Below are 57671 nucleotides of genomic sequence, written 5' to 3'. Positions count from 1 at the left end.
TTCTGCACGGCCGGGGGCAGGTCATCTACATCGAAGATGTGACACTGAGCCAAGAAGATGTAACGGATGCTGTTTTTCCTAAAAAGCACGAGGAGCTGTTCACCGGCTATGTGAAGCTAGGCGATGCCGAGCAGGCGAAACGAATGATCCGTGAATTGATCGCTTCCTGTTCGGCTCAGAAGAATCGGATGCATTATGCCCAGCTTCAATTCGTTTTCTTTAAAATCATTACGATCGTCTTGCAAACGCTTCAACATCTCGGCGCGGACATCACCAAGCTTGTGAAGCTCGACAATAACCCGTTCCGTGAGTTAATGGCGCTGGAATCAATGGAGCAAATTCAAGGCTGGTTCGATGAGTTTCTGCAAAACGCAGCAGATGGCGTAGGAGCCGGCAAGCAGCGGAAGGATAACCAACATGTGGCGCGTGTCATCGACATCCTGGAGAAGGATCATGCGAAAGAGTTATCTCTGAACACGGTATCTGAGCAGTTGAACCTTAATCCCTCTTATGTGAGCCGTTTGTTTAAACAATATACGGGAACGTCGTTTACGGAATATTTGACCGCCATCCGAATTAGGCAAAGCAAGGAGCTTCTGCGCACGACCGATCTGCAAGTGGGTGAGGTTGGAAACCGGGTCGGCTTTAACAATGCGTATTATTTCATCAAAGTGTTTAAAGAAAACGCCGGCGTGACGCCTGGCGAGTTTAAAAAGATCTTTGGCGAGTAATTGGACCGATTGCACAATGATGACATCGCAAATATGTAGTATGAAATCTCATAACCTTATTATTTAAAAGCGCTTCCAACAATGGTAAGGTGACTGTGGAACGACCGCCAGCTAGAAGGATCGGAGACCATCACAAACCAAAGGGAGGCTTATTCGATGCGAAAAAGAAAGTCTACGGCGTTACTGATAGGGACTGCCTTAATTACCATGTCAACGGTTGCTTGCAGCAGCCAATCGGATACAGGGTCTGGGTCTGGGGCGACAAATTCGCCTGCGTCAACGGCAGCAGGGACTAAGAATGAGGCGCCGAAGGCAACGCCGAAAATTTATATTTATCAGAACAGCGGTTCCTTAAATGCACGTCCAGAGGGAAGTGTTCCGGAGAAGCTGGCTGAGATGAAGAAGCTATACCTAGATAAGTTGAACATTGATGCGACGGCTTATGTCCCTCCCAAAGGCGCTGACGCTGCGAATCAGAAGCTGAATCTCATGCTCGGTTCGGGCGGCGACGAGCTCGATATTTTCTATGGCAACTGGGACGATTACGCGTCCAAGGGAGCTATCCAGCCCATCAACGATCTGCTGGACAAATATGGTCCGGATGTTAAAAAGGCGTGGCCGAAGGAAGCTTGGGATCTCATGACCGACAAAGACGGCAAAATCTGGGGCATCCCTCGCGGCATTCCTGTTGTCGCCTATCCGGTATGGGCACGAACAGATTGGCTGAAAAAGCAGAATCTGCAAGCACCCAAAACATTCGATGATTTAGAAAAAGTGCTTAAAGCTTTTAAAGAAAGCGATCCTGACGGCGATGGCAAGGCAGACACGATCCCGATGATGACGGATTTGGGTGGATTGCGAATGGCTTTCGCAGGCGGCTTCGTGGAAGGCGGTTACGGCAATTGGCTCGATCCGAAGGACAACAAAGTTAAACCGGTCGAATTGGCGCCAGGCTACAAGGATTTCGTTGCAAAAATGGCGGATTGGTACCAGAAAGGGTACATCTACAAAGAAGCGTTCGGCAAGTTCGACCCGTTGGAGCTCCTGAAGACAGGGCGTGTCGGCACATCAACCGCTTGGTATTCCCGCATCACCTTGTTATGGCCGCAAGTACAGAGCAACTTCCCTGGCGCAGATTATGAAATCGTGCGGGGGATGACAGGGCCCAAAGGCAACATTCAGACCGTCAACGCTGCAGGAACCTCAGGCCAGCTTATCCCTAAGAAGTCCAAAAACCCGGCAGCGGCGATGCAATTCATGAATTTCCAATATCAAGACATTCCGACTAACGCGATTACGGCCAAATTCGGTTTGAATTGGAAATATACAGATGATAAGAAGTTCAACATTGAAGTCAATGATAAAGAAGTGCTTTACGCAGGCGAGTACAGCGTATCGCTTGGACTTGTTACCGAGGCGAAATATGCGATCCTGGATCCAGTTCGGCAAAAGCATGCGGACTATTTGGTGAACGAGTCTATGAAGCTGGATTCCTCCAAAATGCCATTCGACTCCACGATTGTCTACAACAAGGTGGACCTGCAGCAAAATATTCCGAACTCCGGAGATCTCACTCGTCTTCGTGACGAAGAAACGGTCAAATTCATTACCGGCGCAAGACCGCTAAGCGAATGGGACAATTTCATTGACCAATTGAATAAAGCTGGTTTGGATAAGTGGATTAACGAATATTCCCGCCAATATCAGGCGCTGAAGAAATAACATGTGAATCCTGCGGGCGGCTGGTTCGCTCGCAGGTCTCATTTGCCTACAGGAGGGGATTACATGAACGTGCACGCCGAGCCAGTCCAAGGAGTTGCTGCGGAAAGACGTTCCAAGCGAAGGCACCGGATCTGGTCGCATCGGTTTTATTTTTATCTGATTATCCCTGGCCTCCTTTACTTTCTAATTATTGACTACGTGCCCATGTTTGGCGTCATCATCGCTTTCAAGGATATTTCTCCTTTCGGCACTGTAGGCGAGATTCTGACGGGGCCTTGGGTCGGTTTGAAGCATTTTGTAAATTTCTGGCACTCCATTTATTTCTGGAATGTTATGCGCAATACGCTCGTCATTTCCATGTTAAAACTTGCTGTAGGCTTTCCAGCCTCAATACTGTTAGCGTTACTGCTGAACGAAGTGAGGAACAGTATCTTCAAAAGGTTTGTCCAAACGGTTTCGTATTTGCCCCATTTTATTTCGAATGTGGTGATGGCCGGTCTTGTCATGACGATTTTGTCCACGGACGGAGGACTTGTTAATGCCTTGATTACGGCGCTTGGCGGCAAATCGATTTATTTTCTGGGCGAGCCTTCATATTTCCGCAGCGTGTTGGTCTCTTCTCATGTATGGCAAAGTGTGGGCTGGGGGAGCATTCTGTACTTGGCGGCCATATCCGGCATCGATCCTGGCTTGTACGAAGCGGCGACGATTGATGGCGCTAACCGGTTCCGTCAGGCGATTCACATCACCATCCCCGGTATCTCCCATATTATCGTCATTCTATTGATTTACTCCATCGGAGGGCTGCTTAGTGCAGGTTTTGAGCAAATTTTGCTGCTCTATTCCCCGCCGGTTTACGGTGTGTCTGACATCATCGATACATACGTGTATCGCGAAGGGCTGACGAATATGAAATATTCGTTCGTTACAGCTGTTGGATTGTTCAAAAATATACTCGCCATGGTGCTCATTCTGGGCGCTAATTACATTGCGAAGCGATTTAATCAGACTGGTATTTGGTAAGGTGTGTACCTTAATCCAAGGAGGGGCGGTATGAAAATACACAGCCGAAGCATCGGCGATAAGGTTTTCGACATAGCGAATTTGCTGCTGCTGACTGCTCTTACGCTTGCATTTCTCATTCCTTTTTTGTCATTGCTATCAACCTCGTTCATCAGTGCGGAAGAATCGTACAGGCGCGGAGCCTTCATTCTCATTCCTGAGCATATCAGTTTCAGCGCTTACGACATGCTGCTAAGACGAGGCACAATCATCCTGAATGCCTACAAAATCACGTTATTCAGAGTTATTGTGGGCACATTTCTCAGCTTGCTGTTTACATCGATGCTCGCCTATGGATTGGCGCGAAGGACGCTGCCTGGCCGAAACCAACTTGTTTTGTTCGTCTTCATCACGATGATTTTTCATGGCGGACTGATTCCCCAATACATGCTATACAGTTCAATTGGTTTAAAAGGAAGCATATGGGTGCTGATCATTCCGAGTTTAATCTCAGCGTGGAATTTGTTCATTATGCGTAATTTCTTCCTGACGCTGCCTGCTGAAATTGAGGAATCCGCAATTATGGACGGTGCGACACCGCCTTATATTTTATGGAAAATCGTCGTGCCATTGTCGATGCCGGCCATTGCGACGATCGGTCTATTTTATGCGGTTCATTATTGGAACGAGTGGTTCAGCGCCTCCATTTATTTGAGCGATGCGCGCAAATTTCCGATCCAATTAATCATGCGCAACGTGCTCCTTGCAGGAACGGTGACAGATGAGAGCATGGATTTCATACAGGATCCGCCGCCTGCAGCAACCTTGAAATCGGCGATAGTGATCATTAGCACGGTACCCATCATGGTTGTTTATCCGTTCATCCAGAAGTATTTCGTAAAAGGCGCGATGATCGGTTCCGTCAAAGGTTAAGGCTAGCTGGACACAGTTATATTAAAAGAAGCGGAGTGATATCATTGCCTATCGAAAAATTTACGATTAGCCGGGACGATGCCATCTATGAAGCATGGCCGGATGTTACGCTGACGGCTGGGGGAAAACTAATCTGTGTGTTCTCGGAATGCGCTCACCATAAAGACCGTTCGTATACGCGAATCGTCTATACCGAAAGTATGGACAGGGGCCGCACCTGGAGCTCGAAAGTCCCGCTAACGGAAGGGACCAACGGCCGGCCGCATTGGAACTGCGCGAGAATATCGCGGCTATCCGACAACCGACTTGTCATTGTAGCCGATAAAGTTTTCGGGGAGAAAGAATCGAACGCCAAGAACTACATGTGGTTCGGCGATCCGGAAGGTAAAGAGTGGCAAGGTCCCATCGAAACGCCGGCTACCGGTATCGTGCCGGATAAGCTCTGTGAACTGCCGGGAGGGCGCTGGCTGCTGTCGGCGCATGACAAAAGCCCCGTTCACGGGTGCTTGGAGCAGATGCTGTGGTATTCCGACGATCAGGGGATAAGCTGGGCCGGGCCCGTGACCGTCGCCAGTCAAGCTGGATTGAATGTGTGTGAAACAAGCATTCTTCCGATGCCAGACGGTACCTTAGTCGCATTCCTTCGTGAAAATTCCGGTCAAGGCTGGGACTGCTACAAAGCTATCTCCTATGACCGTGGAGAAAGCTGGGAGGGGCCGTACCGCATGCCGCTTCCCGGCTGCCACCGACCTGTATCCGGGTTGCTGCAAAGCGGACGCATCCTGATCACTTACCGGTTTCACCAAGGCGGGAAGGGTTGGCTTGGCGCCTGGACGCAGAACTTTTTCGCAGCGCTTACAGATGTCGCTTCCGCCGTCGCCAAGGAGCGCAAGGAGCAGACGACGCGCATCATGCCGATCGACTTCGACCGCAGCCCGCTATCCGATCTAGGTTACTCCGGCTGGGTACAATTTGAAGACGGGGAGATCTATGTCGTTAACTACATCGTCGATGATGCGCCTAACGCGCAAATTCGCGGCTATAGCTTAAGGGAAAGTGAATTTTTGCTGAGCGGGGAGTAGGATTAATATGTTTTGAGGCTTTGGAGGGAACTACAGTCCGCTATTTTCCCGAAGAGAAACAATTTTCAAGTGCAAGGGGAACTACGTTCCGCTATCTTGTCAATTTCACTTGGAAAACACACCATGGAGACCAGATAAGAGCCTGTAGTTCCGCTCAGAGAGCAAACAACTTATTTTTCTTAAAATAGAGGACTCAAGTTCCCTTGAGTAAAGCTTTGGTCGAATTCCGAGGTCATTGAAATAGGTATGTCCTCCTAAATCAAGGCTACTGAAAAGACGGCGGTTACCCCCACATTCATTCCGGGAGTAAACGCCGTCTTTTCCCCTCTTTAAAGACAATCGCTTTACACACGTTGCGAATATGGCTATTGCATGCCGAAGAAAATGGCACAGCATCCTCATTTTTTGAGTGGCTATGGAGTTAGCTACACTTCTAGGCGCAAACCCACATACACTAATACTAATCTTGAAAGCGGAGGCTTCCGTAACAGCTAGGATCCGCAAACATCGAAGGGGGTGGCTGGAATGCCTGGGATTTTCAGTGCGATTGCTATTTTAATCAAACAGCTAACATTACTTGTATCCTACGTCAAAAATAACGCGTTTCCACAACCTTTAACTGAGGAAGAAGAAGAAAAACATCTGAGACTGATGGCCGAAGGCAATGATTATTCTAGAAATAAATTAATTGAACACAATTTGAGGTTAGTCGCGCATATCGTCAAGGGGTTGTGGACACGAAGCTATGTAGTTTTGGTGGACAAGCAGACATGTTTCACATACGCCATGTAGAGTGGTATTGTTGATTTGACAGTGAAACAATCAGAAAGAGGTAAGTGTGTGTTTTCATCTTATTGTAATTAGCAAAGATAATGCATATATAATCTGACCATTCTTTGTTACATTCGATGGAAATAGTGTGGTTCTTGGTAAAAAGTCTATCGCGGTAAACGAGGGTAGTAGCTACTTAGCTACCAATATAAAGCAGATGGAACTTTTCTGCTTAACAAGACAGTGATTATTGATTACTGTTCATTTGCAGAGGCTGCTGATGCATCTGCTTCATAAGATGAGGGGACGAAATCCTTCAAGCTAGTGTCATCTACATTGTGCTTTTTGTTTTTGAGTGAATTAAGACCTATGAAAAAATATAACTATTCGCCCAAATAGGAGAATGTGAAATACAAATTACTCATATCTACATTGAATCATTATCATATTAATAATAATTAACAGGCATTATGGAGTTCAAGTCTTTGTTGTATGGATTCAACAATTTCGATTCGTAAATTTTCGTGTTTTATAATAATTCGATTTCTAAAAGGATGCTGATAATATGGAGGTTTGTGGTGGATTTGGTAAGAAATCAGGAAATTGCAAGAATAAAATTATTGATTCCTCACTCCGTGCATATACTAAAGGATTGAACTAGAGTAACAATTACTATAGTAGTGGAGGGATTTACGTGGCTGAACTTGTCCCTTTTGTAATTTCGCAGAACCACCTATAAATGATTAGAGATGATTAACCTAAGATCTTTTGTTCTCTAACTAAGGTCAACTATTATTAATCCTCCTAACATCAGTATGGGCTTTAAAACTTTAATTGCGACAAAACTAATAATATGATAAAGCTTAAGTCTTCTATGAACGACTACTCCTCTGGCATTCAAAAATTTGATGAAAATGTAAGTGCGACCTTGAGCAACAACAAGACAATTATAAATGGTTTTGGTTCCATTAGAATTTTGGTAAATAACCCCATATAAATAATTAAGTAATAAAGTTATTCTTGTCATTCTCTTCCTTTTATTGCTATAAGATATGCTAAAGCTGTCAACTCTGCAAGGGCTGATTTAATAGATTAGTATGGAAATAATTCTTAATTCAAAAATAAGTTCTTGATCTCAAATAAAATACAACAAAGTCATAGAACAGGGATAAAAATAATACCACAGTAATAATGCAGATCCTTCCAAGAATATTGTTAAACTGAATGAATCTAATATCGCCATTGAAAAACAAGTAGAATGAATATCACCATGAAAATATGAAAGCACGCTTCAAAAAACATGTCGTTTGATTCAAGCTATTGTACATTGGTTGCAGAATTTAAAGGCGAAATTGTTGGAATGCTTGGTTTACAAATAATATATATTAATAAGAAAACAGGCATCTATATCATATAAATCAATATCTGTTCGGAGCTGCAGTAACCAATCATAAAAATAATCAGTAGTCCAAGTACACCGTTATAGTTACCTAAATACAAAATTAGTAGGGTCCTACAGTGATACAGTCATCTATTACAGGATTAGAACTACTACGACTGATGATGTCCGTTGAAGCAAATGTAGTTGCAGTTGCATTGGGGAAGCCAAACTGGTTACATTCATCTTCTAGTATGGCAGTTTGCAACCAACTTTCGCTTCAATAAATACATTGATATTGTACGATAACGAAATGGCAACCCGTCTATTCATTAACCTGTCTTACCGGATGGCGATACCCGCGGTGAAGCCAAGCATGCCATAGTGCCGCTGCCTTAGTAAAATTTAATATTGTTGTTTTGTCAAGCATGTTGGGATTCACAGTCACGCTTAAAGAATTCGTTTTAAGATCGGAAGTATTGACAGTTTTGACAATATTGTTCGTTGATGATTTCTGGTACATAATATAAGATTTTGGGGCATTCCCGAAACCGTTTGCTCTTATTTTGTCTGTAAATCCATTCATTTGAATAGCTGCCGCTGCGGAGCCGTTTGCAATCCTGTCTTCAAGCTAAATGGACGCTAAATTAAACTTTGCATATATGTTTGCACATACTTGATTTCTAGAAGAACCTTGTTGATCTAATTCTTCAAAATGGTCCCTCCAAGTGATTAATATAAATGCGATCATAATACGTATTTAATTGACTTGAGCCGTCGTAAACCTAGTGTCCACATAAAAGTTAATATATGCTGGAATTAGTACGGAGACTGGCTAAGCTGAAATTGCGAGTCATTAAGCAACTCAAACTGCAAGATTCTTGTATTTATATTTTATGGAAGAAAGGTTATCGCTTTGTAACTGTATCTCAATTACTTAAATTACAATAAAAGAACTAAATTATTTTTTCTTTTTTTAGTATTCTTAACATATAACGAGCTCTATTACTATAAGAATAAGCTGCTGCAGTTCTTACAGCGTTTCTACGTATGCGTTCACGTAATTTAGGAAGCTTGCTATATTTTTTGATAATTATCCGTGTCTCCTTCTCTGAGGAAGAAACGAGGAGATCCTTACCTGGTCTAAACCATTTTCGAACTTCTGGCGTATCATCGGTAATGAGTAGACCCCCTGCAGCAAGGATTTCGTAAGTTCGTTGCGTAAGTCGATCTTTTGCATTTTGAGGTCCTAATACGAAATCGACTGAACTATATACTTTAATGGCTTCTCCGTAGGGTAAATATCCATGAATTTGTCGTGATGGAATGGTATTTTTGAAGATTTTCTTCATTTTATTCCAGTCACGGCCATAAAGGTCTAACTTAAGACCATTCTTTAAAAAAGGATTAACCAACCTTCGGAGTGAATGGAATCGGTAATGATAAGGCTTTAATTTATATAGATCAGGATATCCGTTTGCAACAAGCGCTGCTGTTCCTTTATATTTTTTTACTGACTTTGTTCTATAGTGAGTATTCGAATCACTACCAAAGTCTAAGTGCGCAGCACGGATGGAGGGTTGTTGATTGAAAAATTTAACGCTAGGTCGATGAATCGTGAATACAAAGTCTGGCTTTGTTCTTCTTATTAGTGGGAGTGAGAATATATTTGTATATCCGGGATCTTCAGTGGACCAAAGTACATAAGGTACGTTTGTTTGACGGACAAGCTCAGCAATAATGCGTTGTTGCTTTGGAGAGCTATTAGAGGGAGTCCAGCCCATCGCCATGATTAGATTAGGTTTAAATTGTTTTATCAATTGTTTGGTTTGCTTATTTGGAAAGCAAGTTTTTACAATATGGCCTAGCTTTTGAAAACCTTTTGGTAAGCCGTCTATCCACATTGGATGGTCTTCAAGAAATAAAATACGGAGACGATCATTGCGCATATGCCAATTCCCTTCTATTCATAAAGTGTGCGTCTGAGCGCCTTAGCATTATATTCATCTGTATTATTGGGGGAATAGACTTCAGCCTAACGACAGCGTATATAACTCAAACTAATAAATTTCCAGATTACATTTAGGTGGTACCTGAGTTGTTAGAAGTTACTTTTCCAGAACTCTAGACCTTGCATTTTTTCTCATCAAATAACCTGCGTAAAGAACAGGAAGCTGAAGGCTCTGTTCGAATACTTCTGGAGGACATACTTGTTCGATCAGTTTTTTTCCTGGTTTAGTATTTGCCTCGATAATCCAAATTCGCATATTACGATCGATTCCAAAATCCAGCCCCAATTCCACCAAACGTTTGCAAAACGTCCTTTCCAAATGTGCGGAAAGCTCAAATGATAACTCCCTTAAACGGTTAATGATCTTTTCGGTGGGAAGTTCTCCAAACTGTTTATACAGAAACGGTTGCAATTCAAGGGATTGGCCACCCGTAGCCAGGTTTGAGGTAATCGTCCCTTCATCAGCATAACGAACTCCCATTCCTGTCAAATGCCAAGAGCCTAATTCATTTTTTTGCATAAGTACCCGAACGTCATAAACACGGCTATTTTCGTCGCTCAAACGCATCCACTTTTGGATCATATATCGTTTGGCTTTTCTCAGCACATACAATTTAGCGGTAAAATCATTTTTTGTGAAAACTTGCAATTCCTTGTTATTTTCTTGAAGATAATATTTATCTTTCTTACAATAAATCAACTTAATTCCGGCGCCTCCGTGAGAGCATAATGGCTTGATTATTATTCTTTTATGTTTACTTAGCATAGAGAACACATTTTTATTAAGAATAAGCGGCTTGGAAGGAATAAGATGACGCCTCAATGTTAGGCTTTTTTCAATTGCCTTTTGAATGGTCCACTTATTGTTCCCAAGCCAATCTCCTACGAATTCGATTCCACTGTTTTTTTTCACTTTTGCGGCATTGCTTATTTCTCTCTGTCCGTGGTAAATCCCACGATCGTATATAAGATCAGGGAAGGGTATGTTCGCATCATAGCTCCATTTATGTTGATCATTTACCCAGCCTTGAATTCGCTGGGTGTTCCAATTTACATGTTCAGGAGTGAAAAGTACAATTCTTGAAATTCTGGCATTGGGCATTGCCTTTCGATGAATATCGTATTTCTCCACTTCCACGGCTTCGACCATAATTCCTAAAGTTGTCATAACTCACCTTTATTTGCAAATATGGTGAGGGCTTTCGCATACTTCAGCGGAGTAGTTACGACTCTTCTATAGGTTTCTTGTGCCTTTGCGTGGAGAGGGAAGTCATGGAAAGGAAGCACATTGATTTCTAATATCCATATTTTACCATTAACATCAATCATAGCATCGACACCTACGTCCGCATAATTACCGCCCGATGACTCGAACGTTTGAACTGTACGGATGCATATATCGGTAAGCTTCTGAAGCTTTATCTTGATTTCATCATCTGAGAGATTAAAGACTTCCCTTAATGCTTGCTCTCCTTCAAGTACATACCCTGCCAGAGTAAAATTGGTGACAAAGCTGTTTCTTTTGCCAAATCGGGCAAAAACTCCGGCACAGCCCCACTGCTTGAAATCGTCTTTTTGCAGGATGACTCTAAAATCCACACCTCTGCCCTCATGTCTGGGCATTTTCAAGCCTTGCTGTATGATATAGCGTTTGGCAACAAGCGTGTTATTAATAACATCTAACGCAGTTCGATTTTTTAATCGTTTCAGCGTAAAAGGCCGAGCTGACTTTGTGCGGTCCTGATGATAAAAGGAGTATAATCCGTTGTCCTTTTCTAATTTGATGATGCCTTTTGACATGTTATTGACTAAAGGTTTTAAATAAACGGTTTCGTGTTCCGCTAGCATCTGATCAACGCTTTCTTTACCCAATAGTCTTACGGTATGGGGCAGATGTTCTCTGATTTCGGGATGAGGGGATAGCCATCTCCACATCTCCCATTTATCAAAATGATCTTTCTGGAAATAACTATTAAATATTCTGTCGCTTAAGTGCTGGAACAAATCACTGAGGACGTTAGGCCGAATAGGTACCCGACGGTATAAAGCTTCAGGGTAAGGAAAGGTCGCTTTTATAAAGGGGAGTTCCGATGATGCTGCAAACGGATTGTAATAAACTCCTGTTATTGTTTTGGTGTGAATGTTAATACCTTCCTCAGCGCAAAGGTATATTAGTCCGTTAATCTCCGAATAACTCCCAAAATAATCTATATAAATATTTTTAAGTATACTTTGAGTCATTTCCGTTGTTTTAGAAAAACCGACAAATGCAATTATTGGTCCTATGTGAACAGTCCGACCGTCTATGGCAATTTCGTAGTCCAACAGATCAGGAACATAAAAACATTGTTGTAGTCTTTTTGATAAACCTATTGTATTGGAAGGAAGATCCTCTTTAACTGTGACTTTAACTTCCCTTCGCCAAGATCCCAATTGTAATATTAAACGCTGTGGGCGTATGGCAAAGCGCTCGAGAAATTCGGCTTTGACGAACAGGATGTGGAGGAATTTGCTTTCCACATATGTGATTTTCAAAATCATCAACTCCTTTTATTGGTTATTGGTCATTTGTATTATATGGAAATGTGTCACACAAGGATACAAACTAGTTACAATGATTGAAATTGGTCTACACCGCATGCTTGGGTAGTCCATACACTGATTGTGATTTGATGTACGATGGAGTCCGAAAGGGAAAGGTGGGAGGTTGGGCCGTAATGATTGTAAAACAACAAGTGAAGTTCAGCGAATCTAATTGCTTGCAAGACGGCTTTGCAAAGCTGCATTCAGACTTGGCCAAACAATTAATGCTCGATTATGGAGCGAAAGTTGCTTTGAAATTTGGTAACACTGTTTGTTTAATCCACCTCGAGTTTTCTGACGAACTTGAAGCCTCTGAAATATTGATCTCGCGCGATATCAAAAGCAAGCTAAGGTTACCCGATTTTCTCTTGCTAAAGGTAAAAAGAACGCATAATCAGCTCGTTGCAGGACCTTATATAGGAGTTTTGGTAAAAAAGAAAGTAGGAATAGCATCAGAAATTATCCAGGTATTTTCTAAACTATATGAGTGTATCGGAGGCGCAATGCTCGTCTTTGCCGCAGAGGACGTCAACACAATAGACAAAACCATAAAGGGTTATATGTATAATCCGGTCTCTAGTGAATGGGTGCATGGATCGTATCGTTATCCCGCCGCCGTTTTTAACAAGACTTGGGCTAAGAAGAATTTGATTGATCATTTCGAAGGTGATTTCGGCAAGTGTCTATTTAATGATTACCGGTTGAACAAGTGGAAAATGTATAAATCGTTATACCAAAGAAAGGACCTCAGAGCAATGCTGCCTAAAACAGTTTTATTTAGAAATATTGATAGTATTAAGCGAATGTTGAAGTACTCTACAAATATCTTCATAAAGCCCATAAATGGATCAGGTGGAAAAAATATTTTGAGGGTAACAAGGAAATCATCACAAATTAAAGTCACATACAAGGAGCCCGATTCAACCAGTTATGTAACTAAAACCTATGCTACGTATCGAGCTTTTGGACATTTTCTAACCAATCATTTAATTTTAAATAAATTTATTATTCAGAGAGGATTGAGTTTGATCCAGTCAGACGGAAGATTTATTGATTTTAGGATGATTTTTGTCAAAGATAAGGACGGAAAATGGAGAGATATGGGTATTATTTCAAGATTCAGCCAGAAGGATAGTATTGTCAGCAACATAAGCGCTGGAGGTTATGCCGAAGAAGGGCATAAAGCGTTAAGTGAAGTGACGAAACTGGCTAACAATGAGATTGCGCAAATCCGCCGAAAGATGTATTTGTATGCACTTAAGGTCGCTAAGCATCTAGAATTAAAAGGGCTACACATTGGAAATCTCGGTATTGATTTTGGACTGGATACGAATAGAAAGATTTGGCTTATAGAAATTAATCACAACGATCCCGATCACACCATTGCACTGGATGCGGGGCAAGAGGGTGTATACATTGAAGCGGTTAAAGCTAACCTGCAATATGCAAAACGACTGACGGGATTTTAAAAGAATAGTGTAAAAAACTTATAACGGACAACAGCTATGTATAGATGTAGGAGAAAAACACATATATCCTTGTAATTCCGCGCGCTGCACGATTTTATTATTCTAAGGATGTAATTTCTTGTGTTCTTTATAAGACAAGAAATTACATCCTTAACCGATGCTCGACAAGAAGATATATCTATTGCAATGGTAGAAATTAATTACTACAGAATAGTTCAGGTGGCAGGTCACTAGCCGGATGAACTGACATGAAGGAACGAGATATGTTCAAACTCTGTCGTTCATATTGTTCTTATTAAAGTACTCTTTTGCGCTCTTTCACGTTGGGTTTTATTGATAACTGGTTTTGAAGGGGGTTTAGGATACATCAAATTCTTCTTATCCAAATCATGCGAAGTTTCTTTTGGGTCCATTGTTCGACTCGGATTTATGGATCTACCAGTAAGAGGGTTTACAAATAAAGCATGACCCAATTCATGCGCCAGCATCTGTTCACGTTCCCTGGAATTTGTAGCAAGTAGAATTGTTGCCACTCTTGGGCCTGCTTTTTTTCCATAAAAATAAATTGCCCCGGTTGTCTTTCTGTTAGCCCCAATATCCTTAAAGGATTTGGATGTCAAATAAATGACTACCACATCCTTTCGAGTGCTACCTGGTACGCTGTACTTTACTAACTTTTGTACTTTTTTAGGTTGCTTGTTTAAGAAAATGCCACCAGAAAATTCACCATTTTTAAATTTATAGGATTCTTCTGTATGTCTAGTAATGGATTTTAAACGGAAGGTAATTCCACTTGACTCCCATATTTTGTTTGCACGTTTTAGATCCCTTTTAATTATTGCGTCCTTAATTGAATTACCAGTACTCGTCACAACGTACACATTCACTATTAGAGTTCTGTTTTTGATCGATGAAACTTTAATTTCTGCCATCTTAAGCATCTCCCTTTCACTTCTTGGTAGGTCAAGTATTCTTCTTATTTGCATAAATTTCTGTTTCCAATATCCATTTAGGTAACATTTCTCTTGACAACCTTTCAATTGAAGGCCGATAAAATAACCAGGTTTTGTAACAATTCCAACATGGGATACACCACTTCTATATATATTCTTGAAAAAAATGATATCGCCAGTCTTTGCCTCGCTTTTCGGAATTTTTATACCCTGTTTTATCTGCAATGAAGTTCGGTCACCAATATCGATTTTAGTGGTTTTAATAAACACATGTCTACAAAAGCCTGAACAATCGCCATAACCGAGATCGATCTCCTTTTCTCCAAAAATATAGAGAAGGTTACCTTTGTGTGTCCGAGCGAAATTTACTATTTTCCTACGAGCCTTTTTTGATCCGTTCTTATTTTTAGAATTATCTTCTTCAGAGAGAATTTTCATTTATCACACCCCTTGTGTTTAGATTTTTCCTTCATAATATACGTGTGGTGTATTGGTTGGTCACGGCGCGCCTTATTTCTTCACAATTTCGTATTTATAACCTCTCCTCGTTAAATCCCATAGCACCTCTGTAAGCTGCTTGGCTCCTAGTTTTTAAAAATTATTTTTTATCCCTAAATCAGCCCTTACAGACGAAACAATTTAACATATCTTATAGCATCAAATATGGGTAATTATGGTAAAACACGCCTTAATATTTGAAATCGACTCAAGGGACGAAAAGGAGATATGTGGAACATGGGAACTATTAAAAAGTCCTACGTCAATGTTTACGTCATGATTAGTTCGGGTAACTCGATATCGGATGCCACCATTCGGCAGGATTTTAAAAAAGCAAGTCAAATCTGGAGCGTTAGCGGAATTACATTCAAAATTCGAAAAATAACGCGGCTGACTTCCGACTCTTATAAATTCAAGAATAAGGAATTCGTTAGTGGATTATTTCTAAGTAAACAGCCCTTGAAAGTTAAAAACATGGTTAAAATGAAAGTGGCAGGGAACGCAAGAACTGATGTTGTCGTGTTTTACTTAAATGGCAAAGCGTTCAAAGACGTTAGTGGAAATGGGGAGACGACGAATGGTGCGATTTTCGTCTTTAGTAAGAAACTAGGTCCCAGAATTGCCTCGATTTTAATGGCTTCGGATTCATCTAATAGAGCTCAAATGTTGGCTCATGAATTAGGTCATGCGTTATTCGTGGATACCAACGGGTATATGAAAAATCCGAGTCCTACGCAGGATCAGAAACAAAAATCGCACGATAAGAACCGCAAGAATTTGATGTACTACAGTCCTCCATCGAATCCAATCCTTAACGCGGCGCAAAGGCTGAAAGCTGCTAGAAGTCAACTCCTCAAGAGAATTACGCCGAAATAGAAGGAACAAGGGCGAGCTCGGCATCTTAAGGATGGCGGGGGTAGTGATGTCATACTAGAGTCATTCACTATATTAAAAAACCGCATGACCTAATGAATTAGGTCATGCGGTTTTTTTATGGAAAGATGAAGTGTAAATAGAACATCTGTTTTTAGCTACGGTTTTCTTTTAGTTATAAGGTAAGGTTTAACGTATTGAAATTATGTTTAATCTCTTCAGCTGCAATTGAGTCCCATCCATATCAGCATTTGAAGAAAGCTTAGAATCGTAAAGCACGGCCTCTGAAAGTTTATTTTTTGGTTGTAGTCCTAATTTGGGCAACACCCACTGATTACGGACAACTTTCCCGCGTTTTATGTACGCATAAGATATTGCATGGTCACAGGCTCCTTAGATAGGCTGCCAAGCACTCATACAAATATCGTGCTACTCGGAAGATTCGGGAGTTAACTCAATGACATAAAGAAAGAGATGGATCAACTATGGAGAGCGATCGTGTTATCTACAATGTACTGACCCGAAGGCGTATATTGGCATTAACGTTCGATATTGCTAGCGGTCATGTTGTGCCTGTCCGATTGCTTTCATTATTGAAAAACAGGGGCGTAAGAAAAGCTACATTTTTTCTTACCGGTGAGTGGGTGCGGAGCAATCCGGGCATTGCAAAGCAAATACAAAAGATGGGCTTTGAAATAGCATCGCATGGCTACCATCATGAGAATTATACCGATCATTCGAATGTTTGGATTGAGCGGGAAGTCAAAGCTGCGAAGACAGCTATTTGGAGAGCGGCCAATGTCAGAACCAATATGATTCGCACGCCTTGTGGAGATCTGGATTCACGAGTGATCAAAAAGCTGCTGAGTATGAAGCAGACGATTGTCCAGTGGGATACGGATTCATTAGATTGGAAATACAAGAATATACAAAAAATTGTACGGCGAGTCATTCCTCATATACACCCAGGAGCTATCGTATTGCTCCATGGCTGCGATCCCTGGCCGCAAACGCTTAAAGCTTTACCCCTCATTCTTGATGGAATCAAAAAGAAGGGTTACACATTGGCAACAGTAAGTGAACTGTTACAGCCCAATGGCCACCCTAAAGCTAAACGGAAGAAATCATCTAGCGCGTTATGAACCTGAGCTCTCGGCTAGTAGTTCTGAAACCGTGACGAACTGAAAACCTTTGACTCTTAGTCCATCTATAATCAGTGGTAAGGCCCTCGCTGTTTGAATTGCACTATCGCTTGCATGCATAAGAATAATGTCCCCGGGTTTCGTCTTAGAGAGTACTCGCTTAGCGATGGAATGAATTCCAGGTTTAGTCCAATCTAGCGAGTCTACGCTCCATTGGATCGTGCGATAGCCTTGTTTGCTTAGCTGTTTTACAACTCTGGCATTGAGATCGCCGTTAGGTGTTCGGATCAAGCGGGACCGCACGCCTGTCATGTTACGTATGATGCGTTCCGCTTTTTCCACTTGTTCTCGAATCCAACGGTCACTGTGCTTGGTATAGTTTTCGTGCAGGTAACCGTGCGAACCGATTTCATAACCTAAGGCATGAATGCTGCGCGCCAAACTGGGATGTTCAGTTACCCAAGTTCCCGACAGAAAGAAAGTTGATTTTTTTATGTTTTTTAACTGTAACATCTGAAGTACGGGACCGGGTACACGTTTCCCCCATCCGATATCGAATGTGAGCGCCACTAATCGTTTATTTGTCGGTAAACGGTAAATTGCTTCACTTTTAGCCAGCTCAATCGCCTCCTAGCGGTTATTCATACACATTTTATTCCGGACTGGAAAGCCTGCCCGTGCGCCTGCCCGCGAAGAGGAGGAATATGAAATTTTCTTTATTTGAAAAGCTGTCCCATCTGGCCGAAGTAATGATAATTCTAGAAAAAGATTAATTGAACACAATTTGAGTTTAGTTGCGCATATCGTCAAGAGGTTGTGGAGACGAAACATAAGGTAAGAACTATATATGTTGATTCCGTTATTTCATATACAGGATGGTGATGGCATGAACATTTTGTTTCTGGAGCGAGGAAAGTTATGGTCGTATGGATTGCCGGACGGACTACGTGATTTGGGCCATCAAGTTAAGGTCTCTGGGCCCGTAGAGCAAGGAAGGATTATCCGGCTGCTCACCTCTTTTAATCCAGACTTATTGGTTTCGGTTGGATGGGGACCTGATCATACTAAATCCAAACAACGAATGGTAAGGAAACTAGCAACCCGCTTTAAAATTCCACTTGTCTACTGGTCTACGGAGGATCCAAACTTCACGAATGTTTTTACGCTTCCACTTCTCAGACATATGAAACCAGATCATACCTTTACAATCTCAGAGAAAACGGCAAAAAGATTTAAGAAATTGGGGTATGCTGCTGACTTTTTAGATTATGCTTATCACCAAAAGGTTCATTTCCGAACCAAGATTCGTTCCAAATATCAAACAGATATTGCGGTAATCGCGAACGCTTATCCGGATGTGCTCCGCAAATACCCAAAACTGTATCGCCGCCAATCCCTTAGCATTTTAGTTCGTCCCCTTCTCAAACATGGTTATCGAATTGACTTTTACGGACGGAATTGGTCTCGAATGAAGCCTTTTCTTGGCCAATCTATTCCTAAGAGTTCAATCAAGGGATATATCCCATACAAAAAAGCCAACGAAGTATTCAGTTCCGCGAAAATCGTTCTTGGTGTGCAAAATTACACCGATATGCTGACTCAAAGAACGTTTGAAACTTTGGGTTCCGAGGGTTTCTTTTTGACATCTGACACTCCCGCGGTAAGAGCGTTATTAAAGCCAGGGAGAGATTTGGTTGTCAGTTCCAGTCCCCAGCAGACTTTAGAGAAAGTTCGTTATTATTTGAAAAATAAGGAGGAGAGAGAACGAATTCGACGAAGCGGAAGGAGGGCAATTGCCAAACATAACTATACGGAGCGTGCAAAGTTCATGTTATACATCCTTCGGAAGAAGGGACTTCTAAAATAAATCCTGATTGATATCGGCCAAAGGAAATAGCGGATATTCATTAGGCAGGGCGATGTACTGGGGAACCCCACATATTCAGATGATTATGCCAAGATTTATTTGAGTTAAGAAGCCTTCTTTAAAATTTTTGAACTTTGGAACAACTGCACTGCGGCTGTTGGATTCACTATTGATGCCTAGGAATACAAGGTTTCCCATTCTTAGTGTTGTCACTCAAATCTTACAATTATCAAATTGCGGAGGGTCAAGATGAGGGTTTTATTTCTGGAAAATCACCCAATGTGGATTCACGGGCTCCCGAACGGATTCAGGGATCTTGGAAGCACAGTTAAAATTTCTGGTAAGCTAACGAAAAATAATCTGCCTCGATTGCTTAAAACGTTTAAACCGGATCTTGTTATCAGCATGGGATGGACTCCAGAACATGAGGAGTATAAACAATACTTGGTTCGAAGATACGTAGCTGCCTCAAAAATTCCGCATGTTTACTGGGCTACAGAAGACCCTACTCACCATGATACTTTTACTCTTCCTTACGTACGTACAGTTAAACCTGATTTCGTATTTACTATCTGTCGTTCCATGGTAAAAAATTATGGGAAAATGGGGATCAAGGCCGCCCATATGGATTTTGGATACCATCCAAAGGTCCATAAAGATGGTAAGGTCATTATGAGCCTGAAACGTGATATTGGTATTGTGGCTAATGGATATTCTCGAATTTTAAAAATGTACCCCAAGCATTTTCGCATTAAATCGATTAAACATCTCATTCGTCCTTTAATCCAAGACGGTACAAGAGTAGATTTCTGGGGGAGACAGTGGGAGTTAATGAAACCTATTCTTGGAAAGAAAATTCCACGCAAACGGTTGCACGGTTACTTACATTACCCCGATGCTCATAAAGTATATAACTCAGTCAAAATCATTATCGGTCTCCAGAATCAACTCACTCAGGTAACCCAACGAACCTATGAAATTCTTGGATCTGGAGGTTTTTTGATTACGAGTGATACTCCTGAAATACGCAGGTTATTTAAACCGGGCAGGGATCTTGTCGTTTCTAACTCTGCAGAACAGACCCGAATGTTAGTTAATTATTATCTGAAACACCCTGAAAAGCGCGAGAAGATACGTAAACAGGGTAAACTTGCGGTTAGGAAGCATTGCTACACCCAACGTGCCTGGTATATGCTTCAGGTTTTACGGAAGCACAAAATCATTTAAGAACAGAATCCATTGGCATGACAGGTTCAGATTCGTTAGAGGATCAGAATTGCGATGCAGGCATCTGGCATATCGGGTAGGAGGTATTTTGCATTGAAGATGCAGGGGAAATTCAATATCCGTTATGAATCAAAACCAGTGTCCGTGATTACTTGCACTAATCGGACTAACTACATCAAACGGCTGCTGGCAAACTATAATCGTCAGAAGCATACATCCAAAGAACTGATTCTTATTTTAAATAACGACTCGATGAACTTAGCCAAATATCGTAACATGTGCAATCGCGAGGATTTCGAACTTTAAAAGGACAGAGAAGAAAGCGCTGGGTTCTTGTCTAAAAGATGTAATTCGTAATGCTCGTTATGGATTTATAGTACAGTTTGACGATGATGACTATTATTCGCCGTATTATTTAAATACAATGATGGATGCATTAGCCAAATCCCAAGCTGATATTGTGGGAAAAAGGGCTTGTCTTGTCCACTTTACTATCTGATTCCGAGCTTTTTCTTCGTTATCCAAGAAGGCAAATGCGAGAAGTGAAGCAAATTGCAGGCGTAACACTTCTTTGTCGCAAGCAGATATTCGATAAGGTTCATTTCCATCCCGTATCCCTTGGAGAAACTGTAGGATTTCTAAAACGTAGTCACAAAAAAGGTTACAATATATATTCAACGGACTGTTATCACTATGTTATCAATAGACGTGCCGCGAAAAAGTATCATACATGAAAAATTAGTGATAAAAAATAAAATCTCAAAGCAAGAGAATCAAGCTTTGTGGCTTAGATTACAAACATTATGCCGCTTACAAAGACTAGGTAAATACATCACGTCCGATCCTCAATTTGAGCTTAATCCATTTGGAAGTAGATTTATCCGGATCCACTCTTTTTAGGACGTCTCGGGCAGCTCTGTAAGCGTGGGGACTGGCTTCATGCAAAATGTTCTTTGCCGATCACAGCAAAGCAAGCGTCTCAGTAATAACACTCACCAGCGTATCTAGAAAAACTTGAGATGTAAGCAGGTTTAAGGAAGCATTTCCTTTCGTCAACTGTTTTAGTCGTTGGATTGTTTTAAGGGGGTGGATGTGGAAGTCATGCTGGAGGGGCTAGCAGGGCGGCTTTTAAAGACTTTTTCTTATACCTTTATAATAAAAATCTCTTGCGAAGCTTCATACTTATCACCTTCCTTTGGCTTGTTTGCAATTCCTATAAAGGACTCCTAAGGAGAGGGAGCATGCGTAAACCAATCATTGCTATAACGGGTAGTGCAGGGAAAACGACCACTAAAGAAATGCTTGCTTCAATTCTTAGTCAGCGGTGGAGGACCTTTAAATCGTTTGAAAATGGTAACGACACCTGGTTCACATCCCAGTACATGAAGCAAATTAAAGCAGCGGATCAGGCAATCGTGCTGGAATACGGCATGAAAATGAAAGGGGATATAAAGAATCACTGCCGATTGATAAAGCCCTGGATAAGTATCATTACAAATATAGGTAAGGCTCATATTGGGAATTTTAAGGATGGAATTCGGGGTATTACAGCGGCAAAATCCGAACTAGTATACGGAATGGATCCTTCAGGTATCTTGTTTATTAATCAGGATGATAAGAATTCCAGATTACTGCCTATTAAGTCTTTTAAGGGGAAAGTATTTAGTATTGGAATACACCGATCAGGGGATTATCTTGCCAAGAAGGTAACTTATACAAGTAACGGTATGAAGTTTAGCGTCATTCTTAACGGAAAATCGAGGCTATTTTATATTCCATGCTACGGAGAATGTAACGTTTATAATGCTCTTTTTGCAATTGCCGTATCTCACAAACTCGGATGTAGTATAGCTGAAATCAGAAATGGTTTGAAAAAAATGGAGAAACCGTATGCCCGTTTGTCCATAAAGAAAACAGAAAACAACATTATAATTGACGACAGTTTTAACACCAAACCTGAATTAGGACCTGCATTGGAAGTATTGCAACGTTTTGGGGTTGGAAAGCGGCGAAAAATAGCTGTATTAGGCGATATTAAAGACCTTGGTAAATATGCCACGTCAATTCATCTTGAACAAGGGCGTAAACTTGCAAACAAAGGACTTCACAGGCTTTACACGTATGGCTTAAATTCAAGATACTTCGGAGTCGGTGCAATGAAATCAGGTTTATCGCTTAAGAAGATTATGCATTTCACCAACATTAACGATTTGAAAACCCAAGTCTCGAAAGACCTCTCGCAGAATACCGTTTTTTTAGTGAAGGGTTCGACAAATGGACAACGAGTTAAAATGATGCATATTGTTGAATGGATGCTTCGAAATTCAATTTGAAGACAAGAATGCTTATGTATTAAACCAGGTATAAAACGCAGTTTAAGACGAAAGGGGCAGTTGTTATGTCATCGATTTCAAAAGAATTTTTTCAACTTGTTGAGATTACGCAAGGAATACTAAAATGAAAATAGCTTATTTGACTTTTGATGACGGACCAGTGAAAAACACAGCTTGTATCTTGCAATTGCTCAAACGTCATGGCGTAAAAGCGACCTTTTTTGTGAATGGCAATGAAAGCCGATTTGGAACGTCGATTTATCGTCGAATCATTCAACAAGGTCATACAATAGGTAATCATACCTACACTCATAATTATCACACAATCTATTCATCTGAAACTGCATTCTTAGAAGACTTCGATCGAATGGAACTTGCACTAAAGAAGATTATTGGTAAGACATCGATGTTATATCGATTCCCATATGGGTCCGACAATTGGATATTAAGCTCTCCAAGCGGCCGTCTACTTCGAAAGAAAATCATAATTACTTTGGCTAGAAGAGGATATCAGTTTGTTGACTGGAATGTTGATTCTGGCGATGCGTATCCAACTAAACCAAAACCACTAACATCAAAGAAGATTGTTAACAAAGTCATTTCCGAATGTACAGGGAAATCAAGAGTTATTATTCTCTTTCATGACTTCAGCGCAAATTCTACAAAAGCACTGCCCTTCATAATTCGAATACTTCAAAAAAGAAATTTTATTTTTAAATGTCTTTCTAAAGACTCTTTCAATTATCAGTTTAAAATATGAGGTGTTACAAGCAATACGTGGAGATCCGAAAAAAGAAAATCTTATTGACTAAGCAGGAGTCCACTGGTGGCTAACCACAATAATAAGTTTCAGTCTCTGATAAGGTAGAGGAGCGGAAAAATCAAGGCATTGTCTGAATGCCGGAAAGGAAGTGGTTGTCGATGGTTCTCAGCAAGAAACATCACCATGTCAGAGGGATCTATTTAAGCCCTTCTGCCTTCGCTGATTATAAAAGATGTATGGAGTATTTTCGAATCGTTAGTTCAAGCAGTAGATTGAATGCCGTTGTCATTGATGTCAAAGACGATAACGGAAATATTTTAAATTTTAACGATAGAAACATAAAAAAAAAGATAGCTAGCCTAAAGAATAATAATATATATTGTATTGCGAGAATGGTTACTTTTAAAGATCCCCAATTGGTACAAGTACAACCAAGTTGGTCAATACAGCGAAAATCTGGTGGCATTTGGAAACAAAAAGGATGGATTGGTTGGGTGGATCCTTATCGAAAAGAAGTATGGAAGTATGTAATAGATGTTGCAAAAAAAGCCGCACGGTTAGGATTCGACGAGATTCAGTTCGATTATGTCCGATATCCGGAGAACGCAAATGTAGTTGATCAGAAGATTGCCTTTCATAATCCGGCTAAACTGAGTAAAGTTGAAAATCTAACTTTATTTTTTAGGTTCGTCAAACGTGCATTGAGGCCATTTGATGTCCGTATTTCAGCAGATGTATTTGGATTTGTTACTTCCGCTGTAAATGACATGGGGATAGGTCAAAAATGGGAAAAGATCACACAGGTTGTCGATAGCATATCACCCATGATCTATCCATCCTATTATGCGAAAAACAGTTACATGTTGAAAAATCCAGAAAATGAGCCCTATAAAGTCGTATATAGAGGATTAGCAGACGCCATAAAAAGAAATAAGACCATCAAACGCAGCGGAAAAGCCACTGCCGCAATTCGACCCTGGCTTCAAGATTTTTCATTTCAAAAAAGGTACGGTGCCAAAGAAATATTAAATCAAATTCGAGCGGTACATGCACATGGCATTAAAGAGTATCTCCTTTGGAATGTGAATAGTAAATACACGATGAGTATTTTGTAGGAAGCAGTGAATATTTTCGATGATTTCAAGAAGAAAGCCTTTAAAGGATTAAACCGACTATTTATCCAGTTGTGGATAGACTTTCTAAAGATTGTCAAGAGTTAATGCGTCCCGTCTGTTAGAAGTAATTTATGAGCTATTCTGCTGGCGTAAATTGAATTGAGCAAATGACGATCTATAAAATTGATTGGAGGGTAACGGGTGCAGCCGTCTATTATCGAACAAGTGAGCACTAAGAAAAAATGGCTTGCCATCACTATTAATATTGCAACCGGAATTTCTGTTCCCAACAAGATGCTTGATTTACTGCGCAAGCATGAGGTAAGAAACGCAACTTTCTTTGTAACGGGCGTGTGCGCCAAGGCAAATCCTGGTATCGCACGTCGAATAAAGCGTATGGGCTTTGAAATTGCATCACACGGTCACCAACATAAAAATTACACAAATAAAACGAATGCCTGGATTGAAAAAGATATTTTGACCGCCCAAAGATATATCTATCGGGCAACTGGAGTTAAACCACGAATGATTCGTACCCCTAGCGGAGACATTGATATGCGTGTTGCACGTAAATTACAATCGCTAAAGCAAATTGTTGTCCATTGGGATACAGACTCTCTGGATTGGAAATTAAAGAACATTGATCTCATCGTTCGTCGTGTGGTTCCGAGCGCACGTCCGGGGTCTATTATATTGCTGCATGCCTGTGATCCTTAGACACAGTCCCTCGAGGCCATTCCCTTGATTTTGTCAGGCTTAAAGAATAGAGGATTCAAGTTTGTAGATGTAAGTCAACTAATATCTAAAAAGGGGAGTTGACTGAATACGATTTAATCTTTAAAGATGGATTAGAAAGCAGTGGAGGAATATTCAACCTATATAGAAGAACTAGACTAGTACAAGAATCTCGAACTTGAGGGAGAGTTTTAGTGGAGAAGAAATAATTAATGAATATGAGGGAGCCTTATTATTCCACCAGAGAGTGCATATGACGGAAGTTGCTAAAAACTTGGAGCTGCAGCGAAGAATTCTCCAGCGTACGGGTAACGGCGTGATATGAGAGAAAATGCAGTGAACTGGGGAGACCTCCCCTGCACGGAGTTTTTTTTGAAACCTTAAAGAGGCTCTCTATAAGCTTGCATGACGAAATGAGCAGTCTGCAGGATGGGAGTCCGAGGGCTCATAGTACCGGGGAACGCAGGACAACACAACCTGCGGGAGGGTAGGAGCCCTGCTTTATTTATGTTTCTTAAGGAGGAGGTAACATTAGTGTAATATATGAAGCTAGTGAATTGGAGCAACACTAACTAGTATAGTTAATCAAGTTCATCTTGATTTAGCATTGAGTGATTGGATCCTAGTTGAAATTGAGCCTATCATTGATTCGGCGCAATTTGAATTAGCAAGAGAGCAGAAGGTTAAAAACAGTACAGGTACCGGAAACACAAAATATGAGTATTTACTCGCATTGTGGACGAACTTGGAATTGTACGACCTACACTGGTAATCAATTGCAAAAGCCGTGAAAGTGTCAGATATACCTGTTATCGCCCCAATAAAAACCCAAGAAGATATGGAGATGGAATTGAAAGTTGTCCCGCACAAACATTACGTGCTGATCTACTTGACGACTATATTTGGATTTCGTAATGTCAGTTATTTCTGATCCCAAAGAGTACATTGAACAGCTAGGGGTTATGTCGGAATCGATTGTTACTGAGATGAGAAGCGCTATTGAGTTGATAAAGAATCAAATGACTGAGAAGGCGAAAGAAGTTGAAAAAATAAAAATCATGTTCAGAAGAGATGTGATGGACGAAGAGCAAATAGCAGAAGAAATTGCCAAAATCAATGCTGACAAATGGAGTTACAACAATCGTTTGATAATTATTTAAGCCAAATAGCTGCCTTTGATGAAGGAAACATGAATGCTGAGAAGATCATGTTAGCTACCTAACGAATTCACAGGTTTATTGAAAATGGAGGCTCTGAACTTTCGTTTGATGATAAGAGAAGAATAGTTGAATGGCTCATTGATAAGGTGCGAGTTCATTATTTGGGGGATGAAGTTCAAATTACTACCATTGGCCACTTCATTATTGCGTGTACGAATGAATTACGACACTAAGTCATGACACAGTTAAATGGCTTTATTCTACATTGTAATCAAGTGGTGTCATTACTTTTTAAGTTATGATACCGTCGGTACCACTTCGATGATGGAAAATTTATTTCAATTTGATATGACGAATTAAATAACTGGATATATGGAAGGATTCGATACACTGGAAAGGCTCCTAATACAATCACGAAGGGGCAATCGGAGAAAAACCGGATCTAAAATATTCTAATAGAACTGAATTAACGTTCAAATGCGTTGCAAGGAGTACGGTGACATCTTCTCAATCATTTGTTGGGATACATTCAGGGACGCCACAAGATGTTGCGGTATATTACATGATTACATCAGTTTGTACAGTACAGAATTAGGGCTCTTACACCATAAAAATTAATGTCTTGTTTTCAAATGGCTTTCTAGAAGTCTATTTGCAATTGGATATAGTTGATCAATTTTATATTTATTATCAGGCTCTCGGTTAATTTCGACAGCCTTTTTATTTTTATTCAATTAATATTTTATCAATATGTGTGAGATGAGGTGGAAAAATGAAGATTGAATCAGAAAACAAGGAAGCGGTTTCTTCTTCTTTTCTTAAGACGGACCGAGGGAAAACGAAGTCGAACGCCATTGAGGTTCCTTCCATCGCGTTGCCGAAAGGCGGAGGGGCCATAAAGGGAATTGACGAGAAGTTTACCGTCAATGCGGTGAACGGAACGGCTTCTTTCTCTATACCACTGCCGTTCTCTCCAACCCGAGGTGTGGCTTCTCCATCCTTGCATTTGAGCTACAACTCCGGTGCCGGTAACGGCATATTTGGCTTAGGCTGGTCGCTTAGCCTGCCTTCTATCAAACGCAAAACAGATAAAGGTCTTCCCCGATATGATGATGCCGAAGAATCGGATACGTTTCTGTTTTTCGAAGCTGAAGACCTTGTGGCGGAATTCGCCAGAGACGAGAACGGCCATTTTCGCCAAGCTGCAGACGGAAACTATATCCTCAAAGAAAGGGATTCGGCGGACGGATTATTTACGATCCGGCATTATAGGCCGCGCATTGAAGGCTTATTTGCGCGGATAGAGAAATGGTCGTCGAAAGCCACTTCGGAAATCAAATGGAGGGTAATAACGAAAGAGAACGTTACGACGCTGTTCGGATGGAGCGTCGATTCGAGAATCTCCGATCCTGCGAATGTTAATAGAGTCTATGAATGGCTGCCAGAGATTGTCTTCGATGATAAAGGCAATTGCGCGTGCTACTTCTACAAGTCAGAAAATAGCAACGGGCTTGATGAATTGGCGCTGCATAATAGAAACCGTAAGGAAAGCGGGGGAATCGTCTACACCAATCGATATTTGGAAAAGGTACTTTATGGAAATAAAACGCCATTCAGAACATTAAACGATGTTTATCCGGATGAATCCGATTTCGTATTCCGAACTTTATTTGATTATGGAGAATATAGTGCGAAACCCCCTTTTTCCAAAACCGGCGATTGGAATTATCGTCTGGACGCCTTTTCGGAATATAAGGCGGGGTTCGAGATTAGAACGACTAGGCTTTGTCAACGGGTGCTGCTGTATCATCATTTTGCTGAATTGCCCGGAGGTTTTGCATTGGTGAAGTCCGTTAACTTCGGATACGATGTTTCGAGCGAAGCGAACTTTACTTACTTGACCTCCATCACGGAATGCGGATACATCAAGAAGCAGGACGGGACCTATTCGGAGAAAAGCATGCCGCCCACCGAGTTTGAATATCAACGGCTAGACTGGAACACGGACGTCCAAGCCGTTTCTTCGAATGCGCTCATGCACGCCCCGGCAGGTCTCGACGAGCCACGATATCAGTTTGTCGATTTATTGGGCGAAGGCGTTTCCGGTATTCTGACCGAAGAAAGCGGAGGATGGTTTTACAAACGTAATTTAGGAGGAGGCGAATTCGAGCAAGCACAGCAGATTTCGACAAAACCTTCTTTCGCTGGCGTAGGTTCGCGGTTGCAATTAATGGATCTAGATGCGGACGGCAGCAAGCAATTAGTAAGCATGGGCGCAGAGCCGAAAGGTTATTTTGAATTGAATGAGCAGGAAGGGTGGCAACCTTTTCGATCATTCAACCGCATTCCTAACATTGATATGAGAAATTCCTATACCCGCATGATCGATCTGAACGGAGACGGCAAGCCGGACATTCTGATTACGGAAGATCAGGTGTTTTGTTGGTACGAGTCGGAAGGAAGAGAAGGTTATGATGGCTTACATAGGGTTGGCAAGCCTTTGGATGAAGAGTTAGGCCCAGCTCTTGTATTCGCCGATCTTGAGCAAACGATATTCCTTGCGGATATGTCAGGCGACGGTCTGATCGATATCGTGAGAATAAGAGACGGGGAAATTTGCTATTGGCCGAATCTCGGTTATGGACGGTTCGGAGCAAAGGTGGGCATGGATCAGGCTCCCTGCTTTGACCTGTATGGTTCGTTTAACCCATCCTACATCCATTTGGCCGATATCGACGGTTCCGGCACCTCCGATCTGATTTACTTGGGTCTGAATAAGTTTGTGTGCTGGAAAAACCTAAGCGGGAACGCGTTCGCCGCCACTCCGATTGAAATCGATCCTTTTCCGGAAATTCATCCTCAGGTAAAAGTTTCTGTTACGGATTTGCTAGGCAATGGCGTTGCCTGCATCGTATGGTCGAGTGCTCTGCCTAAGGATACGATAGCCCCGCTTAAATACATCGATTTGATGAACAGCAAAAAGCCGCACGTCATGGTGTCGTACAAAAACAACCTTGGCAAAGAAATTCATATGGAATACGCGCCTTCCACCCAGTACTATCTCGAAGACAGGAGAGCTTGCCAACCATGGGCGACCAAGCTGCATTTTCCGGTTCATGTCCTTTCGAGAACCGTTACCATAGACCGTATTTCCGGTTGCCGATTCGTTAGCTCTTACCGCTATAAGCACGGTTATTACGATCATGCCGAGAGGGAGTTCAGAGGCTTTGGTCTGGTGGAGCAGACGGATACCCAGCATTACGAGCATTGGAACAAAGGTGATGCGGGTCAAGTCGCAGATTGCGCTTTGCATCAGGATCCCGTCGTCACTAAGAGTTGGTTCCATACCGGTGCCTTTCAAGACGTGGACAACCTTCTTCATCCGTTCACCGAAGACTATTGGTACAAGGCGATGGCTCGGGAGGGATTTGCCGTTGCCAACGTTGAAGTTCCGCCACCCGATGTTCGTATGGTTGCCGCTCCCGGCGTAGAACCGTCCATCTTGAGCCATCTCGGTGCGCAGGAATGGAGAGAGGCTTTGCGTGCCTGCAAAGGCATAGGCATCCGAATGGAAATATTTGCTTACGACGCTCCGGTAGAGAACCCTACAGCCGATCAGTTCCGACGACAGATGACCCCTTTTTCTGTGGCAACGAATAATTGCGTGATTGAAATTATGCAGCCGAAAGGGCAAAACCGATACGCCGTATACATCGCCAAAGAAAGCGAAGCCGTCACGTGCAGCTACGAGCGGAACACTGAGGATCCTCGAATTTCCCATACCCTCCATATTAAACTTGATGAATATGGAAATGTGCTGGAGTCGGCTCAGGTCGTTTATCCAAGGTTGAAGAAGGACCTCTCGTTACCCGTCGAAGTGCAAGAAGCGCAGAACAGAACTTGTATTTCCTATACGAAGAACGGCTTTACCAACGATATCGATTCCGACACGGCGTACAGGGTAAGGCTTCAGGCGGAAACGGCGACGTACGAATTGAAGGGGGTTTCTCGCAGCGGCCCTCTATATTCCGTACACGATTTTGAGAACATTTTGGCCATCGCTGCGGAAGTCGAGTATCATCAGATCGATAAAAATCCGGCTCCGAGAACGTCTCAGAAGAGATTGATCGAGCATTCGCGCACGATCTATCGCAGCGATAATCTTAAGGACGCATTGCCGCTCTTCCGAATGGAATCGAAGGCGCTGCCGTTCGAGAGCTACCAGTTGGCGTATACCACTGCCCTCGTCGATCAAATCTTCGGTACCAAAGCGAACGAGGATTTGATGAGGGAAGGGAAGTTCGTTCATGGAGAAGGCGACGGGAACTGGTGGATTCTGTCGGGGACGACGCAATACGTCGAGCCAGGAGAAGCCATGGCCGATGCTCGAGACCGCTTTTATATGCCCGTCTCTTATACCGATCCCTACGGTGCCATAACGAAAGTGAAATATGACAGCTGTCTCTGCTTCATAGTAGAAACGGAAGACGCATTGGGCAATAGGAGCCGAGTTGAGCTATTTAATTACCGAACACTTTCTCCGCAACGCATGATAGATCCGAATCTGAATATAACCGAAGCCATGACGGATGAATTGGGACGGGTAAAGGCGATAGCGATATTCGGCAAAGGTGACGAAGCCGACGATCTGATCGGCTTGAACGAGTATGCTTCTTTGCCCGAAGATGCACTTGTTCGTGATTTTTTCCTCGATCCGGTATCTAAAGGCAAAGAATTATTGCAGCATGCCACGGCAAGATTCGTGTACGATCTCGAAGCATACCTCCATTCGGGCAAGCCTGCCGTCGCGGCTACCGTCACGAGAGAAGAGCATTACAAGAATAACAAGGATTCCCCCGTTCAAATCGCCTTCGAGTATTCGGGCGGCTTGGGACAAGTGCTGATGAAGAAAAGCCAGGCCGAGCCAGGCTTGGCAAAGCAAACGGTTGTCAATACGGACGGATCGTATGTCGTCCAAGAAATCGATACTTCCTTGCTTCACCCCAAGCGGCTACGCTGGATCGGCAACGGCAGAACCGTGCTCAACAACAAGGGCAATGCCGTCAAGCAATACGAGCCGTACTTTTCTGTATCGCACCAATATGAAGATTTGAAGGAGCTGGTGGAAACCGGAGTAACACCTATCCTTTACTACGATGCGCCGGGACGGCTCGTCAAAACCGAGATGCCAGACGGCACGCTATCTCGCACGACTTTCGATTCCTGGAAACAAACCGTATACGATCCGAACGATACCGTTCTCGAGTCGGCTTGGTACGAAAAACGCGTCAACCGTTTAATAGATGCCGAACTCCTTGCGGCAGGCCAAGATCCGGAGAAGGAACAGTCGGCCGCTGGAAAAGCAGCCAAGCATGCCGGAACGCCGAACGTACAGCATCTCGATACGCTGGGCAGACCCGTATTGTCGGTGGAACACAATAAACATGTCCGAAGCGACGAGGACGAGTTCTATCTCACCAAAGTCGAGCTCGATATCGAAGGCAACCTACGCAAAGTGGTTGACGCTCGAGGCAATACGGTCATGCAATATCAATACGACATGCTGGGCAACCAAGTCTATCAGCGTAGCATGGATGCCGGCCAACGTTGGTTACTGCACAATATAATGGGAAATCCGCTTCGCACTTGGGATGAGCGGGATCATGAATTCCAATATAATTACGATGTGCTGCATCGACCTACATACGGCAAAGTAATAGGCGGTGATGGCGCAACCCCCCTTAACCAAATTTTTGATCGGATTTTTTATGGGGAAGCGGAGATCAATCCCGAGCTTAAGAACATCAGAGGACAGATTATTAGGCATTATGACACCGGCGGGCTAGTGGAAACGCCGGAGTACAATTTCAAAGGAACGCCCAAATCGACTTCTCGTAAGCTGTTCAAGGACTATAAAAGCATTGCCAACTGGACGGACGCCGACTTGAACGCGGATCTAGAATCCGACAACTTCACGTTCATGACGGAAACGGACGCCCTCGGCAGAATAACGAAACAAACCGCGCCGGACGGTAGCGTCATTCTCCCCACCTATAATGAAGCTGGTCTGTTGGATGGAGAAAGCATTATTCATTCGGGCAGCGCGAAAGTCGCTCCCTACATCCAAAACATTGACTACAATGAAAAAGGCCAACGCATGGCAATCGTTTATGGAAACGACGTCGTCACCCGATATTATTACGACAATGAGACGTTCCGGCTTAGACGTTTGGAGACGACACGGAAGAACAGCGACCCGCTTCAGGATTGGCGGTACACCTACGATCCCTCAGGCAATATCACCCACATCGAAGACAAAAACATTCCAGCGCAATTTTTCGGCAATCAAAAATTAAGCGGAATTTCTAAGTTTACCTACGACGCTCTCTACCGTCTTGTGGAAGCCTCAGGGAGAGAGAGTATAGCGCCTTTCTCCTACGACAGCCAAGACAATTGGAGCGATCTTGCATTCCTGCAGCGGCTTAATCCAGGCGATCCAGTGGCTATGCGCAATTATAACCAGAGCTATCTTTATGACGCGGTCGGAAATATTTTGCAAATGCGCCAACAGGCAGCAGGCAACAGTTGGACCCGGGATTACCGCTATCAAGCCGCGAACAATCGACTGATAAGCACTCAAGTAGGCGCTTTTACTTACAGCTACTCGCACCATGTACGCCATGGTTATATGACCGCTATGCCCCATTTGGAAGAGATGGGTTGGAACTTCAAAGAGCAATTGACAAGGTCTACCCGACAGAAGCGAAAGGACGGCGGCTCGCCAGAGACGAGCTATTACCAATATGACGGGCAAGGTCAACGCTTACGGAAAATTACCGAGAATCCAGCCAATGTCGGGGATACCCCCAGCAAAAAGAACGAGCGGATCTATATCGCCGGCTACGAGCTTTACAAACAACACAGCGGCACGGATGCAGGGCTAGAGCGCGTAAGCCTTAGTCTATTGGATAAGGAACACCGCTTTGTGATGATCGAGACGGAAACGAAACCCAGGGTGATCATGGGCGTTGCGCTCGGCCGAACAAGTCCCGAACAGACGGTACGCTATCAGCTCCACAATCTTATCGGGTCGGCTGCTTTGGAATTGGACGAGAAGGCAAACGTCATCAGCTACGAGGAATTTCACCCGTTCGGCACCACGGCCTATCAGGCGAATAACGCCGCCATCAAATGCGCAGCCAAACGTTTTCGTTACACGGGGATGGAGCGGGACGAGGAGAGCGGACTGGAGTACCATAGCGCAAGGTATTATGTGCCGTGGCTAGGAAGGTGGACATCATGCGATCCAGGAGGATTAGTGGACGGATTGAGTCTTTACGTCTACGTTACCAATAATCCGATCAATAAAATGGATCTCAATGGCAAGTGGAATATCAGTTGGAAACAAGTAGCTATAGGTGCTGGAATAGCTGTCGTCACTGTAGCTGCTGTGGCAATAACGGCTGGGGCACTAGCTCCAGTTGTTGCTCCAGCTGTACCGATTATCGCAGCTACGCTAGGAGTGACTGAAACGGCTGTTGTAACAGGAGCTGCTGCTATTGGTGTCGCTGCAGGAGCCAAAGGCACTCTTGATACGGCTTCCGAGGTCGTAACGGGGAAAGACCATAAAACAGGTGAGACTTTAAAGGATGATGACAGGTCGAGAAAGCTCGGAGCTTTGCCTGTTGAAATACTCGCAACGGCAATCGGGTTGAGGGGGCTTCGAGGCGGCCCTCCTCCTACTTTACCGAAACCACCGATCCCCAAAATATTGGATTACGGCAGTCACCAGGAACTTACGTTTATTCCCCAAGCAGGGAGTATTCCTATTCCGGCCAATGCTACCGGGATTGCCTCCGGAACTCCTGCCCTAGCGATGGCGATGATGAATGGTGGCGGAGGACCGGGCGGCTCAGGAAATTCTAGAGGCCAGCAGAAGCCCCCAGTCAAGGACGTTGTCAAGGATGCAATAGACGCGGGCAAACCTAAATCCAGTGCATGGAATAAAGCGGTTAAGCTCGTGAGCAAGGGACAGGGAAAAGGGAAACCGGGGATCAATGTGAAGGTATCGTCGCAACAGGAAGCTGAGGCGTTATTGAAGGAGGCAAAGCCGGGATTGAAACAGATACCAACCTACACGAAAGATGCATCTGTTAAATCGGGGTATGAGGTCCACCCTGTCAACAAAGATGAGCTTGCCGTTGGCAATACAAAACCGCATCTCAAATGGTGGGATTGGGAGACGGGCAGCAATGCTAAAGGAGACGGACATATTTTCTTTGACGAACCACCAACGCCCAAAAAATAACGAAATCGATTCCTAATGATCGAGGTGAAAATGTTGTTAAAATACGTGCCAATGAAGGATTACGGCCTTGAGTGGAGATTTCTTGAAGAGGAAGTCGAAGAATTGAAGCCGAATTCGGTAGACCTAGAAAAGATCAGACCATTAAGCGAAGAGTATAGCACGGAACAATGGAAACGTTGGATTAGTTCCAAAGGTCATCATTATATGTTGATAGAGAAAGTAAAAAGAGATCAGGTCAATATTTTTTATCCATATTGCGGGTGGGGCGATTCGGAGAAAGAAGAAGAATTGAGAAATTTTCTTAATGTTGAATTGGACGTAAACCCCGATTGTACGATCACATTTTTCTGGAGTGAGAGTTATGCCGTGGAAACCAGATGGGATATTTTCATCCGATATTGGCCCGTATTTTGTTACCGGAGCGATGACAGCAACATTATTGTAATTCACGATCATCCACAAGCCTTGATTTATGTGGAGGATCATCTCTGGATTGTAGATCGAAGAATATATTTTGGCCTTGATGAATAAATATCCCAAACGAAGGAGAGTCAACCTGTGGATAAATTTAATTTATTCAAATCTGATTTCAAATCCGACAAACAAATGAAGATCTTTGAAGATAAATACCAAACCAACAGCGGGAATTGGTCGGCCATCAAAGCGGAGCTCGCCAACGACGAACTTTTCGAGACGGATATTCTAAACAAGCTGGAATTCACGAACCGGCTGGCCGATTTTAGCAAAGGCAACGCTGAACTCATCTCGGCATTCCAGCAAGACCCCGACATAAATTCCATACGCGATTTGGCAACCAAGCTCACCAAGCAGCAATTCGTCGACAAAGCGATAACCTATGCGCCAGAGGGGAACGACGAAGACAAGCAAACCTATGCGCGAAAGCTGCATCGCGAACTGTTCCGCATGGAGTCGACGGCGATGCTAACAAGCTTGATTAGAGACCCGAAAGTACCTATTCTAAACGACGCCATTGGCGGCAATGTCGCACAGGTACTGGACAAGCATCCCGATTTCAATATCAAAACGACTTCAATTTATGACATTCTGAACAACGACAAGGCGCTGGAAGATATCCCTTCTGAAAATCACGAAGCGGTGACGACCCAGCTCAAAACGCTGCAGCGTATAGCCGCCGTAAGTCCGGATGTGGATGCGGTGCCCGTACTATACAATACGAAGATGCTGTCGGCCATGCAAATCTCATCCATGCCGCAAACGCAATTCCAAACGATGATGAGCAAGAGCGGTTTGGACGGAAAAACGCTTGCTCAAATTCACACGAACGCGCAAATGTTGCGCGTACGCAACGAGCATGCTATTCAGTCGATAAGCGAAGCGTACAGAGGCACGGGCGTCGCCATGATCGACAACAGCATGGGCAAGCCCGAGCAATCGCCAAAGGACCGTAATTTATCCTGGGACTTGCTGTTTGGCGATGCCGACTTCTGCGAATGCGGAGAGTGCACGTCCGTCTATAGCGCGGCTGCCTATTACGTGGAACTGCTTCAATATATTCGAAATAACAATCTGGATCCCGATCTCGATGCCCTGGACCCGCTCAAGAAAAAGGCGGACCCGAAAGATATATCCGGCACGCCTCTCGAGAAGCTGTTCGATCGCAGGCCCGATTTGGGTTGTCTGAAGCTCACTTGCGAAAATACGAACACCGTCTTGCCGTATATCGATTTGGCTAACGAGGTGATGGAAAATTTCGTGGCCTTCAAGCGTCTTAAAGCGTTTAACGTGGAAGACGAAACGAGCGGGGAGCTGCTTGCCGAGCCCCAGAATACCGAATATCAGGCGTATTGCATTCTAAAAAATGAAGTGTATCCGTTCACGCTGCCTTATCATCAACCAATCGACGCCGAAAGAATCTATTTGAAGCATCTGGACACGAGCCGTTACGAACTGATCAAGACGTTCCGGAAAAAGGTAAAGGATGGAGATGACGAAGTCGTTCGGCTGAAGAACGAAGCATTGAATCGCGCCGCCGACGCGGAATTTCTCGGGCTCACGATGGAAGAGTACGTGATCTTGACCCAAGAGTGCTTCGAAACGAAAGACCTGATGGACAAGCTCAAAAAGAAAAACTTCACCGATGACGAATATCGGCAAACGATTGGCGTCAAACCAGTCAGCAAATACTACGGCTTTGACGACGATCAAACGATGATGGGAGACGAGGGGCTTACCCTCATCAAGAAACAGTTTCTGCGCCGCACTGGCATCGACTACGTGAATTTGGTAGAGCTGTTGAAGACGGAATATATTAACCCGAATATGCCCAAAGGCAAATCCAAAGCGATCATGGAGAGCCTGCATGTGAACTACCGGTTTCTGCAAAACTACGCCAAAGCAAACGGAATCGACGCAATGGCCGATTTACTCGTCAATTACGAAAAGCTGGCCGAACTTGTTCCCTCGTTGAAAGAAAAGGTAGCATTGCTCACCAACCGCAATGTTACGGATTGCGCGAATTCCGACTCGAACAATCCGGATATCTCCGATAAAGACATCCGGCGCTGGGTGAAGTGCGAATTCGCGAAAGCGGGCAAAATGATCGTCATCGAGAGCGGAAGAGGCTGCGCGAACGGTAAAGTGCTGTATAAATCGGTTCGAGGGAATGCAACTCGAGAGCTTGCAACAGTCATCGATTGCAAAATCTATAATGTCGACGGCATTGAACAAGGCGCAATCGATAGAAAAACCGGTGAGGTATCCCTTAACGAACATGCTTGGCTAGATGCCAACATTTTGCAAGGCGCTTCTTTCGTCAGCGATAAAGGCGAGAAAGGCGTCTTTATGGCCATGGACGGAAAACAGCATTTGATCTACACGGAGCAAAAAGACAGCTGCAATCTCGACACGGCGCTGCTTCAGCATTTGGACGGCACGCCTTTAATGATTGAAGAGTACGACCGTATTCATCGTTTCTTGCGCCTGTGGCGCAAGCTCGGGTGGACGATCTCCGAGACCGATCAAGCGGTTGCGGGATTGAGCCATGCGAACTACGTTGCTCAGCAAAATAACGCTCATGAAGACGAAACACTGTGCGAAAACTGCGGGGAGGATGACTGCGACTGCTGCGAAGATTGCAAGGATTGCGAAGGTAGCGGCGGCAATATGATCAAGCATCCGCTAGCCATTAACCCGAATCTCATTCATCAGCTTGTCGCCGTTAAGAAACTGCTGGATCAAACCAGTCTCGAGCTGGACAAGCTGCTGACTTTTTGGAGCCCAATCGGCACCGTGGGAGAAAAATCGCTCTATGAGCGATTATTCCTGACTCATAACGTGCGAGGCATCGACAAGATTTTTAAGGCGGACGACAACGGTCATTATTTGTTGGCAGACACTTCCTTGCTCAATCATGTTCCGGTCGTGATGGCAGCCCTTAATCTCTCTGCGGACGATATCCAAGCCATCATGCAAGATGCCAAACTGGAGAATAAACTGACGCTGGACAACTTGTCCGTTCTATATCGCTATCGATTATTGTCCAAAGCGCTAGGCCTTAGAATACCGACATTCATTCGAATACTGCCGTTATTCGAACCTCTCTTTGCGGACGCCCATTCCACGCTTCTGTTCCTCAAACGTTGGGATCGTATGCAAGCAGCCGGATTTACTCCGCAGCAGCTGAATTACATCATTCGGGGCGTGGACGATGAGAATAAACCTTTTGCCCCCTCCGAGCTCAACGTATTGCAGTTAAGCAAAACACTGTATGACGGCCTCAATGCCATTGACGAAGCGCACCAAAATTTAAAAGCCGACCCCGCCATTCAAGATCCGGCTGCACAAATGCTGAATATCCAGGAGCAAGCGACCGGAGAACTCGTCCGTTCCAAGGCAAGTCTGCTATTTGAAAGCGGCATGGTGGATAAAATCGTCGGTATATTGGAAGGCACGAACGTATTCAAGACCAAAGCGCCCTCCAAATTGAACATCGCGTTGAAAGACACCCAGTCGCTCAAAAACAAGCTCCAATACGACCCATCCACAGGAATCCTGCAGATTACGGGCATATTGACCGAGGCCGAAAAGAACGACTATAAAGCCATCGATAATAGCCTCGAGTGGGCCAATGCTTTAGTTCGCATTCAAAAGCAGCAGGACAAAATGTTCAACGAACTTTTGGCCAGCGTGATCGAACAAGCGCAAACGGACACCGATAAACCGCAAATCATTACCCTTTTTCATTCCGGCGACATCAGCAAGCCGCTCGACAAAATACCGGATGGAGAAGCCGATCCGAATACCGCTGGCCCCAAACGGGCAGCTTTCCTGGAAATCTATCTTCCCTATTTGCGCCAGCAGCTCTCCCATCGTTTCGTGATCAATATGCTTGCCGGGTTTGTCGGGCTCGATGCCAAAATCGTCGAGGCCTTGGTTTCGGAGGTTTTGAAACAGGACGCGTCCGATGAGCCGATTTACGGCATCTTTGAAAATATCAAAGAAAGCGCGAACCCTAATGAAGCGAAGTGGGAGGTGTACGTGAATCCTGCTTCCGATGCCCTCTATACTTTCGTTGTTAGAGACAGCGACACGGAACCTGCCGTCAGCATGGATGGGAAAGCTCTTGTTTTTACCGAACAGGAGGACCTGGTAAACGGGAAAGAATGGTGGAGCGACACCCAAACCTTGCACGCCGGCACGTTGGTGAATTTGGTTGCCTCGGGTATTCATATTACTCAAATCTACTGGAAGACGCCGTCAACGGAAGTCAGTGCGATCCCTTCCACGGCATTAATTCCGGGGTTCGCGACCAAACGATGCGAGCCCGCCCTAATCGCACTGAAAAAAGCGGCCATGCTGATTTCCACGTTCGAATTAAGCGCGGACGAAATCCGATTTATAGACGGGAACAAAGGAGACTTCGGTGGCTTTGAGTTTAAAGCCCCTTCCCCTGAACAGTGGCGACGCTTGGAGGCTTACGTCCGGTTGCGGAATTCGTTGCCGCAGGCGAAATTGAACATGCTCGGCTTTTGGAAATGGATACGCGATCAAGATTCGGACAAGAACGAGCTTCCGGTTAAAATCGCAGAGCTGACGACTTGGAAGCCGGAACGCATTAAGAAATTGATCGCGGCTTCCCACTTTGATCTTGCCAACCTTGGAGATTATCGCAATGAACAAAGCCTGCTGAAGCTGCAAAAAGCGCTGGCCGTGGCCGACAAAATCGGAGTTGACATCGACCTGCTCTTCGATTGGGCGGTACCGGGCACTAAATTTAACGTTCGCCGCAAAATCGCCGACAGCATCAAGCATGCGATTCGAGCACGTTACAACCAGACGGACTGGGAACAAGTCGTCAAGCCGCTGAGCGACGAGCTTCGAAACAATCAGAAGCATGCACTGATCGCTTATTTGTTGCAACAAAAAGAACTGATCGAGCGGAACGTGATCGATGCGAACGGACTATTCGAATATTTCCTCATTGATGTGCAGATGGAGCCGGTTGTGGAAACCTCGCGCATTAAGCAGGCGATTTCGTCCGTTCAATTGTTTGTGCAGCGTTGCTTCCTTGGTCTCGAGAAAGGTATCCCCTCCGAATTGTTGGACAGACCGCGCTGGGACTGGATGCAAAATTACAGGGTTTGGGAAGCGAACCGCAAAGTGTTCCTGTATTCTGAGAATTTGATCTTATCGAATCTTCGAGACGACAAAAGTCCCTTCTTCAAGGAACTGGAAAGCGAGCTGCTGCAAAAGGATATTACCAAATCCAATGTCACCGACGCGCTCAAGAGCTATCTTTACAAGTTAGATGAAGTGTCTAATATGGAAGTGGTTGGATTATACGTCGAAGGAACGGCAACCGACGAAAATGCTAAGTTGCATATTTTCGCCCGTACTCGCAGCGCACCGCATGTTTTTTATTACAGGTACGTGGAATTAAAGGGAATGAACTGGTATCCGTGGGAGAAGATGCAGGTCGACATTCCAAGCTACGAAGTGGAAAAGTCACTTCTCAAGGACACCGGAAGCTTCCTTACGCCAGTCGTATGGAATGATAGATTGCTCGTCTTTTTCCCGCAAATGATGAAGAAAACACAATCCGAGGATCTGAACGGCATCAACGTTAAATCGTATGCTGATGATCCCGGCAGCTTAACGCAGCCAACGGAATACTATGAAATCAAAATGGCGTGGAGCGAGTACAGAAACGGCAAATGGACGCAGAAGCAAGTGAGCACCGGCGCCGTCTTTACTCAGCCTATTGGCACGTATCACGATCTTCAGTATTGCAGGTTCATTCCCATCGTAAGTGATAGTAGCGTAATCATCAATATCGGTGATCAATGGGGATTGGATCCGTCGTACCAAGGTGCATTCGAGTTTAACGGTTCCGCTCTGGTATCGACAAGTGCAAAGTTGTTGAATGAATCTTTTAATATCAATTATTTTAATCAAGACAACTTCGACAACATGTATTCCTGGCAAATCGATCCCGTCAGTCTGCAAAGACAGAATACGACTATTTATTTTCATGAAGACAACGCCAAAGAAATGGTTCAAGGTCTATATCCGGAAGACACCGACTTTTACTATTCCAATTCCAAGGATTTATTGCAACTGATGAACTCCGGCAAACTGGAGCTCTTCTTCAAACGGAATTTGTCGATGCCGGACGTTAATTTCGGTCCTTATCAGCCGGCCAACCTGCCAATCGGGACTAATCTTATCTACCACGAGCTTAAAAGACCGTATTCGCTTTATACGTGGGAGTTGTTTTTCCACACGCCTGTCATGATAGCCAATACGCTCAGCAAAGCCCAACAATTCGAAGAAGCGATGAAGTGGTTCCACTATGTCTTTAATCCGTTCGCCGAAGGCTCAGACGCCACGCGCTTTTGGCAGTTCATGCCGTTTCGGAACATCAATAGCCAACGGGTGCTCGATAATATATTCGACAATCTCAAACCGAATACGGAGGATCAAGCCATCAACGAATGGCGGGACAAGCCGTTTATGCCTCACGTGGTGGCGCGCGGCAGGCCTGTTGCTTACATGAAATGGGTCGTGATGAGCTACGTTGACAATTTGATCGCATGGGGTGACTACCTTTTCCGTCAGGATACGATCGAATCGATCAACCAAGCCATACAATGTTACGTGTTGGCAGGCCATATATTCGGTCCGCAGCCTATGATGATTCCGAAGCGAGGGAAGATTCAACCCCAAACCTATATGAGTTTGCTGGACAAGTGGGATGCGTTCGGCAACGCGATGGTCGAACTGGAACTGGTGGCGCCGTTCAGCAATCAAACGGATTTGCCGATCGGCTTGGCGAATCGAGAGCTTGCTTCCGCCAATATTTACGGCACGGCTTCGTCGCTGTATTTCTGTATCCCCAACAACCCCAAGCTGATGGGCTATTGGGATACGCTAGCCGACAGATTGTTTAAGATTCGAAATAGCCAAAATATCGAAGGGGTTTTCCGGAAGCTACCGTTGTTCGAACCGCCGATCGACCCGGCTCTGCTCGTACAAGCCGCGGCTCACGGGCTAAGTCTAGCTTCGGTATTGAATGATCTTCATACGCCGATGCCGAACTACCGCTTCTATTATTTGCTTCAGAAGGCACTGGAATTGTGCAATGAGCTGAAGGCGTTGGGCGGCGCTATGCTTTCCGCCAAAGAAAAACTAAACAACGAGACGATTACGCTCCTCCGGGCCAAACACGAGGGAGTCATGCAAAATCTCCTCATGGAAATCAAGAAGAAGCAACTGGACGAAGCACAGAAAAACCTCGAGAGCCTGAGGCAAAATCGCGTATCGCCCGAATTCAGAATGAAATATTACTTGAAATTAAGCGGTCTCGACGAAAGCTTGGTTCCTTCGGATACGGTCGAATTCAACGGAATTCCCAACGAGATCGTGACGGTAGACGGGGATAGCGGGTTGAAGCTCATTCCATTTGAAAAGGAAGACATGGAAAAAGCGAGCGAAGCGCAGGACTTTACTCGTTGGTCGGGCATTTCGGAGACACTGGCCGGTGCATTACATCTGATTCCGAATTTCACCATGGACGGGAAACCGTTTGGCGTAGGAGCAGGCGTTGCTTGGGGCGGCAGCTTTTTGGGATCGGCTGCGCAGGCCGTGGCCAAAGGCTTGCAAGTCAGGGCCAGCGACTTGTCGTTCGGGGCTAATCAAGCGGGCAAGAAGGGCGGGTTAACCCGCGCCCTTCAAGATCGAATTCACCAAGCCAGCTCAGCCGGATTCGAGCTCAAACAGATCGACAAGCAAATTATCGCCAATCTCATCCGAATCGAAATTGCGAACCAAGAAATCGCAAACCAGCAAAAGGCGATCGATAACGCCAACGAAGTGGAAGATTTCATCCGAAACAAATACTCGAACGAAGAGCTATACGTCTGGATGGCTGACAACTTAAATACGCTGCATCACCAGGTATACACCTTGGCTTACGAGCTTGCCAAAAAAGCCGAGCTCGTCTATCGCTTTGATAGAGGCGTCACCAGCACCAATTTCATCCAATCTGGTTATTACGATGCTGGTCGGAATGGACTGCTCGCCGGTGAGCAGCTATACGTCGGGCTGAAGCAACTGGAAGCGGCTTATCAGCAAGAGCGAGGCTACGATTACGAAATCGTCAAGCCAATCTCTCTTTACCAAATCAATCCGCTTGCCGTCGTCCAACTCAGAGAGGCCGGCAAATGCGAATTCACGCTGCCGGAAGTGTTGTTCGATATGGATTATCCAGGTCATTACAAACGCCGCATCAAGTCGGTATCCCTTTCGATTCCTTGCATCGTCGGACCTTACACCGGTGTTAACGCGACGCTAAGTCTGCTCGAGAACAAGTTTCGAAACACTTCAATCGGGGGCAAAGACTACGTGGAAGATACCGAACAGACGGACGGACGATTCAGCACATTCAATATTCCGATCAGCGCGATCGCGGCCAGCAGCGCTCAGAACGACAGCGGGGTGTTCGAGCTTAGCTTCAAGGACGAAAGGTACTTGCCGTTCGAAGGAGCAGGGGTCATCAGCAGGTGGCGTCTCGAAATGCCGAACTTCCGGCAATTCGACTACAGTAAAATCTCGGACGCGATTTTGCATGTCAAATACACATCCTGCGAAGGCGGAGAGCGGTTGAAATCCGGAGCGATCAAGTCTTTGTCGAAGCAGCTCGAGAATATGGAGCAGGAACTGAACGAAACGGGCCTGCACATCGCTTTGAACATGAAACATGATTTGCCCGGTGAATGGAACGTGCTCCGCAAAAATGGCAGCGTCGATCTGAAGATCGATAAAACCAGATTACCTTTTATGGCGCAAACTCTTAAAGCCGCTATCGAACACGTCATGTTCGTGGCCAAAGTCAAGGATGATCCGGTCAGCTTTACAATAAAAATCGATGAAGCAAACCTATTGCTTAACCGGATCGACGATTGGAATGTTTGCTTTGGGAATAAAGAGGATATCTCACTGGATCAATCTTTTGCGTTATCCGTAGGTGTGGATCAGATGAAAAACTTAGAAGAACTGATGTTAATCGTGAAGTATAAGTTTTAACTAAGAAGGAATAGCAAGGTAGTCGTTGCCTCCCGCCACATCGAGCGGGAGGCTCACAGGAGAGGAGGGACATTAAAGCTATTTTTCAAGTTGGAATCCAACTTTACAAGCTGCCGTCGTGTCCGCTTGTGTTGCATTGTTTGCAGCCTGTTCGCCGAATTGTAGCCAAACAGATCAGAAGTTAATTGAAAAAACCCGTCAAATCAAGGTTTCTGCGGATTGCAACAGATCAAATCACATGCCAATATGTTCCCACATACAGAGCATGTAAGGATAATGATTCTGTGAAGTGAATTGGAGCAACACTAACTAGTATAGTTAATCAAGTTCATCATAATTCAGCATTGGACTTAACTGCTCATATAACTTTTTATTATTTTTCACCTTAATCCCATAGATCCTGACATAATTAGGGTGTACATATGCAACTGTTGTTTGTTTATCTTTGTGTCGAAGAAGTTGTTGAATTATGGATAACTCGCTACCATTCTCAAATAAATGAGTAGCGAGAGTGTGTCTAGTTACGTGCAGATGATAATCAGGAATTCTTGAGTTAACTATGTACTCTTTAAATAATCTACGGGCCGTTCCATATTGCATTGGACGGCTATGTTTGTTTTTAATAAGCACATCATCATCCGATAGGTTTCTTACTTTGCAATAAAGGTTTAAGACATTACCCATATCTGTTCTCAATACAACTGTCTGTTCTTTGCCTGACTTAGTTTTCTCAAGTTTAATTAGCTCAAGTGAGAAATTTTTCCAGAAGCAGACGAATTCAAGTAACTTATTCCGTACATGCACTTCTAGGCACAAACCCACATACACTAATACTAATCTTTAAAGCGGAGGCTTCCGTAACAGCTAGGATCCGCAAACATCGAAGGGAGTGGCTGGAATGCCTGGGATTTTCAGTGCGATTGCTGTTTTAATCAAGCAGTTAACATTACTTGTATCCTACGTCAAAAATAACGCGTTTCCACAACCTTTAACTGAGGAAGAAGAAGAAAAACATCTTAGACTGATGGCCGAAGGCAATGATTATTCTAGAAATAAATTAATTGAACACAATTTGAGGTTAGTCGCGCATATCGTCAAAAAATTCGACAACACCGGAGAAGATCTAGAGGATTTGATCTCCATCGGAACGATCGGCTTAATCAAAGCCATTGAGTCGTTTTCCCCAAACAAAGGGACAAAGCTGGCAACGTTTGCGGCGCGTTGTATCGAGAACGAAATACTTATGCATCTTCGCTCGCTGAAGAAAACACGCAAGGATGTGTCCTTGCATGATCCCATCGGAACGGACAAAGAGGGGAATGAAATCACGTTGATCGACATCCTCGGTACGGAAGCCGACGATGTCGTAGATAAGGTTCAATTGAAGATAGAGAAGAGCAAGATTTATAGGAACTTAGAGATTTTGGATGACCGCGAGAAGGAAGTTGTTGTCGGGCGGTTCGGGTTGGAGCTTGGCGGGGAAGAGCGGACGCAGCGGGAGATTGCGAAGGAGCTGGGGATTTCGCGGTCCTATGTGTCGCGTATTGAGAAGCGGGCGCTCATGAAGCTGTATCATGAGTTTTATAAGGCGAAGCGGTAAGGTCGGTCGAGTGTGCTTAATGAGTCGCATACTTCATTTATTTGGCTTCAGATCATGGAGGCGAAGAGCATGACCTTAATCCAGATTGAGCATGTGAGTAAGAATTATGTGATGGGTGGAGAGACAATTCGTGCGTTGGACGATGTTTCGTTAGAGATCGATCACGGCGAGTTCGTGGCGATTATGGGTCCGTCGGGTTCTGGTAAATCGACGCTGATGAACATTTTGGGCTGCTTAGATGTTGCGGATCGTGGGGACTATGTGCTGGACGGTAAGGCCATTAATCGGATGAAGGATTCACAGTTGGCTGAGATCCGGAATCGGAAGATCGGCTTCGTCTTCCAGAGCTTTAACTTGCTGCCACGGCTTAATGTGTATGAAAATGTGGAGCTTCCGCTCATCTATCGGGGCTTGAGTAACAAGGAGCGGAAGCCGCTTGTCATGAAAGCGCTGGAAGCGGTGGATATCTTGGACCGCAGGCGGCATCTGCCGTCTGAACTTTCCGGCGGGCAGCAGCAGCGTGTTGCGATTGCCCGGACGTTGGCGGGCGATCCAGCGATTATCCTGGCGGATGAGCCTACCGGTGCGCTGGATTCGAAGACGAGTGCGGAGATTTTGGGGATTTTTAAGCGGCTGAATGAGCAGGGCAGGACGATTGTGTTGATTACGCATGACTTAGCGATTGCGCAGCAGGCGAAGCGGGTTGTGTATTTTCGGGATGGGAAGTTGAGTGAGGTTGGATAGGATGAAGGCCGGGACTCCGTTGGGGTTCCGGTCTCTTATTTTGTTATTATGGCCTTGGGAGCTAACGGATATCGATAGTTAAACAGTGAAGGGCTGCCGAGTAGCAGTCCTTCCCCCCGCTCCCATGAAAATTAAATCTACAGTCACCAAAAAAGTCAATAGTAAAGAAGACGCAGCTAATCCAATTTAAAAAAAGGGTGGAGCGCCTGAAATAAAGAGGTATTGGGTTTCTTAAAAGAATTAGGAGACTTCTGAAATGGTTACAGAATAACCTAAGTTTTCTAGTCGTCGAACTGCGTACTTTAAGCAGGATTCGGTTCAAGAGCCCGCAACATTCGCTCCAAACCAACGATTACCTCTTGAGCAGGTTCCGCTTCCTCCGCTTCTGCTGTCCTTGCCAGCATATGAAGATAACGCCGCTCATCGACTGATAATTTTAACGCTTCGGCTAAGCTATCAAGCACCTGAGCCGATGGGTTCACCTCTCTGCCCTGCTCTAAGGAGGTATACCACGAAGTACCCATATGAGCAAGCTGGGCCACTTCTTCACGCCGCAGTCCAGGCGTTCGACGCCGCCCATATGAAGGTAACCCCACTTCCTCCGGAGTAAGACGTTCTCGGCGTGCCCGCAAAAATTCGCCCAGCGATAAGCTAGAAGAAATCTCTCCCATATACGATTCTCCTTATCCTGACACTGCCAAACCTACGATAAGCGCAGGAAGGCAAATGATTCCAGTATCTGTAATACTGTAAGTATAGCACCAACAAAACTTAGGAGGTACTCGAATATGAATATTTTTGTAACAGGAGCAACAGGAAAAGTAGGAAGCCGCTTCGTACCACGCTTACTGCAGCGCGGTCATAACGTTAGCGTGTTGGTACGGAACGCGACGAAGGCGGGTATGCTAAAGCAGCAAGGTGTCAACGTTATTGAAGGTGATCTTTTGCAGCCGGAAAGTCTTGCTTACGCGCTGAGAGGTATAGATGTCGTTGTACATCTGGCGGCGCAATTTCGCGGTGTAGATGAAGCAACTGCGCGAAAGTCAAACATCGATGCAAGCATCTCTTTAGCGGAAGCTGCCTTGAAGGCGGATGTTCCAAGGTTTGTGTTTGCCAGTACGAACCTCGTGTATGGCACTGGGAATACCAGTGGACCGAGCCGAGAGAATGACCCTTTGCAACCTGCATACCCTTATCCTCAGACCAAAAAAATAGCTGAAGAAGCTTTACTCCAGCTTCATCGGGAGAAGGGACTTGGACTTCGCATCGTACGGCTTGCTTTTGTCTATGGAGAAAGTGATCCTCATGTTACCGAATTCCTGCCGATGATGAGTAAATGGCAACCCGCTAAACGTCTTCATATGACCCATCATGCGGATGTAAGCCAAGCATTACTGCTTGCTGCTTCCACTCCCGGTATAGACGGTCGCATCTATAACGTCGCCGATGATTCCCCGATTACTGTAGCAGAGCTGTTTCAGCTTCATCATCAGTCCGACCGGTTAGAGGCTGAAGCCGCACAGCAGCCTTTCAATCCATGGGACATGATCGTGGATACAACTCGCATTAGGGATGAGTTGAACTATCGTCCAATGTACCCCTCGTTTTATACAGCAAGAGATGCTGGAGCCTTGTGATTTTACCCACTTTTCAGACCTACGAACCTATTCGGAGGTTTGATTGCATGAACGCGTCGATAGCTTGAAGGGTAAGTGATCAACAGACAACTTAACCCCGAATAGATCATATAGCTTGGCCTGAGGATCGTTCAGGTAACATCCTCGCTTTCCATTTTCTCACGAATGCTCGCTCATTCGCAGGATTTCAAAATGCATGTTAAATAGGAGTTCCGGTGATTGTGTAGTGTGGGCAGGCAGTTCCGTTAGAGCACAGTGGCGGCAATGTGACAGGTGCAGGGCAAATCTATATCGAAGATTTCCATGTGATTCCGAATCAGACACCGGATACAACGGTGCAGCCTGCCTTTATTTTCAAAAACCAAAAAGTGTTGGCACGTCAATTAAATCCGGAGCAGGGTAATTCAAATATCGTCAATGATGGTTCGCGTTTATGGATTCTGGGGCTGAAATCCGAGTGGCCACAGACATTAATTAAGACCATAAATGGAGGAGCGACAGAAGTATTAGGCTGAAACGACAGCTGTAAATAGTGCTGGAAGTACGCCGTTTTTTATTGATAATGCTTCAAGTACATCTTATTAAGGCTGCGAGGAATCCAGATCAGTTTCAGACAATGGAGGAGTCATTACATCTCAAGGAGCTTTTAGTACAATCGTAGATGAAACAAAAGGGGGCACAAACTTGCTCCTGACTTCCTCGACACTACAAACAGGCGGTTCATGGCGCAAAGCGGAACAGAATAATACGACAACAATCGTCAAGTCTTTTATACTACCGCTTTATGTTGGTTATGGGCTTCCAGGAGCTCCTACAGTTTTAAGCTCCACAGCAGGAGCAACTGGGGGTATCAATCTGACTTGGTCGGATAATACAATGGCAGAACGCAGTTATGTAATAGAACAATCGCTAACGGATACTTCTGGTTGGGTGGCGATTTATAATTCAAATGGCATACCGGATATTGAAGCTTACAGCAATACTGGACTGCCAACTGGAACGAGATATTATTATCGGGTAAAGGCAACGAATAATCTTGGAAGCTCGTATTATTCAAACAACAGTGAGCAGGGTAGTACCTTAGAAATATTTCTTTTGGGTAGAGCCGATAGTAAGATAGCAGAGCCTGTGGTCACAATTGACCTAGGCTCTGCTATCTTACTATCACACTCTATTAACCATTTTTTGCTACTATTACTCCTACTGGTTTCGTTGTAATAGTAGCAGAGAAGGCATAGCATCCTCGTTGATAACGTTTTGGAGGTATTTGGCTAACATACATTTCCAGTATAACTTGTCTTTTATCGATAGTTTTTGTCCTCCGACAAAACGCAACAACAAACAAACGGGCAAATAATCGGTAAGGCCGGATTTTTATGAATACCGTACAGCAACCAAAATAAATCTGGGAGGAACATTAACAGTCGCAGCGGGGAATCGTATTGGTATTCGTATAAGAACGACGTTATCGACTGATCCCTCAGCAGCTGATGTTACTCAACTCTCATTTAGCGCTTGTCTATCCCATACTCCTAAGAATAGCGATGCTCCCAAAATGAGGGCCTTTACAAGTTCAATAAATAACTCTGTGACATATTATTGTAATTACGCATGATCGGCGGGTTGTGTGGTTTCGGGATGGGCGGTTGCTTTATTAGATTAGTATTGAAAATACAGCTAATTAATACTGGCCTTACGAGAAATCGTAGGGCTATTTAATTTATCAAAATAAAGAATATTTGCAGACCAAATTTGTCCCAAAACTTAAATCTTGTCATAATATCGTCAATTAGATCACATAAGTTCGTTGTTGAGCCTGAGATATTAATAATATGATTACTTATGCCCAACATGAATTAGCAAGTGGTTCTTCTCTAACATGTGCATGTCGGAGGAAGGGGGTCAGTTCAGAACATTAGCAGGGGAATATGTTGTGAAAATTGATAGCGTTTTTCATGAAATGCTTTGAAAAACTGGAGGTTAAAAATATGGTAATTAAGAGTAAAATTTCTTTTATATCGTCATTATTGGTCACTCTAATGGTTCTATCTACTTTGTTTTTTGTTGAAAGTAAAGAAGCTAATGCGGCAACTGTAACCAGTAATGCTTCGGATGATGCAACCATGTGGGGAACAAGTTTAATTGGACCTACAGCAACAACGATGGCAGTGAATTTTTCGCAAGACAAAAGATCGTACATGAAATTCAATGTCAGTAACTCGGGAACCATTACAACAGCTGTTCTTAATGTGAAGTGTATCGTTGGTGGAGTAGCGAATATAGGCGCATATGCTGGAACAGGTAATGATACTTGGAATCAGACAACACTTGCTTGGAATTTCCAGCCTGCTCTAGGTGCCTTGTTATCATCGAAAAATATGACTTTTGTGGCAGGAACGACCTATTCCTTCGATGTTAAACCACTTGTGAATGGCAATGGAACGTATTCCATCATTTTAAAGGGTATCTCCGGAAATGAAGTTACTTTTTCCACGAAAGAAGGAACAACCACACCAAACATTGTTACGACTACGACTACAACTCCACCCCCAAGTGGACCAGACCTTACGGGTTATACGTTATTTAGAGATTACTCGTTTGGAACATCACGTAACGTCAACAGTATCACATCCCTTTCCAATTCATTTAACGCTTACGGTGTAGCAGGAACAACGGTCATTAATAATGAATGGCAGCGTTATCAATCTATTAATAGCACAAATCATAATTTAACATCTACAACTTTGGAGTTAACAGCAACACCAAACTTAGGCGGCGTCTATGATGGAGGAATAAGCAGCGGCCAAATCACGACGAAGGAGACCTTTTATCCTTACGATGGGAAGACCTATATTTTTCAGCTAAGAGCTAAAATACCTAAAAAAGTGGGAGCTTGGCCTGCCTTCTGGCTGTATTCTCCTGGTGGTGCTGGATCTACGACTTCTGAAATAGATATCGTTGAATTCTTTGATACACCTACACAGAATACGTATGACTGGACGGGATTTGATCATGGTGATGGTGTATTTTCTGATTATTACAGCATCATGACGAATCAATGGGTCTGGCATCCTGGAACGGATTTTTCAGATGACTACCATCTATATACGCTCATTTGGAAGGAAGGCAATATTCAGAAGTGGGTAGATGGAACCCTAGTTAAAGGAACGCTATTTAGATGGGATGGCCCAGCACCTCAGGTTCTCATTAACCTAGCCATGGGTGGAAATACGAATAATAATCCAGTTGCCTCTTCGTTCCCAGCAGCGTTCTCCTTAGATTACTTCCGCGTATATGTGAAAAATAATTAAATAGACAGTAAGAAAACCCTCCTTCTGTTCAAACTGATGGAGGGTTTATTTTTGAGTCTCTTGGTAAAAGGATCACAAAACCGTCAGTATAGTCATTTTCCGATATGTTGGAAATTGCAATTTACCTATATAATTGAGAGTGCATAACCCCATAGGAGGGATCGTAAATTAAACCTTTCCTGTGACATGTTTTTCCAATAAAATGAAGTAAAAAAGAGGTTAGCGGAATGCTTCGAAAAAAAACATTGCAATTCAAATTCATTCTTGGTTTTTTTATCGTTACGGCTCCATTGATCTTTTTTCTGTTTTACAATAATTTTTATTCGATGAATGTCGTTCGAAATGAAGTGTCGCAGTCTTACTATGATCTTCTAGAATCCAAAGTTACCTTGCTAGATCAAACGTTGGAAGATACGAGCAATTATATTTTACGTCTAGGCACTAGTGATTTTTCCTATACCAATTTGATTCCGCTTACATTGTACTCCATGGATAGCGGCGAATATTTCATGGCTAAACAATGGTTTTTACGAAAATTTAAGGATGATCTTAGTATTTATAAAGGGATCGATACGTTCTTTGTCTATTCGAAGAAAAATAATGATATGATCACGCAACAGAATACCTATGAAGATGTACAAAAATTCGAAGGCGTTTTACATTCGTTTTTTCAAGACAATAAGCATATTGATTTTCTCAACTGGCAGATCATGTCTTGGGAACATAAAAACTATTTGGTACGAGTCATCGAAATCAGTCCAAAGGAAATTAATCGAGAGCTTTATGTTGGTGCAGTGATTGATATTGAAAGTTTATTGCGTCCTCTGCAGTTACCTAACCATGGACGCAGTTGGAAAGAACTCTTGCTTATGTCCAATGACGGGACACCGCTGCTACCAACTACATTATCCATGGATAATATGAATGAGATTGTCAAGAAATGGAACCATTCTTACTCCAAATATGTCTCGTTTTCAAATGCTGCGAGTGGGACCAAGTATTTGCTTGTTGGCTTCCCTTTTCAGTACGCGACAATGAGTCTCTCGGTCATCATTCCTGAAAAAGTTTTGCTTCAAAAGCTGCTTTATTTTCAACGTCTGCTCTTTTTGATTCCCTTAGGATTGCTCATTGTACTCATTTTTTATCTATTATTTGTAAAGCAAGTTGTTTTGCTGCCAATGAATATCCTCATTAAAGGGATGCGTCGAATTACCCGTGGGGATCTGGATGTTAGACTAGAAGATAATTCGACCACAGAATTTTCCTTCTTAATCGAAACATTCAACAAAATGTCCTCCCAAATTCATACGTTGAAAATTAATGTATATGAAGAAATGCTTAAAGCGCAAAAAGCTGAATTCAATCATCTACAGACCCAAATTAACCCGCATTTTTACTTGAATTCCTTAAATATCATTTTCAGCTTATCCTTGCTAGAAAAAAATAACTTAGTTCAAGAAATGACCAAACATTTGGCTAATTATTTTCGCTTTATTACTCGGGCTCATCGGGATACGATTTTACTTTCCGAAGAGCTTGGACATATCGAGCATTATTTAGAAATTCAAAAACTGCGTTTTCCCAATAAATTGTTGTTTGATATATCCATGCCAGAGGCGTATTCGCAGAATAGCGTGCTTCCCTTAATGATTCAACCTTTTGTGGAGAATGCGATTATTCACGGGATGGATAAAGGAAAGGCCATCTTTCATATTGAAATAAAGGTACAGCCATCGGTAGGCTCACCAGACTGTTATGAGGTACTCATTATCGATAACGGAAAGGGAATTCCAGCGGATAAGTTGCAAATGTTTCAAACGGGTCAATATACGGAGGGATCAGGTTCAGGCCATAACCATCTTGGCATTTGGAACGTTCACCATCGTCTACGAATAAAGTATGGCTCACAAGTGAAAATTTTGTTTGATAATGGTGTTGAGAAGGGAACCATCATCCGCTTAATCATTCCTATTCAACTGGTCGCAGCAGATCAAGGAGGCATTTTGGATGAATAATTTGCTTATTGTCGATGATGAAGTGTATGCCGTAGAGGCACTTTTGAAAGGGATTCATTGGTCTGAGCTGGGGTATAGTGGCATTTATTGTGCGTATGATGCCGATGAGGCTATGGAAATTATGCGTACGGTTAACATAGATATTATGCTAAGCGATATTGAGATGCCCGGGAGTAACGGACTTGAATTGGTTGATTGGGTGAAAGAACACTACCCGCTAATCGTGACTGTCTTCTTGACAGGACACGCGGATTTCTCTTATGCACAGCAGGCTGTTCGTTTAGGAAGTTTCGAATATTTACTGAAGCCCATTGATATGGTTCAATTGCAGCAAGTGATGCTTAAAGCGCTAGACAGGCTTAAGGAAGTGAAGAAGGTAGATCAATTTGATGAAACCTACCAAACGTATGTCAAGCTGTGGGAAAAGCAGAAGCCGCTGCTGACGGAGCGGTTTTGGCAAGACATTCTATCTCAGCGTGTCATTCCGAATGCGGAGAACTTGAAAGAATTGCTGCCATCCTATAATCTCTCATTTGATCCGGATACGCTGATTTTGCCAATTCTACTTAGTGTAGAACTTTGGAATAAAGAGTTTAGCTTGCGTGATGAAGAAATTATGGAGTATGCGCTTCGCAATGCCGCGGCGGAAATGTTCTTTCAATCCATGGCAGGGGATGTTATTCAAGATCGAAACGGCATTCATCTCATTTTGATCCATTTGACAGCGCATACAGACCTTCAATTGAACGAATTACACTCGATTTGTTATAAGTATATTGAAGCATGCGCACAATTATTTTATTGCAGCTTATCTTGTTACGTGGGGAAGCCTGTACATTTCAAGGAGTTAAGTGAGAATTATCATGCATTACTTGATTTGGAAGCATGCAATATTACCAATATGAAGGTTGTTCAATTTCAACAAGGGCAGCCAGCGAATCCTTCGGATCAGAAAAAATCATCTGTTGTGATTGATTGGGTAGATTGGGCGGTATTATTTGAACTTGGTAAAAAAGAAGAGCTCTTGAACAGAATGGAAGCCGTCTTGACAGGGCTCCAAGATCAGACGATCACTTCCGAAACGATAGACGTTTTGTATCATTCGGTGCTGCAAATGGTTTATCAGGTATCACATAAAAGAGGTTGGTCCGTAAAGGAGTTCATCGGTTCCAAAAAGTGGGTTGGGGAAGCATCAGCTACACGTTCAATCGTTCAATTTAAATTGTGGGCATCACGTATTATCACAGCTGGAGTCGACTATATTCATTGCCAAGAGCTGGATAATTCCTCATTAATCGAAAAAATCAAACAATATGTGCATGCCAACTTAAAGGATGCGACCAGAGAAAGCATTGCCTCATATGTTTACTTGAATTCTGCCTATTTATCACGGCTGTTCAAAAAAGAAACAGGACAAACTTTGATGGATTTTATCATCTATGCCAAAATGACGAAAGTCAAAACCATGCTGACCGAATCGAATCTCAAGATAAGTGAAATCTGCGAAGCAATGGGTTATGATAACTTCTCTCATTTTGCCAAAATGTTCAAGAAACAAGTAGGGATTAGCCCACAAGAATTTCGCAAACATTACCAAAATATAGGTTGACTTTCGCAGATAAACCCTTGAATGAATGTCTTAATTCATCCAAGGGTTTATCTATGTTTACATGATGATTGCTTATAGATGTTGATTGTCATAAAACCGTCAGGGAGGTCATTTTACTTCGTAGGAACCTTGATTTCACACCTTTATAATAAGGGTAACAGAGATGTTCGACTATGGAGGGAGGTGATTACGATGATTCAAAAATCGAGAAAAGGATCATTGTTGAAAAATATATGTAAAGAACGGTACCTACTTCTCATGTTGTTGCCGGGGACCATCTACTTAATTTTCAACAATTACATTCCAATGTTCGGAACGGTTGTTGCGTTCAAAAACATTAATTATGCGTTGGGTTTTTGGAAAAGTCCATGGGTAGGTTTCGACAATTTTAAATTTTTGTTTAATTCAAGTGATGCATGGGTGATCACCCGAAATACAATCTTATACAATCTTGTATTTATTGCATCAACCTTAGTGTTTTCGGTTACCTTCGCAATTTTTTTGAATGAATTAAAAAATCGCTACTATGCTAATTTGTACCAAAGTGTGATGTTTCTCCCGTATTTTTTATCGGCTGTCATTGTTGGTTACTTGGGTTTCTCATTTCTGAGTGAGGAGTTTGGGTTTCTAAATAGGAATATTTTAGCTCCTTTGGGTATTGACCCGATTTCCTGGTACAGTGAGCCTAAATATTGGCCCTATATTTTACCCATTGTCCATATTTGGAAAAACATTGGTTACTCAACCGTTATCTATCTTGCGGCAATCGCAGGTATTGATAAAGAGTATTATGAGGCTGCAATTACGGATGGCGCTACGAAATGGCAGCTAACGAAGAACATCACACTTCCCGCCATCAAGCCGATGATGATCATTCTAACCCTGCTAGCGATCGGGCACATCTTAAATGCCGATTTCGGATTATTTTATCAATTGCCTTTGGATGCAGGGGCCTTATACTCGACGACAAATGTCATTGACACCTACGTGTATCGCGCATTGCTCCGCTTAGGGGATACAGGGATGTCATCAGCAGCAGGATTGTACCAAGCTGTAGTCGGTTTTGTACTAGTTTTAGGTGTGAATTATCTGGTTCGTAAAATAGATAAACAAAACGCACTCTTTTAGTAAAGCGGAAAGGAGATTATGAGCTTGGATACATCTATGGCTACGGAAAAGCGTTTACATGATGCAACTAGCATAAAAAGGAAATATAAAGATCCGCTTGCGATTACTAACAAAACAAACATCATGCTTAACTTCTTTTTCCTGTTCTACAGTTGCTTAAGTCTCATGCCGGTGTTACTCGTTGTATCTGTTTCGTTCTCGGATGAAAAATGGGTAGCGCTGGAAGGTTACAAGTTAATTCCTCACAAATTCAGCTTAGCTGCTTATCAATATCTCTGGTTTGATATACAGAATATAATAACAGCTTATGGGATCTCCATTCTCGTAACCGTTGTAGGTACAATTACTGGTTTATTAATCACGGCACTCTTTGCTTATCCATTATCAAGAAATGACTTTCGTTATCGTGGATTGTTCTCCTTCATCATTTTCTTTACCATGATTTTCAACGGCGGTCTTGTTCCCTGGTATTTGGTGTTTGCCAATATTCTTCATATGAAAGATACGATATTTGCTTTGATTATCCCAGGATTATTGATGAATGCCTTCTTCGTCATCGTCATGAGAACATTTTTCCAAACGACAATCCATCCCTCGATTATTGAATCGGCAAGTATAGATGGGGCAAGTGAAGGTAGAATTTTTGCGCAAATTGTGTTGCCGTTATCTCTTCCTGTTCTTGCGACGATTGGATTGTTCTACTCCCTTGGTTATTGGAATGGTTGGTATAACAGCCTAATCTTTATTAACAATGACAAAATCATCAATCTCCAGTACATGATGTATAAGGTCTTAATCAATCTACAGTTTTTAATATCGAATGCGCAGGTCGCCTCTGGTATCAGTTCATCCGAAATCGCCAAGGTGCCGAATGAAACGGTTCGAATGGCCATGTGTATTATTGGAACGGGCCCGATGATATTCGCTTACCCATTCTTTCAAAAGTATTTTGTAAAAGGTTTGACCGTTGGTGCTGTAAAAGGCTAATTCCAGTTATACGCTGGTTAGTATATAGTAGATATATACTTAGGAGGTCAAGTATGAAAAACACTAATAAAACAGTTCAACTATCCATGGCAACCTTTCTTTCCTTATCCGTTGTAATGACGGGCTGCAGTACCAAAAAGGAAGAGGTGATCGCAAGTACAACACCCGTCGCTAGTACGAAAGTAGAGACAGTCACCCCGTCCAACAAACCTGAGCTGGCACCGTATACGATCAAGATGGTCGTACCTGGATCAGGTGCACCTAAAGATCTAGCGCAGGTGAATCAAGAAGTTAGTAAATACTTGAAGGATAAGATTAATGCCTCCTTTGAATTATCCGTGATCGATTGGGGAAGCTGGCAGGATAAGGTTAACTTAAAGTTTGCATCAAGTGAGCCATTTGACTTATTACAAACCATGA

Annotated in this window: 38 protein-coding genes and 1 pseudogene (2 of these 39 running past the window's edge); 32 read left to right on the top strand and 7 right to left on the bottom strand. The window is 43.5% G+C overall.

The annotated features are described in order from the left end of the window. The 6 genes and pseudogenes from AC58UW_RS15200 to AC58UW_RS15175 form a co-directional block, all read left to right on the top strand. Window positions 1–731 carry the end of a helix-turn-helix domain-containing protein gene (locus AC58UW_RS15200; RefSeq protein WP_497421474.1) on the top strand. 1570 nt of this gene lie to the left of the window's left edge, so only the last 731 of its 2301 coding nucleotides appear in the window; the start codon falls outside the window, past its left edge; it ends in the stop codon at window positions 729–731. Between the two features lie 156 nt (window positions 732–887). Beyond that, entirely contained in the window at window positions 888–2453 is a 1566-nt protein-coding gene (locus AC58UW_RS15195; RefSeq protein WP_497421473.1) for an extracellular solute-binding protein, read from the top strand. A 63-nt stretch (window positions 2454–2516) separates the two neighbouring features. After that, window positions 2517–3476, top strand: coding sequence for an ABC transporter permease (locus AC58UW_RS15190; protein WP_497421472.1), 960 nt, complete (start codon window positions 2517–2519; stop codon window positions 3474–3476). Between the two features lie 30 nt (window positions 3477–3506). Continuing rightward, window positions 3507–4388 (top strand): carbohydrate ABC transporter permease, encoded by an 882-nt coding sequence (locus AC58UW_RS15185; RefSeq protein ID WP_497421471.1) that lies wholly within the window; start codon window positions 3507–3509, stop codon window positions 4386–4388. 44 nt (window positions 4389–4432) lie between these two features. After that, window positions 4433–5470 (top strand): sialidase family protein, encoded by a 1038-nt coding sequence (locus tag AC58UW_RS15180; protein ID WP_497421470.1) that lies wholly within the window; start codon window positions 4433–4435, stop codon window positions 5468–5470. A 525-nt stretch (window positions 5471–5995) separates the two neighbouring features. Continuing rightward, a pseudogene (locus AC58UW_RS15175) lies at window positions 5996–6196 on the top strand (RNA polymerase subunit sigma-70); the annotation flags it as partial. 2379 nt (window positions 6197–8575) lie between these two features. Here the strand turns inward: AC58UW_RS15175 and AC58UW_RS15170 are convergent. From AC58UW_RS15170 to AC58UW_RS15160, 3 genes are all read right to left on the bottom strand, one after another. Next, entirely contained in the window at window positions 8576–9568 is a 993-nt protein-coding gene (locus AC58UW_RS15170; RefSeq protein WP_497421469.1) for a CgeB family protein, read from the bottom strand. 159 nt (window positions 9569–9727) lie between these two features. Continuing rightward, window positions 9728–10798, bottom strand: a complete 1071-nt coding sequence (locus AC58UW_RS15165) for a YheC/YheD family endospore coat-associated protein (RefSeq protein ID WP_497421468.1) — start codon at window positions 10796–10798, stop codon at window positions 9728–9730. After that, window positions 10795–12165 carry a YheC/YheD family endospore coat-associated protein gene (locus AC58UW_RS15160; RefSeq protein ID WP_497421467.1) on the bottom strand — a complete coding sequence of 457 codons (1371 nt, stop codon included), beginning with the start codon at window positions 12163–12165 and terminating at the stop codon, window positions 10795–10797. The genes AC58UW_RS15165 and AC58UW_RS15160 overlap by 4 nt, the downstream gene beginning before the upstream one ends. A gap of 182 nt (window positions 12166–12347) precedes the next feature. Here AC58UW_RS15160 and AC58UW_RS15155 point away from each other — a divergent pair, with 182 nt between their 5' ends. Continuing rightward, complete coding sequence (locus tag AC58UW_RS15155) at window positions 12348–13682, top strand: YheC/YheD family endospore coat-associated protein (protein WP_497421466.1); 1335 nt, start codon at window positions 12348–12350, stop codon at window positions 13680–13682. A 281-nt stretch (window positions 13683–13963) separates the two neighbouring features. Here AC58UW_RS15155 and AC58UW_RS15150 read toward each other — a convergent pair whose 3' ends face one another. Then, a complete protein-coding gene (locus AC58UW_RS15150) occupies window positions 13964–15073 on the bottom strand; it encodes a C40 family peptidase (RefSeq protein ID WP_497421465.1) in 1110 nt (369 codons plus the stop codon). 297 nt (window positions 15074–15370) lie between these two features. Here AC58UW_RS15150 and AC58UW_RS15145 point away from each other — a divergent pair, with 297 nt between their 5' ends. Further along, window positions 15371–16009: a hypothetical protein gene (locus AC58UW_RS15145; protein WP_497421464.1), complete on the top strand. Its 639-nt coding sequence runs from the start codon at window positions 15371–15373 to the stop codon at window positions 16007–16009. A 482-nt stretch (window positions 16010–16491) separates the two neighbouring features. Next, complete coding sequence (locus tag AC58UW_RS15140; RefSeq protein WP_497421463.1) at window positions 16492–17148, top strand: polysaccharide deacetylase family protein; 657 nt, start codon at window positions 16492–16494, stop codon at window positions 17146–17148. Here the strand turns inward: AC58UW_RS15140 and AC58UW_RS15135 are convergent. Continuing rightward, window positions 17143–17748 carry a polysaccharide deacetylase family protein gene (locus tag AC58UW_RS15135; RefSeq protein ID WP_497421529.1) on the bottom strand — a complete coding sequence of 202 codons (606 nt, stop codon included), beginning with the start codon at window positions 17746–17748 and terminating at the stop codon, window positions 17143–17145. The two genes, AC58UW_RS15140 and AC58UW_RS15135, sit on opposite strands and share 6 nt — an antisense overlap. A 286-nt stretch (window positions 17749–18034) precedes the next feature. Here AC58UW_RS15135 and AC58UW_RS15130 point away from each other — a divergent pair, with 286 nt between their 5' ends. The 12 genes from AC58UW_RS15130 (at window position 18035) to AC58UW_RS15075 (ending at window position 44220) form a co-directional block, all read left to right on the top strand. Further along, window positions 18035–19015 carry a CgeB family protein gene (locus AC58UW_RS15130; protein WP_497421462.1) on the top strand — a complete coding sequence of 327 codons (981 nt, stop codon included), beginning with the start codon at window positions 18035–18037 and terminating at the stop codon, window positions 19013–19015. 249 nt (window positions 19016–19264) lie between these two features. Next, window positions 19265–20242 (top strand): CgeB family protein, encoded by a 978-nt coding sequence (locus AC58UW_RS15125; RefSeq protein ID WP_497421461.1) that lies wholly within the window; start codon window positions 19265–19267, stop codon window positions 20240–20242. Window positions 20243–20335: 93 nt separating this feature from the next. Continuing rightward, window positions 20336–20548, top strand: coding sequence for a hypothetical protein (locus tag AC58UW_RS15120; RefSeq protein WP_497421460.1), 213 nt, complete (start codon window positions 20336–20338; stop codon window positions 20546–20548). Continuing rightward, window positions 20511–20741 (top strand): glycosyltransferase, encoded by a 231-nt coding sequence (locus tag AC58UW_RS15115; protein ID WP_497421528.1) that lies wholly within the window; start codon window positions 20511–20513, stop codon window positions 20739–20741. The genes AC58UW_RS15120 and AC58UW_RS15115 overlap by 38 nt, the downstream gene beginning before the upstream one ends. Window positions 20742–21483: 742 nt before the next feature. Then, window positions 21484–22575 carry a UDP-N-acetylmuramoyl-tripeptide--D-alanyl-D-alanine ligase gene (locus AC58UW_RS15110; protein WP_497421459.1) on the top strand — a complete coding sequence of 364 codons (1092 nt, stop codon included), beginning with the start codon at window positions 21484–21486 and terminating at the stop codon, window positions 22573–22575. 124 nt (window positions 22576–22699) lie between these two features. Then, window positions 22700–23335: a polysaccharide deacetylase family protein gene (locus AC58UW_RS15105; RefSeq protein ID WP_497421458.1), complete on the top strand. Its 636-nt coding sequence runs from the start codon at window positions 22700–22702 to the stop codon at window positions 23333–23335. Between the two features lie 161 nt (window positions 23336–23496). Next, complete coding sequence (locus AC58UW_RS15100) at window positions 23497–24453, top strand: putative glycoside hydrolase (RefSeq protein WP_497421457.1); 957 nt, start codon at window positions 23497–23499, stop codon at window positions 24451–24453. A gap of 201 nt (window positions 24454–24654) precedes the next feature. Continuing rightward, the gene (locus AC58UW_RS15095; RefSeq protein ID WP_497421456.1) at window positions 24655–25170 is read left to right on the top strand and encodes a polysaccharide deacetylase family protein; all 516 of its coding nucleotides are present in this window, start codon (window positions 24655–24657) and stop codon (window positions 25168–25170) included. A gap of 920 nt (window positions 25171–26090) precedes the next feature. Then, window positions 26091–26348, top strand: a complete 258-nt coding sequence (locus AC58UW_RS15090) for a hypothetical protein (protein WP_497421455.1) — start codon at window positions 26091–26093, stop codon at window positions 26346–26348. Between the two features lie 772 nt (window positions 26349–27120). Next, window positions 27121–34656, top strand: a complete 7536-nt coding sequence (locus AC58UW_RS15085) for a SpvB/TcaC N-terminal domain-containing protein (protein WP_497421454.1) — start codon at window positions 27121–27123, stop codon at window positions 34654–34656. Window positions 34657–34707: 51 nt separating this feature from the next. Next, window positions 34708–35187, top strand: coding sequence for a DUF2947 family protein (locus AC58UW_RS15080; protein ID WP_497421453.1), 480 nt, complete (start codon window positions 34708–34710; stop codon window positions 35185–35187). 27 nt (window positions 35188–35214) lie between these two features. After that, window positions 35215–44220 (top strand): Tc toxin subunit A-related protein, encoded by a 9006-nt coding sequence (locus tag AC58UW_RS15075; RefSeq protein ID WP_497421452.1) that lies wholly within the window; start codon window positions 35215–35217, stop codon window positions 44218–44220. A gap of 318 nt (window positions 44221–44538) precedes the next feature. On the opposite strand, the gene AC58UW_RS15070 is transcribed toward AC58UW_RS15075, so the two are convergent. Then, entirely contained in the window at window positions 44539–45024 is a 486-nt protein-coding gene (locus AC58UW_RS15070; RefSeq protein WP_497421527.1) for a tyrosine-type recombinase/integrase, read from the bottom strand. A gap of 94 nt (window positions 45025–45118) precedes the next feature. Between AC58UW_RS15070 and sigK the strand changes: the two genes are divergently transcribed. Together sigK and AC58UW_RS15060 are read left to right on the top strand one after the other, a co-directional pair. After that, window positions 45119–45820: an RNA polymerase sporulation sigma factor SigK gene (sigK, locus tag AC58UW_RS15065; protein ID WP_127452517.1), complete on the top strand. Its 702-nt coding sequence runs from the start codon at window positions 45119–45121 to the stop codon at window positions 45818–45820. Between the two features lie 69 nt (window positions 45821–45889). Beyond that, window positions 45890–46564: an ABC transporter ATP-binding protein gene (locus tag AC58UW_RS15060; protein WP_497421451.1), complete on the top strand. Its 675-nt coding sequence runs from the start codon at window positions 45890–45892 to the stop codon at window positions 46562–46564. Between the two features lie 302 nt (window positions 46565–46866). Here AC58UW_RS15060 and AC58UW_RS15055 read toward each other — a convergent pair whose 3' ends face one another. After that, window positions 46867–47235 carry a helix-turn-helix domain-containing protein gene (locus AC58UW_RS15055; RefSeq protein WP_497421450.1) on the bottom strand — a complete coding sequence of 123 codons (369 nt, stop codon included), beginning with the start codon at window positions 47233–47235 and terminating at the stop codon, window positions 46867–46869. Between the two features lie 117 nt (window positions 47236–47352). Here AC58UW_RS15055 and AC58UW_RS15050 point away from each other — a divergent pair, with 117 nt between their 5' ends. The 9 genes from AC58UW_RS15050 to AC58UW_RS15010 all read left to right on the top strand — a co-directional run. Beyond that, a complete protein-coding gene (locus AC58UW_RS15050) occupies window positions 47353–48201 on the top strand; it encodes an NAD-dependent epimerase/dehydratase family protein (protein ID WP_497421449.1) in 849 nt (282 codons plus the stop codon). A gap of 266 nt (window positions 48202–48467) precedes the next feature. Beyond that, window positions 48468–48716: a hypothetical protein gene (locus AC58UW_RS15045; protein ID WP_497421448.1), complete on the top strand. Its 249-nt coding sequence runs from the start codon at window positions 48468–48470 to the stop codon at window positions 48714–48716. 169 nt (window positions 48717–48885) lie between these two features. Then, window positions 48886–49419: a fibronectin type III domain-containing protein gene (locus tag AC58UW_RS15040; protein ID WP_497421447.1), complete on the top strand. Its 534-nt coding sequence runs from the start codon at window positions 48886–48888 to the stop codon at window positions 49417–49419. A 737-nt stretch (window positions 49420–50156) separates the two neighbouring features. Beyond that, complete coding sequence (locus AC58UW_RS15035; RefSeq protein WP_497421446.1) at window positions 50157–51512, top strand: CBM96 family carbohydrate-binding protein; 1356 nt, start codon at window positions 50157–50159, stop codon at window positions 51510–51512. A 227-nt stretch (window positions 51513–51739) separates the two neighbouring features. Beyond that, window positions 51740–53527 carry a sensor histidine kinase gene (locus AC58UW_RS15030; protein WP_497421445.1) on the top strand — a complete coding sequence of 596 codons (1788 nt, stop codon included), beginning with the start codon at window positions 51740–51742 and terminating at the stop codon, window positions 53525–53527. Further along, the gene (locus AC58UW_RS15025; RefSeq protein ID WP_497421444.1) at window positions 53520–55136 is read left to right on the top strand and encodes a response regulator transcription factor; all 1617 of its coding nucleotides are present in this window, start codon (window positions 53520–53522) and stop codon (window positions 55134–55136) included. Before AC58UW_RS15030 ends, AC58UW_RS15025 begins: the two co-directional genes overlap by 8 nt. Window positions 55137–55328: 192 nt before the next feature. Then, window positions 55329–56264 carry an ABC transporter permease gene (locus AC58UW_RS15020; protein ID WP_497421443.1) on the top strand — a complete coding sequence of 312 codons (936 nt, stop codon included), beginning with the start codon at window positions 55329–55331 and terminating at the stop codon, window positions 56262–56264. A 24-nt stretch (window positions 56265–56288) separates the two neighbouring features. Then, window positions 56289–57251 carry a carbohydrate ABC transporter permease gene (locus AC58UW_RS15015; protein ID WP_497421442.1) on the top strand — a complete coding sequence of 321 codons (963 nt, stop codon included), beginning with the start codon at window positions 56289–56291 and terminating at the stop codon, window positions 57249–57251. Between the two features lie 53 nt (window positions 57252–57304). After that, window positions 57305–57671: the start of an ABC transporter substrate-binding protein gene (locus AC58UW_RS15010; RefSeq protein WP_497421441.1), read on the top strand. Its footprint extends 1184 nt past the window's final position; 367 of the gene's 1551 nt are visible here — the first part of the coding sequence; it begins with the start codon at window positions 57305–57307; the stop codon falls past the right edge of the window.

The sequence above is a fragment of the Paenibacillus sp. J22R160 genome (assembly GCF_059692135.1).
Note: the sequence above shows the minus strand (reverse complement) of the source record. Positions and strands in the feature narration are given on the sequence as shown.

Coding starts and splice junctions, on each gene's coding strand:
- AC58UW_RS15195 (WP_497421473.1), top strand. CDS start 888: ATGCGAAAAAGAAAGTCTACGGCGTTACTGATAGGGACTGCCTTAATT.
- AC58UW_RS15190 (WP_497421472.1), top strand. CDS start 2,517: ATGAACGTGCACGCCGAGCCAGTCCAAGGAGTTGCTGCGGAAAGACGT.
- AC58UW_RS15185 (WP_497421471.1), top strand. CDS start 3,507: ATGAAAATACACAGCCGAAGCATCGGCGATAAGGTTTTCGACATAGCG.
- AC58UW_RS15170 (WP_497421469.1), bottom strand. CDS start 9,568: ATGCGCAATGATCGTCTCCGTATTTTATTTCTTGAAGACCATCCAATG.
- AC58UW_RS15165 (WP_497421468.1), bottom strand. CDS start 10,798: ATGACAACTTTAGGAATTATGGTCGAAGCCGTGGAAGTGGAGAAATAC.
- AC58UW_RS15155 (WP_497421466.1), top strand. CDS start 12,348: ATGATTGTAAAACAACAAGTGAAGTTCAGCGAATCTAATTGCTTGCAA.
- AC58UW_RS15150 (WP_497421465.1), bottom strand. CDS start 15,073: ATGAAAATTCTCTCTGAAGAAGATAATTCTAAAAATAAGAACGGATCA.
- AC58UW_RS15145 (WP_497421464.1), top strand. CDS start 15,371: ATGGGAACTATTAAAAAGTCCTACGTCAATGTTTACGTCATGATTAGT.
- AC58UW_RS15140 (WP_497421463.1), top strand. CDS start 16,492: ATGGAGAGCGATCGTGTTATCTACAATGTACTGACCCGAAGGCGTATA.
- AC58UW_RS15130 (WP_497421462.1), top strand. CDS start 18,035: ATGAACATTTTGTTTCTGGAGCGAGGAAAGTTATGGTCGTATGGATTG.
- AC58UW_RS15125 (WP_497421461.1), top strand. CDS start 19,265: ATGAGGGTTTTATTTCTGGAAAATCACCCAATGTGGATTCACGGGCTC.
- AC58UW_RS15110 (WP_497421459.1), top strand. CDS start 21,484: ATGCGTAAACCAATCATTGCTATAACGGGTAGTGCAGGGAAAACGACC.
- AC58UW_RS15105 (WP_497421458.1), top strand. CDS start 22,700: ATGAAAATAGCTTATTTGACTTTTGATGACGGACCAGTGAAAAACACA.
- AC58UW_RS15100 (WP_497421457.1), top strand. CDS start 23,497: ATGGTTCTCAGCAAGAAACATCACCATGTCAGAGGGATCTATTTAAGC.
- AC58UW_RS15085 (WP_497421454.1), top strand. CDS start 27,121: ATGAAGATTGAATCAGAAAACAAGGAAGCGGTTTCTTCTTCTTTTCTT.
- AC58UW_RS15080 (WP_497421453.1), top strand. CDS start 34,708: ATGAAGGATTACGGCCTTGAGTGGAGATTTCTTGAAGAGGAAGTCGAA.
- sigK (WP_127452517.1), top strand. CDS start 45,119: ATGCCTGGGATTTTCAGTGCGATTGCTGTTTTAATCAAGCAGTTAACA.
- AC58UW_RS15060 (WP_497421451.1), top strand. CDS start 45,890: ATGACCTTAATCCAGATTGAGCATGTGAGTAAGAATTATGTGATGGGT.
- AC58UW_RS15055 (WP_497421450.1), bottom strand. CDS start 47,235: ATGGGAGAGATTTCTTCTAGCTTATCGCTGGGCGAATTTTTGCGGGCA.
- AC58UW_RS15050 (WP_497421449.1), top strand. CDS start 47,353: ATGAATATTTTTGTAACAGGAGCAACAGGAAAAGTAGGAAGCCGCTTC.
- AC58UW_RS15035 (WP_497421446.1), top strand. CDS start 50,157: ATGAAATGCTTTGAAAAACTGGAGGTTAAAAATATGGTAATTAAGAGT.
- AC58UW_RS15030 (WP_497421445.1), top strand. CDS start 51,740: ATGCTTCGAAAAAAAACATTGCAATTCAAATTCATTCTTGGTTTTTTT.
- AC58UW_RS15025 (WP_497421444.1), top strand. CDS start 53,520: ATGAATAATTTGCTTATTGTCGATGATGAAGTGTATGCCGTAGAGGCA.
- AC58UW_RS15020 (WP_497421443.1), top strand. CDS start 55,329: ATGATTCAAAAATCGAGAAAAGGATCATTGTTGAAAAATATATGTAAA.